At 75.2% G+C, this 56405-nt stretch carries 52 protein-coding genes (1 of these 52 running past the window's edge); 26 read left to right on the plus strand and 26 right to left on the minus strand.

The window, feature by feature from the left end; all coding sequences use genetic code 11:
• Window positions 1–505 precede the first annotated feature (505 nt).
• The gene (locus ACFQH9_RS02985; protein ID WP_379563911.1) at window positions 506–3949 is read right to left on the minus strand and encodes an indolepyruvate ferredoxin oxidoreductase family protein; all 3444 of its coding nucleotides are present in this window, start codon (window positions 3947–3949) and stop codon (window positions 506–508) included.
• A 228-nt stretch (window positions 3950–4177) separates the two neighbouring features.
• Here ACFQH9_RS02985 and ACFQH9_RS02990 point away from each other — a divergent pair, with 228 nt between their 5' ends.
• Window positions 4178–4963: a 2-keto-4-pentenoate hydratase gene (locus ACFQH9_RS02990; protein WP_379563913.1), complete on the plus strand. Its 786-nt coding sequence runs from the start codon at window positions 4178–4180 to the stop codon at window positions 4961–4963.
• Window positions 4960–5724 (plus strand): 2-keto-4-pentenoate hydratase, encoded by a 765-nt coding sequence (locus tag ACFQH9_RS02995; RefSeq protein WP_379563915.1) that lies wholly within the window; start codon window positions 4960–4962, stop codon window positions 5722–5724. The genes ACFQH9_RS02990 and ACFQH9_RS02995 overlap by 4 nt, the downstream gene beginning before the upstream one ends.
• A 44-nt stretch (window positions 5725–5768) precedes the next feature.
• Here the strand turns inward: ACFQH9_RS02995 and ACFQH9_RS03000 are convergent, their stop codons facing one another.
• Together ACFQH9_RS03000 and ACFQH9_RS03005 are read right to left on the minus strand one after the other, a co-directional pair.
• Entirely contained in the window at window positions 5769–6284 is a 516-nt protein-coding gene (locus tag ACFQH9_RS03000; protein ID WP_379564534.1) for a UGSC family (seleno)protein, read from the minus strand.
• Window positions 6285–6307: 23 nt separating this feature from the next.
• The gene (locus ACFQH9_RS03005) at window positions 6308–7768 is read right to left on the minus strand and encodes a thioredoxin family protein (protein WP_379563917.1); all 1461 of its coding nucleotides are present in this window, start codon (window positions 7766–7768) and stop codon (window positions 6308–6310) included.
• A gap of 133 nt (window positions 7769–7901) precedes the next feature.
• Between ACFQH9_RS03005 and ACFQH9_RS03010 the strand changes: the two genes are divergently transcribed.
• Window positions 7902–8702: an SGNH/GDSL hydrolase family protein gene (locus ACFQH9_RS03010; protein ID WP_379563919.1), complete on the plus strand. Its 801-nt coding sequence runs from the start codon at window positions 7902–7904 to the stop codon at window positions 8700–8702.
• 30 nt (window positions 8703–8732) lie between these two features.
• Here ACFQH9_RS03010 and ACFQH9_RS03015 read toward each other — a convergent pair whose 3' ends face one another.
• On the minus strand, window positions 8733–10058 hold the full coding sequence (locus ACFQH9_RS03015) for a CynX/NimT family MFS transporter (protein WP_379563921.1): 1326 nt from the start codon (window positions 10056–10058) through the stop codon (window positions 8733–8735).
• Between the two features lie 48 nt (window positions 10059–10106).
• On the opposite strand from ACFQH9_RS03015, the gene ACFQH9_RS03020 reads away from it, so the two are divergent.
• Window positions 10107–10802 (plus strand): FadR/GntR family transcriptional regulator, encoded by a 696-nt coding sequence (locus ACFQH9_RS03020; RefSeq protein ID WP_379563923.1) that lies wholly within the window; start codon window positions 10107–10109, stop codon window positions 10800–10802.
• On the opposite strand, the gene ACFQH9_RS03025 is transcribed toward ACFQH9_RS03020, so the two are convergent.
• From ACFQH9_RS03025 to ACFQH9_RS03035, 3 genes are read right to left on the minus strand one after another with little or no spacing between them, the layout of a single operon-like run.
• A complete protein-coding gene (locus ACFQH9_RS03025; RefSeq protein ID WP_379563925.1) occupies window positions 10792–11742 on the minus strand; it encodes an NADP-dependent oxidoreductase in 951 nt (316 codons plus the stop codon). The genes ACFQH9_RS03020 and ACFQH9_RS03025 overlap by 11 nt on opposite strands.
• Window positions 11743–11764: 22 nt before the next feature.
• Entirely contained in the window at window positions 11765–12151 is a 387-nt protein-coding gene (locus tag ACFQH9_RS03030; RefSeq protein WP_379563927.1) for a YkvA family protein, read from the minus strand.
• 60 nt (window positions 12152–12211) lie between these two features.
• Window positions 12212–12379 (minus strand): hypothetical protein, encoded by a 168-nt coding sequence (locus ACFQH9_RS03035; RefSeq protein WP_379563929.1) that lies wholly within the window; start codon window positions 12377–12379, stop codon window positions 12212–12214.
• Window positions 12380–12616: 237 nt separating this feature from the next.
• Here ACFQH9_RS03035 and ACFQH9_RS03040 point away from each other — a divergent pair, with 237 nt between their 5' ends.
• A complete protein-coding gene (locus ACFQH9_RS03040) occupies window positions 12617–13387 on the plus strand; it encodes a PadR family transcriptional regulator (protein ID WP_379563931.1) in 771 nt (256 codons plus the stop codon).
• A 122-nt stretch (window positions 13388–13509) separates the two neighbouring features.
• Here the strand turns inward: ACFQH9_RS03040 and ACFQH9_RS03045 are convergent, their stop codons facing one another.
• The 3 genes from ACFQH9_RS03045 to ACFQH9_RS03055 form a co-directional block, all read right to left on the minus strand.
• Window positions 13510–13899, minus strand: a complete 390-nt coding sequence (locus ACFQH9_RS03045) for an SCO5389 family protein (RefSeq protein WP_379563933.1) — start codon at window positions 13897–13899, stop codon at window positions 13510–13512.
• Window positions 13900–13936: 37 nt separating this feature from the next.
• Window positions 13937–14890: an ATP-binding protein gene (locus ACFQH9_RS03050; protein ID WP_379563935.1), complete on the minus strand. Its 954-nt coding sequence runs from the start codon at window positions 14888–14890 to the stop codon at window positions 13937–13939.
• 78 nt (window positions 14891–14968) lie between these two features.
• Window positions 14969–16255, minus strand: coding sequence for an MFS transporter (locus ACFQH9_RS03055; protein ID WP_379563937.1), 1287 nt, complete (start codon window positions 16253–16255; stop codon window positions 14969–14971).
• Window positions 16256–16480: 225 nt separating this feature from the next.
• On the opposite strand from ACFQH9_RS03055, the gene ACFQH9_RS03060 reads away from it, so the two are divergent.
• Entirely contained in the window at window positions 16481–17419 is a 939-nt protein-coding gene (locus tag ACFQH9_RS03060) for a proteasome assembly chaperone family protein (RefSeq protein ID WP_379563939.1), read from the plus strand.
• A gap of 193 nt (window positions 17420–17612) precedes the next feature.
• Window positions 17613–18428: a PP2C family protein-serine/threonine phosphatase gene (locus ACFQH9_RS03065; RefSeq protein ID WP_379563941.1), complete on the plus strand. Its 816-nt coding sequence runs from the start codon at window positions 17613–17615 to the stop codon at window positions 18426–18428.
• A 38-nt stretch (window positions 18429–18466) separates the two neighbouring features.
• On the opposite strand, the gene ACFQH9_RS03070 is transcribed toward ACFQH9_RS03065, so the two are convergent.
• On the minus strand, window positions 18467–20947 hold the full coding sequence (locus ACFQH9_RS03070) for a transketolase-like TK C-terminal-containing protein (RefSeq protein WP_379563943.1): 2481 nt from the start codon (window positions 20945–20947) through the stop codon (window positions 18467–18469).
• Between the two features lie 127 nt (window positions 20948–21074).
• On the opposite strand from ACFQH9_RS03070, the gene ACFQH9_RS03075 reads away from it, so the two are divergent.
• From ACFQH9_RS03075 to ACFQH9_RS03090, 4 genes are all read left to right on the plus strand, one after another.
• Window positions 21075–21578 carry an Lrp/AsnC family transcriptional regulator gene (locus ACFQH9_RS03075; RefSeq protein ID WP_379563945.1) on the plus strand — a complete coding sequence of 168 codons (504 nt, stop codon included), beginning with the start codon at window positions 21075–21077 and terminating at the stop codon, window positions 21576–21578.
• Between the two features lie 75 nt (window positions 21579–21653).
• Window positions 21654–22979: a serine hydrolase domain-containing protein gene (locus ACFQH9_RS03080; protein ID WP_379563947.1), complete on the plus strand. Its 1326-nt coding sequence runs from the start codon at window positions 21654–21656 to the stop codon at window positions 22977–22979.
• A 213-nt stretch (window positions 22980–23192) separates the two neighbouring features.
• Window positions 23193–24995: a BCCT family transporter gene (locus ACFQH9_RS03085; protein ID WP_379563949.1), complete on the plus strand. Its 1803-nt coding sequence runs from the start codon at window positions 23193–23195 to the stop codon at window positions 24993–24995.
• A gap of 138 nt (window positions 24996–25133) precedes the next feature.
• Window positions 25134–26798: a hypothetical protein gene (locus tag ACFQH9_RS03090; protein WP_379563951.1), complete on the plus strand. Its 1665-nt coding sequence runs from the start codon at window positions 25134–25136 to the stop codon at window positions 26796–26798.
• Window positions 26799–26839: 41 nt separating this feature from the next.
• Here ACFQH9_RS03090 and ACFQH9_RS03095 read toward each other — a convergent pair whose 3' ends face one another.
• The 4 genes from ACFQH9_RS03095 to ACFQH9_RS03110 form a co-directional block, all read right to left on the minus strand.
• Complete coding sequence (locus ACFQH9_RS03095; RefSeq protein WP_379563953.1) at window positions 26840–28024, minus strand: MFS transporter; 1185 nt, start codon at window positions 28022–28024, stop codon at window positions 26840–26842.
• Window positions 28021–28743, minus strand: coding sequence for a GntR family transcriptional regulator (locus ACFQH9_RS03100; RefSeq protein ID WP_465269511.1), 723 nt, complete (start codon window positions 28741–28743; stop codon window positions 28021–28023). Before ACFQH9_RS03100 ends, ACFQH9_RS03095 begins: the two co-directional genes overlap by 4 nt.
• A 58-nt stretch (window positions 28744–28801) precedes the next feature.
• The gene (locus ACFQH9_RS03105; protein ID WP_379563955.1) at window positions 28802–29113 is read right to left on the minus strand and encodes a hypothetical protein; all 312 of its coding nucleotides are present in this window, start codon (window positions 29111–29113) and stop codon (window positions 28802–28804) included.
• A gap of 150 nt (window positions 29114–29263) precedes the next feature.
• Window positions 29264–29842: a hypothetical protein gene (locus ACFQH9_RS03110; protein WP_379563957.1), complete on the minus strand. Its 579-nt coding sequence runs from the start codon at window positions 29840–29842 to the stop codon at window positions 29264–29266.
• A gap of 235 nt (window positions 29843–30077) precedes the next feature.
• On the opposite strand from ACFQH9_RS03110, the gene ACFQH9_RS03115 reads away from it, so the two are divergent.
• The 6 genes from ACFQH9_RS03115 to ACFQH9_RS03140 all read left to right on the plus strand — a co-directional run bounded on the left by ACFQH9_RS03115 (window position 30078) and on the right by ACFQH9_RS03140 (window position 37044).
• Window positions 30078–30656: a hypothetical protein gene (locus tag ACFQH9_RS03115; RefSeq protein WP_379563959.1), complete on the plus strand. Its 579-nt coding sequence runs from the start codon at window positions 30078–30080 to the stop codon at window positions 30654–30656.
• Window positions 30653–31675 (plus strand): DNA polymerase IV, encoded by a 1023-nt coding sequence (locus ACFQH9_RS03120; protein ID WP_379563961.1) that lies wholly within the window; start codon window positions 30653–30655, stop codon window positions 31673–31675. The genes ACFQH9_RS03115 and ACFQH9_RS03120 overlap by 4 nt, the downstream gene beginning before the upstream one ends.
• Before the next feature lie 139 nt (window positions 31676–31814).
• Window positions 31815–32600 carry a VOC family protein gene (locus tag ACFQH9_RS03125; RefSeq protein WP_379563963.1) on the plus strand — a complete coding sequence of 262 codons (786 nt, stop codon included), beginning with the start codon at window positions 31815–31817 and terminating at the stop codon, window positions 32598–32600.
• A 1317-nt stretch (window positions 32601–33917) separates the two neighbouring features.
• The gene (locus ACFQH9_RS03130) at window positions 33918–35336 is read left to right on the plus strand and encodes an MFS transporter (protein WP_379563965.1); all 1419 of its coding nucleotides are present in this window, start codon (window positions 33918–33920) and stop codon (window positions 35334–35336) included.
• Window positions 35337–35374: 38 nt separating this feature from the next.
• Complete coding sequence (locus ACFQH9_RS03135; RefSeq protein WP_379563967.1) at window positions 35375–35734, plus strand: hypothetical protein; 360 nt, start codon at window positions 35375–35377, stop codon at window positions 35732–35734.
• Complete coding sequence (locus tag ACFQH9_RS03140) at window positions 35731–37044, plus strand: MFS transporter (RefSeq protein WP_379563969.1); 1314 nt, start codon at window positions 35731–35733, stop codon at window positions 37042–37044. The genes ACFQH9_RS03135 and ACFQH9_RS03140 overlap by 4 nt, the downstream gene beginning before the upstream one ends.
• Window positions 37045–37066: 22 nt before the next feature.
• On the opposite strand, the gene ACFQH9_RS03145 is transcribed toward ACFQH9_RS03140, so the two are convergent.
• From ACFQH9_RS03145 to ACFQH9_RS03170, 6 genes are all read right to left on the minus strand, one after another.
• Window positions 37067–39577 carry an ATP-dependent Clp protease ATP-binding subunit gene (locus tag ACFQH9_RS03145; RefSeq protein WP_379563971.1) on the minus strand — a complete coding sequence of 837 codons (2511 nt, stop codon included), beginning with the start codon at window positions 39575–39577 and terminating at the stop codon, window positions 37067–37069.
• 165 nt (window positions 39578–39742) lie between these two features.
• Entirely contained in the window at window positions 39743–40507 is a 765-nt protein-coding gene (locus tag ACFQH9_RS03150; RefSeq protein WP_379563973.1) for a crotonase/enoyl-CoA hydratase family protein, read from the minus strand.
• Between the two features lie 51 nt (window positions 40508–40558).
• Entirely contained in the window at window positions 40559–41626 is a 1068-nt protein-coding gene (locus ACFQH9_RS03155) for a LacI family DNA-binding transcriptional regulator (RefSeq protein ID WP_379563975.1), read from the minus strand.
• A gap of 46 nt (window positions 41627–41672) precedes the next feature.
• Window positions 41673–42869, minus strand: a complete 1197-nt coding sequence (locus ACFQH9_RS03160; RefSeq protein ID WP_379564538.1) for an NAD(P)/FAD-dependent oxidoreductase — start codon at window positions 42867–42869, stop codon at window positions 41673–41675.
• A 5-nt stretch (window positions 42870–42874) separates the two neighbouring features.
• Entirely contained in the window at window positions 42875–43189 is a 315-nt protein-coding gene (locus tag ACFQH9_RS03165) for a MocE family 2Fe-2S type ferredoxin (RefSeq protein WP_379563977.1), read from the minus strand.
• A 34-nt stretch (window positions 43190–43223) separates the two neighbouring features.
• Complete coding sequence (locus ACFQH9_RS03170) at window positions 43224–44357, minus strand: fatty acid desaturase family protein (protein WP_379563979.1); 1134 nt, start codon at window positions 44355–44357, stop codon at window positions 43224–43226.
• A 280-nt stretch (window positions 44358–44637) separates the two neighbouring features.
• Between ACFQH9_RS03170 and ACFQH9_RS03175 the strand changes: the two genes are divergently transcribed.
• The 8 genes from ACFQH9_RS03175 (at window position 44638) to ACFQH9_RS03210 (ending at window position 50769) form a co-directional block, all read left to right on the plus strand.
• Window positions 44638–44817, plus strand: a complete 180-nt coding sequence (locus ACFQH9_RS03175; protein ID WP_379563981.1) for a hypothetical protein — start codon at window positions 44638–44640, stop codon at window positions 44815–44817.
• Window positions 44818–45304: 487 nt separating this feature from the next.
• Complete coding sequence (locus ACFQH9_RS03180; protein WP_372476589.1) at window positions 45305–45382, plus strand: putative leader peptide; 78 nt, start codon at window positions 45305–45307, stop codon at window positions 45380–45382.
• Between the two features lie 168 nt (window positions 45383–45550).
• Window positions 45551–46357, plus strand: coding sequence for an ABC transporter permease (locus tag ACFQH9_RS03185; protein ID WP_379563983.1), 807 nt, complete (start codon window positions 45551–45553; stop codon window positions 46355–46357).
• On the plus strand, window positions 46330–47055 hold the full coding sequence (locus ACFQH9_RS03190) for an ABC transporter ATP-binding protein (RefSeq protein WP_379563985.1): 726 nt from the start codon (window positions 46330–46332) through the stop codon (window positions 47053–47055). Before ACFQH9_RS03185 ends, ACFQH9_RS03190 begins: the two co-directional genes overlap by 28 nt.
• 28 nt (window positions 47056–47083) lie before the next feature.
• Window positions 47084–48232: an LLM class flavin-dependent oxidoreductase gene (locus tag ACFQH9_RS03195; RefSeq protein WP_379563987.1), complete on the plus strand. Its 1149-nt coding sequence runs from the start codon at window positions 47084–47086 to the stop codon at window positions 48230–48232.
• Window positions 48229–49323 (plus strand): Rrf2 family transcriptional regulator, encoded by a 1095-nt coding sequence (locus ACFQH9_RS03200; RefSeq protein WP_379563989.1) that lies wholly within the window; start codon window positions 48229–48231, stop codon window positions 49321–49323. Before ACFQH9_RS03195 ends, ACFQH9_RS03200 begins: the two co-directional genes overlap by 4 nt.
• Window positions 49316–49795: a cupin domain-containing protein gene (locus ACFQH9_RS03205; protein WP_379563990.1), complete on the plus strand. Its 480-nt coding sequence runs from the start codon at window positions 49316–49318 to the stop codon at window positions 49793–49795. The genes ACFQH9_RS03200 and ACFQH9_RS03205 overlap by 8 nt, the downstream gene beginning before the upstream one ends.
• Window positions 49792–50769: an ABC transporter substrate-binding protein gene (locus ACFQH9_RS03210; RefSeq protein ID WP_379563992.1), complete on the plus strand. Its 978-nt coding sequence runs from the start codon at window positions 49792–49794 to the stop codon at window positions 50767–50769. The genes ACFQH9_RS03205 and ACFQH9_RS03210 overlap by 4 nt, the downstream gene beginning before the upstream one ends.
• 135 nt (window positions 50770–50904) lie before the next feature.
• Here ACFQH9_RS03210 and ACFQH9_RS03215 read toward each other — a convergent pair whose 3' ends face one another.
• The 5 genes from ACFQH9_RS03215 to ACFQH9_RS03235 all read right to left on the minus strand — a co-directional run bounded on the left by ACFQH9_RS03215 (window position 50905) and on the right by ACFQH9_RS03235 (window position 56083).
• Window positions 50905–51786: an alpha/beta fold hydrolase gene (locus ACFQH9_RS03215; RefSeq protein WP_379563994.1), complete on the minus strand. Its 882-nt coding sequence runs from the start codon at window positions 51784–51786 to the stop codon at window positions 50905–50907.
• A gap of 78 nt (window positions 51787–51864) precedes the next feature.
• Window positions 51865–52533, minus strand: coding sequence for a 2OG-Fe(II) oxygenase (locus tag ACFQH9_RS03220; RefSeq protein WP_379563996.1), 669 nt, complete (start codon window positions 52531–52533; stop codon window positions 51865–51867).
• 42 nt (window positions 52534–52575) lie between these two features.
• On the minus strand, window positions 52576–53271 hold the full coding sequence (locus tag ACFQH9_RS03225) for a response regulator (RefSeq protein WP_379563998.1): 696 nt from the start codon (window positions 53269–53271) through the stop codon (window positions 52576–52578).
• Window positions 53272–55164 carry a sugar phosphate isomerase/epimerase and 4-hydroxyphenylpyruvate domain-containing protein gene (locus ACFQH9_RS03230; RefSeq protein WP_379564000.1) on the minus strand — a complete coding sequence of 631 codons (1893 nt, stop codon included), beginning with the start codon at window positions 55162–55164 and terminating at the stop codon, window positions 53272–53274. It lies immediately after the preceding gene.
• Window positions 55154–56083, minus strand: coding sequence for a shikimate dehydrogenase (locus ACFQH9_RS03235; protein WP_379564540.1), 930 nt, complete (start codon window positions 56081–56083; stop codon window positions 55154–55156). Before ACFQH9_RS03235 ends, ACFQH9_RS03230 begins: the two co-directional genes overlap by 11 nt.
• Window positions 56084–56290: 207 nt before the next feature.
• Between ACFQH9_RS03235 and ACFQH9_RS03240 the strand changes: the two genes are divergently transcribed.
• Window positions 56291–56405, plus strand: the start of a protein-coding gene (locus ACFQH9_RS03240) for a TetR/AcrR family transcriptional regulator (RefSeq protein WP_379564002.1). Its footprint extends 554 nt past the window's final position; only the first 115 of its 669 coding nucleotides appear in the window; it begins with the start codon at window positions 56291–56293; its stop codon lies off the right edge, out of view.

Below are 56405 nucleotides of genomic sequence, written 5' to 3' on the forward strand. Positions count from 1 at the left end.
CCGGGCACCGCTGCCGCCGCGGGGGCGGCGGGCAGCGGTGGCCCGGCGATCGCGCGACGGCCCTGGGGGGAGCGATGCCGTGCCACGATCTTCCTTCCGGATCGTGACGGGGCCGGACTTCCGGTGGGGAGCCGGAGCGGGACGGCTCGGGGGGTGCCGGCCCGGTGTCCACTTCGTGACCTCGTCGTGATCCGCGGACGACGCTAGCGGGGCCGGGTACCCACTGTCTCGGCCCGGATGCGCCCGGCGAGACCACCGGATCGGGTGGCGCGCCGAGTGGCCGGAACGGCACTCGTCCGGCGTGTCGGCGCGACACGCGGGTCGTTCGCCCGCCGTTCACCGCACGGACGGGCCCTACGGTCCACCCGCTGTCACTCTCGGTGAAATGCACTCGACGCAGTGCTAGCGGACTGTGCGGGCGGTCACCGCGGCGTCGCTCGGAGACCGCGCCGAACGGCGTTACGGGACCTGGGTCACCTGATCGGGAACGCCGGGACGGCGATCGTCAAGAGGCCGGGCCCACCGGAGGGGGCGCTTCGGCGGGCCCGCCGGGGGTCGAGTCCGTGACGCCGAGCTCGGCCAGCCGGGCCCGGTAGCGCGCCACCCCGGCCAGCTTGACCTCCTCGTAGCCGCGGACCAGTTCTGCCGCCTCCGCCGCCGCCACCGCGGTCCCGTAGGTCTCCGGGGTCAGCCCCGCGGCGAGCCGCAGCACCATCGCCCGGTACTCGTCGCGCAGCGCGCGCTCCAGCCGGCGGACCTCCGTCCGGCCGAACACGTCGAGCGGGGTGCCGCGCACGACCTTGCCCTTGGCCAGCGTCCGCAGCACCGGCCGCATCCACGGCCCGAGCGCGATCTTCCGCCGGCGGCCGAGCGCCTTGAGCACCGGCGGGTGCAGCCGGTAGCGCATCCGCGTCCCGCCCGGCACCTCCGCGGCCAGCCGCGCCTCGAAGGCCGGGTCGGTGAGCAGCCGGGCCACCTCGTACTCGTCCTTGTACGCGGTGAGGCGGTGCAGCCCGCGCGCCACGGCCTCGGAGAACCGTGTGTCCTCCCCCAGCGCCCGCTCGGCCGCCCAGACCGTCTGCACGTCGGCGACGTACCCGCGGGCCGTCCGCGCGGACTGGTAGGCGACCAGCTCGGCGGCCCGGAGGCCGACCAGCCGCCGGGTCTCCCCCGCCAGCCCGCCGAGGTCGGGAGCCGGTGTCGATCCGGGGGGCTCGGTCTCCCGCACCGCCGCCGACGGCACCGCGGCGGCGAACGCCGCCGGGTCGGCCACGGCCACCCGGCCCCAGCGGAACGCGGCGGTGTTGGCCCCGACCGCCACGCCGTTGAGCTCGATGGCCCACTCGACGGCGGCGGCGGAGACCGGCAGCAGCCCGGCCTGGTGGGCCGCCCCGACCAGCAGCAGGTTGGCCGGCGTGGCGTCGCCGAAGAGCGCCCGGGCCGCGGCCTGGGCGTCGAGCGTGACGACGGCCCGGGTGCGGCCGGCGATCCGGTCCAGCAGCTCGTCCGCGGCCGGGGGCGTCACGCCCGCGTCCCGGACCTGCGCCCCGGTCGGCACCGTGCTGGTGGAGACCACGGCCGTGGTCCGGTCCGGCGCGGCGTGGGCGAGGTGGCGGGAGTCCGCCCCGACGAGCGCGTCGAAGGCCAGGTAGCAGTCCGCGACACCGACCCGGTTGGCCGGGCCGTGGTCGCCGACCCGCAGGTGCGAGACGACCGGGCCGGCCTTCTGCGAGAGCCCGGTCTGGTCCACGCCGTGCACCGCCCGGCCGTCGCGCACGGCGGCGGAGGCGAGCACCTGGCTGACCGTGACGATCCCGGTCCCGCCGATGCCCGCCAGGAAGACGTCGCCGGTCGCCGGCACCTCGACGTCGGGCACGGCCGGCGGCTCCGGGCGCTCGCGCCGGGCCGTCCTGCCGACGGGCGCCTCGACGGTGACGAACGACGGGCAGTCCCCGTCGAGGCACGAGTAGTCGGTGTTGCAGGAGGTCTGGTCGATGCGGGTCTTGCGGCCGAACTCGGTGTCGACGGGCTGCACGGACAGGCAGTTCGACCTGGCCCCGCAGTCGCCGCAGCCCTCGCACACCGCCTCGTTGATCACGACGCGGGTGGGCCGGACCGGGATCGCGCCGCGCTTGCGCAGCCGCCGGGACTCCGCGGCGCACCGCTGGTCGTAGATCAGCACGGTGACGCCGGTAATCTCCCCCAGGACCCGCTGGGCCTCGTCGAACCGGTCCCGGTGCCACAGGTCCACGCCCTTCGGCAGCGGCGGCAGGTCCCGGTACCGCTGCGGCTCGTCGGCGCAGACGAGGACCCTCGCGACGCCCTCGGCGAGCAGTTTCGCGGCGAGCGCGGGCACCTCGAGCCCGCCCTCGGCGTCCTGCCCGCCGGTCATGGCGACCGCGCGGTTGTACAGCAGCTTGTAGGTGATGGTGACGCCCGCGGCCACGCACGCCTGCACGGCGAGCTGCCCGGAGTGCGCGAACGTGCCGTCGCCCATGTTCTGGAACATGTGCCGGGCCGTGGTGAACGGCGCCTGGCCGATCCACTGCGCACCCTCGCCGCCCATCTGCGTGAGCGAGCCGACCTCGCTGACCTCCCGGTGCGTGAGCGCGACCATCGCGTGGCAGCCGATGCCGCCGCCCGCCACCGCGCCCTCCGGGACGACGGTCGAGCGGTTGTGCGGGCAGCCGGAGCAGAAGTACGGGGTGCGGGCGACGGGCAGCAGCTCCAGCGGCGGCGGGGCCGCCTTCGGCGCGGCGAGCGGCAGGCGGTCCCGGAGCACCCGGCGCAGCGGGCCGGCCAGCACCGCCGCGGTGAGCTCGCCCGCCTGCGGCACGAGCGGCGCGCCGGTGGCGTCGGTCGCGCCCAGCACCGCGGGCGCGGAGGGCGTGCCGTACAGGGCGTCGCGCACCGCCGTCTCGACGAACGGCGACTTCTCCTCCACCACCAGCACCGTGTCGAGCCCGTCCGCGAAGGCACGCAGCCGCTCGCGCTCCACCGGGTGGATCGCGCCGAGCTTGAGCAGGCGCACCCCGGACTCCACGCCCAGGTCCCGCAGCGCCTGGCGGACGTCGCCGAACGCCTTGCCGCCGGCCACGATCCCGATCGTCGCGCCCGGCGCGGGATCCACCAGGACGTCGACCGGGTTGGCGGCGAGGAACGCCCGGACCATGCCCCGGCGCGGCCCGTACAGCTGGGCCTCCGCCTCCAGGGACGACGGCGGGACGAGCATCGGGTACTGCCGGTACCGCCAGGGCCGGCCCTCCCACTCCAGCTCCGGGACCGTGATCCCGAGGCCGGAGACCTCCGCCGGGTCGAGCGCGTACACGCCGTCGGCCACGTCGGCGGTGATCTTCAGCCCCACCCACATGCCCGACGCGCGGCTGAGCGCGATCCCGTACCGGCCCAGCCGCACGACGTCGGCGGCGTCGGCCGGGTACAGCACCGGCAGCCCGTAGCCGGCGAGCGCCCGCTCCGAGACGCACGGGATCGTCGAGGACTTGCAGCCGGGGTCGTCGCCGGCCAGCACCAGCACCCCGCCCTGCGGGTGGGCGCCGCAGATGTTGCCGTGCCGGAAGGGGTCGCCGGCCCGGTCCACGCCCGGCGCCTTGCCGTACCAGACCCCGACCGCGCCGTCGACGGTCCGCTCGTGCCCGGGCACCTCGACCTGGCTGCCCCAGACCGCGGTCGCGGCCAGCTCCTCGTTGACGGCGGGCACGAACCGCAGGCCCGCGCTCCCGGCGAGCTCGGGCAACCCCGCGAGGGTCCGGTCCAGTCCGCCGAGCGGGCTGCCCTGGTACCCGGACACGAACGAGGCGGTGCGCAGCCCGGCCGCGGCGTCGGCCGCGTGCTGCTCCACCAGCAACCGCGCGATCGCCTGCACCCCGGTGAGCAGGGCCGGCCCCGCCGCCGGTCGGTAGCGGGTCCCCAGATCGAACTCGACCGCCACGGGTGCCTCCCCTTCGAGACCCTTCGCGCGCTCACGCGCCTTCCCTCAGGGCCGGCTGCGTCGCGATGGCCCTGCCGACACTCTGTACCACGCGCGGCCGGGCCGGAGCGGAAACGATCGCCGGGCCCGGTCCCGACGAGCCGAGGCCCACCCTGTCCCGGGCGCTGCCCGTGCCCGCGGGGACCGGGCCGGGGAGGATGGGCGGGATCATCGACGCAGGAGGTGCGCATGCCCGTGACGGACGCGGCGGCCAAGGCCCGGGCGCTCTACGACGCCCGGCGCACCCGCACGCCGATCCCGCCCTTCACCGACGACGACCCGACGCTGGGGATGGCCGACGGGTACGCGGTGCAGCGCGAGCTGATCGACCTGCTGCTCGCCGACGGCGACCGGATCGTCGGCCACAAGGTCGGCCTGACCTCCGAGCCGATGCAGAAGATGATCGGTGTGGACTCCCCCGACCACGGGCCGGTGCTCGCTTCGACCGTCTACCGCGACGGCGACGAGGTCCCGCTCAGCCGGTTCATCGCCCCCAAGGTCGAGGCCGAGATCGTGTTCGTGCTCGGCGAGCGGCTGGCCGGCCCCGGCGTGACCGTCACCCGGGCCCGCGCCGCGCTGGCCGGCGCCGTGGCCGGGATGGAGATCGTCGACTCCCGCATCGCCGACTGGCGGATCAAGCTCGCCGACACCGTCGCCGACCTCGCCTCCAACGGCGCGGTCGCGACGTCGAGCCGGATCGTGCCCGTCACCGACCTCGACACCCGCATGATCGGGATGACCCTGACCCGCAACGGCGAACTGGTCGACACCGGGGCCGGCGCGGCGGCCCTGGGCGACCCGGTCGCCGTCGTCGCCTGGCTGGCCAACATCCTGGGCGAGAACGGGGTGGCCCTCGAACCCGGACACCTGGTCATGACGGGTGCGTTGCACGCAGCCGTCCCGATGACCCCCGGCGACGTGTTCCGGGCCGAGTTCGACCGGCTCGGGCCGGTCACCGTGAGGGTGGGCGCATGACCGTCGACGTTGCCGCGTTGGCGGCCCGGCTGAGCGAGGCCGTGGCCGACCGCACCCCGATCGGCAAGCTCTCCGACGAGTACCCCGACCTGGACCTGCCCACCGCCTACCGGGTGCAACGCGCGCTGCGCGACTCCGCGGGCCCGCTGGCCGGGTGGAAGCTCGGCGTGACCTCGCGGGCGAAGCAGAAGCAGGTGAACGTCGGCGAGCCGATCTACGGGTTCCTGCCCGCCGCCGGCGCACTGGACCTCGGGGAGCCGCTGGACACCGGAGCGCAGATCCAGCCGCGCTGCGAACCCGAGATCGTGTTCACCCTCGGCCGCGACCTCGCCGGCCCGCACGTCACCGCGGCGGACGTGGTGGCCGCGTCCTCCGGTGTGGCCGTGGGAGTCGAGGTGCTCGACTCCCGCTACACCGACTACGGCTTCACGATGGCCGACGTCGTCGCGGACAACACCTCGGCCGCCCGGTACGTCGTCGGCGCACCGGTCCCGCCCGAGGGCATCGACCTGCGGCTCGTCGGAGTGGTGCTGGAGAAGAACGGGACGGTCGTGGCCACCGCGTCGGGCGCCGCGTCGCTCGGCCACCCGGCCGCCGCCGTGGCCTGGCTGGTCCGCGCGCTCGCCGCCGAGGGCGAGGGCCTGCGGGCGGGCGAGATCGTCCTGTCCGGCGGGCTGACCGCGGCGGTGCCGGTCGGGCCGGGCGACGTCGTCGTCGCCTCGATCGACCGGCTCGGAACCCTGGAGCTGCCCTGCCGGTGACCCGGGTCGCGCCCGTGCGGGGCCCGCGGGCCCGCACGGGTCGCTCACCCCGCGGTGACGGCCGCGATCACCTGCTCCAGCGCCGCCTCCGCCAGCGCGCGCATCTCGGCGTCCGTGCGGTCCTGGATCGGGTGCGGCACGAACACCGACGGCACCTCGCGGTAGCCGAGCGCCCGCGCCTGGGCCTCCGCGGCCACCACGAACTCCGTCGACGCGAGGAAGGCCGCGATCACGCCCCGGCCCTCGAGGGCGGCGAAGTCGTGCACACTGCACGACGTGCACGAGCCTCAATCGGCGAGGGCCTCGATCACCACGTCGCACTCGGTGATGACCTCCCGCCGCAGGTCCGGCGGCATGGGCTTGGTGAAGGTCGGCTTGGCGTAACGCCGCACCGTGATCCCCCGCTCGGCGAGGAGCTCGGCCAGCCGGTCCAGGAAGACGTCGCCGCGGGGCTTGGAGATGTCCAGCAGCCCGACCCGCAGCCCGTCGAGCGTGGCCGGGCGCGTCAACGCGGTGCGGCCCTCGGGCGTGCTCTCGTCCGTCGGGTCCAGGATCACCAGCGACCCCGTCGATCCCCTGCCGCTCACCGCCACGGGTCCACCTCCCTCGTCACCGGCGCGCTCCCGCCCGGTCCGCCCGCCCAGCCGCCGATCACGGCCGAGAACATCCCGGCACCGCCGCCGGCGTGCACGATCATCAGCCCGCCCGGCCGGAACTTCGCCAGCGGCCGGTCGGAGTCGCTCGGGGGCACACCCTCGTCGATGCCGCCCGCCCCGCGGGTGATCTCCGCGCGATCCAGCAGCAGCGCCTCGTCGAGCGCCGCCTCCAGCCGCGCCCGGTCCCAGCCGGCCTGCGCGAAGACCCGGGCGTGCTCCGGGCAGACGACCAGCGTGGCGTCGAACCCGCGGACCAGCTTCGGGTGGCACACCCCGCGCAGCCCGAGGGCGAGCGAGCGGGCCAGCGACTCCGGGGTGCGCGAGATCTGGTCGACGACCCCGCGGGGCCCCTCCGCCGCGAACACCGTGACCGCCGAACGGCCCGGCGGCACGCCGCGGCTCTGCGCGAGCGGCTCGAAGGGCGAGCCCTCCTCGTCCTCGGCGAAGCAGAACCCGACCTTGCCGGGATGCCCGAGCGCGGCGCGGTCCACCTCCTGCGGGCGGCCGCCGCCGACGTTGCGGATCACCAGCTGCAGCGCCCGCCCGATGGTCGAGTTGGCGCGGTTGCCCTGGCCGAGGGCGTTGCCGGCCCAGTTCATGCCGATCTCGGCGCGGACCGGCCCGTTGACGACGATCGCCGGCCCGGCGCCCCAGGTGGTCGCGAGCAGGCCGTGGGCGTTGAACTCGTCCGTGCACGCCGCCTCCACGGCGGCGAGCACGACCGGCAGGTACTCGGGCCGGCAGCCGGCGAGCACGGCGTTGACCGCGACCTTCTCGACGGTCGCCTCGACCAGGTTCGGCGGGACGACCGCCACCACCTCGTCCGGCTCGCGCGAGGTCCCCTCCAGCATCCGCAGCACCCGGGCCGGGGTCGGCGGGACGACCGGCAGCCCGTCGGTGAACCCGCGGTCGAACAGCGCCTCGGCCTCGTCCTCCAGCGCGGCGATCTCCAGCCGGCGCGAGCGCAGCGAGCCACCGCGGGTGCGGACCAGCAGCTCCTCGGCCACGTCCGGGTCCTGGGTGCGGGAACCGCAGCCGGGCCGGTACTCGGGCAGGCCCTCGCCGAGGTCCGCCACGCCGGTCAGCTCGGCCCACTGCGCCCGGCTCCAGCCGACGATCCGGCCGGCCTCGACGCCCCCGGCGAACCGGACGAGCGTGGGCACGGTCTCGATGTCGAGCGCGAGGCTGGCGGTCAGCTCCGTGTCGTCCCGCCGGTCGGCGACCCCCTGCGGGAACCCCGGATCGTCCTGGGTGAAGACCGTCAGCCCCGGGAGCGCGGCGAGCACGGGCTCCACCAGTCGGCAGGTGGGACAGTCCTGCTTGACGACGGCGACGAGCCCGTCGGCGGGCCACGTCACCGTCTCCCGCTCCTCCGTCGGCACCGACACGCCCTGCACGCTAGCTGGTTGAACGGTCGTCCGGTAGGGCGGTCACGGTCGGTACGGTGCGTGGCGGTGCGGACGTTCCCCGGACCCGGACGGCGGTTGTCCACCGCGCCGGGCGGATGGCTGAATCGACAGGGTGCGCCGCTTCCCCTCCGGGCTCCGCCGGGTGCTCCTCCCGCTCGTCCTGGTCCTGGCCACGACGCTCGTGGGTGCGCAGGTCGCCGTCGCGGCCGAGCCCGTGGACTACGTGGCGCTGGGCGACTCCTACGCCGCGGGCGTCGGCGCCACGCCGGACGGCACCAGCGGCGCCTGCGCCCGCAGCGACGCCTCCTACCCCGCCCGCTACGCCGCCGCGACCGGCGCCGCCTCGTTCACCACGGCCGCGTGCAGCGGCGCGACGACCGCCGGGGTGCTGCGCGACCAGCTCGCCGCGGTCACGAAGGACACCGACCTCGTCACCGTCACCGTGGGCGGCAACGACACCGGCTTCGCGCCCGTCCTCGCCCGCTGCACCACGGCGGCCGACGACGCGGGCTGCGACCAGGCCGTCCGGGCCGGCGAGCGCGTCGCCCGGTACGTCCTGCCCTCGGCGCTGGCGGTGGTCCTCGGCGCGATCCACGTGCGCGCGCCCCATGCCCGGGTCGTGGTCCTCGGCTACCCGCGGCTGTTCGGCGAGGGGGCGGGGTGCCCGCTGAACCGGGTGCGCAGCGCTCGGATCGACGCCGGGGCGGACGTGCTGGACGACCGGATCGCCGACTCCGCACGGCGCTTCGGCGCGACGTTCGTCGACGTCCGGCCCGCCTTCGTCGGGCACGGGCTGTGCGGCGCCGACCCGTGGATCGTCGCGCCCGGCGGCCCGGGCGCCTTCCACCCCACGGCCGCGGGGTACGCCCGCGGCTACGTGCCGGCCCTGCGCGCCGCCGTCGGAGCCGCGTGAACCGGCTCGTCACTGCGGCGCCGCGGACGGTCAGGCGAGCCGGGGCCGCCCGGCCAGGACCCCGGCCACCAGCTGGGCCACCAGCGCGACCAGCAGCGCGAGGAGCGAGACCGTCCAGCCGCCGGTCGCCTCGTGCAGCAGCCCGACGAGCATCGGCCCGGTCGAGGCGATGAGGTAGCCGAGGCCCTGTGCCATCGCGGACAGCCCCGCCGCCGTCTCGGCGTCGCCGGCCCGCAGGGTGATCACGGTCATCGCCATGGCGAAGACGGTCATGCCGGTGCCGAGCAGCAGCGCCCACAGCCACGGCGCCGCGGCCGGGGCCAGCAGGAGCCCGATCGTCCCGGCGAGGGAGAGGAGGGTGAGCCCGGCGTTCCAGCCGGACTGGCTCCGCCGCCGCGCGGCCATCGCGGGCACCACCAGGCTGAACGGCACCGCGACGAGCGTCGCGATGCTGAGCATCACCCCGGCCGCGCCCTTGGACAGGCCCGCGCCCAGGTAGACCTGCGGCAGCCAGCCCATGATCACGTAGGCCATGAAGGACTGCAGCCCCATGAACGCGGTCACCGACCAGGCCACCGGGCTGCGCAGCAGCCGCCCCCACGAGGCGCGCCGGGCGCCGCGGACCGCCTCGGCCGCCGGCCGGTGCCGCGCGGCCACGATCCACACCACCAGCGCCACCAGTGCGAGCCCCGCCCAGAACACCAGCGCGCCGCGCCAGCCGCCGGCGGGACCCTCCAGCGGCGGGGTCAGCGCCGAGCCCAGCGCGCCGCTGCCCTGCAGCGCCGCGGTGTAGAGGCCGGTCATCAGCCCCACGCGGTGGGCGAAGGACTCCTTGACGACGACCGGGACCAGCACGTTGGCCAGCGCGATCCCGGCGCAGGCCACGAAGGTGCCGCCGAGCATCACGCCCGCGCCGCCCAGCACGCGCACGAGGAGCCCGGCGCCGAGCACCGCCACGGCGAGCCCGATCGCCCGGGCCAGACCGACGCGGCGGGCCAGCGCCGGGGCCGCCAGGCCCGCGACGGCGAAGCACAGCGTGGGCGCGGTGGTGAGCAGGCTGGTCCAGGTGGCCGAGGCCCCGAGCCCGGTCCGGACGTCACCGAGCAGCGACGACGCGCTGGTCACCGCCGCCCGCAGGTTCAGCGCGGCCAGCACGACCGCGACCGCGAGCAGGACGGAGCCCCGCAGCGGGCCGAACCGCGCGGGCGCCAGCCGCTCCTCGGCGGCGGCCTCGCCGGCGATCTCGAGCGCCTGTCCCTCCGCGATCGCGTGGTGCTCGGCGCCCGCCGGCGCGTGCGGATGGGAGGACGTCCGCCCGGATCCGGACAGGGCGCGCCCCGGGTCCCCCAGTGCCATGGCGACTACTCTGACAGACATCCCATGTTCGGATGAGAGGAGGCTCCTGTGCCCTTGGCCACCACCCGGCGCGCCGGGCTCGTCGACCAGGTCATCGAGCAGGTCCGCGCGGCCGTCGCGGCCGGCGAGTGGCCGGTCGGCACCCGGATCCCGCCCGAGGGCGAGCTCGCCGTGACCCTGGGGGTCGGGCGCAACACCGTGCGCGAGGCGGTCCGCGCGCTCGCGCACGCCGGCCTGCTCGAGGTCCGGCAGGGCGACGGTACGTTCGTCCGGGCGACCAGCGAGATCTCCGGGGCGATCCGCCGGCTCGCCGGGCCCGAACTGCGGGAGGTGCTGCAGGTGCGCCGGCTGCTCGAGGCCGAGGGCGCCCGGCTCGCCGCCACCCACCGCACCGCCGAGGACCTGGCCGAGCTCGACGAGGCGATGGCGGCCTGCGAGCAGGCCGAGCAGGCGGCCGACCTCGCGGCCTTCGTCCGCGCCGACCTGGCCTTCCATCAGCTCGTCCTGCGCTGCGCGCACAACGGGGTGCTGGCCGAGCTCTACCGCGGGCTGACCGAGGTGGTGCACGCCAGCGTCGCGACCACGGTGGCCGGCGGGCGCTGCGAGAGCCACACCGGGCTGCTCGCGGCCATCCGGGCGGGCGAGGCGGCGGCGGCCGCCGCCGAGGCCGAGGACTTCCTCGACTCGCTCCTGCGCGAGCACGCGACGGCAGGGCCCCGCGGCGCGGGCGCGACTACACCGTGAGGACGATCTTCCCGGTCGTGTGGCCCTGCTCGCCCAGCCGGTGGGCGTCGGCTGCGCGCTCGAGCGGGAAGGTCTCGGCGACGCGGATCCGGAGCTTCCCGTCGGCGTGCAGCCGGAGCAGCTCGCTCAGCCCGGGACCACCGGCGCGCACGTAGGCGCCGGAGGCCCGCACCCCGCGCTCCTCCGCCGCCGCCACCGCGGCCCCGACCGCGACCGTGGGCAGGCAGATGAGCATGCCGGAGGGCTTCACCAGGTCGAACGAGCGCACGGCCGTCTCGCCGCCGACCAGGTCGTAGACCAGGTCGACGGGCTCGACGACCTCCTCGAACCGCTCGGTCCGGTAGTCGACGACCTGGTCGCAGCCCAACTCACGGAGCAGGTCGTGCTTCGCGCCGGAGGCGGTGCCGATCACGTGCGCCCCGAGGGCCTTCGCGATCTGCACGGCGAGGTGCCCGACGCCGCCGGCCGCGGCGTGGATCAGCACCCGCTGCCCGGCCTCGAGGTGCCCGACGTCGACGAGGCTCTGCCACGCCGTCATGCCGGCCAGGGGCAGCGCGGCCGCCTCGACCACGGACAGGTCCGCGGGCCGTGCCCGGAAGTGTCCGGCGGGCGCCGTGACGTACTCGGCGTAGGCGCCGTCCGGGCTGGGGAAGCGGGCCATGCCCAGGACGGGGTCGCCGACGGCGAACCCGCGCTCGTCGAGGTCCGTGTCCGGGCCGAGGGCGTCGACCACCCCCGCCACGTCCCAGCCCACGACGAACGGCTTCCCGCCGAAGGACTTCGCGGCACCGAGCCCGGACCGCGTCTTCCAGTCGATCGGGTTGACCCCCGCGGCCTCGACCCGGACCCGGACCTCCCCCGGCCCGGGCTCGGGCGTCGGGATGTCCCGCAGGCTCAGGGCCTCCGGCCCGCCGGGTGTCTGGCAGACGATCGCGCGCATGATCGCAGCCTAGGGTCGGGACCTACCCGACGAGCTCGCCGTCGACGATCCGCGGGCGGCCGTCGCGCTCCCACTCGAGGAAGCGCTGGGTCTCGACGAGCAGCGCGCCGCCGAGCCAGAGGGCCACGACACCGTCGTCGACCAGGCCGAACAGCGAGGTCACGGCCTCGGGCACCAGGTCGACCGGCGACACGAGGTAGGCCACGGCCAGGATCAGCAGCCCGAGCCGCCCGCGGGTCAGCACACCGGAGCGTCCGCTCAGCGCGCCGCCCACCATGCGCGGCAGGACGCGGGCGCGGTCGCCGAGGGTCGGTGAACCAGGCTTGCGGCCCTGCACGATCACGCGGGCCAGGGTCAGCAGGGCCGCCCGCCGCCCCGCGAAGGAGCGCGAGCCGGAAGAGGTCGTCATGTCCGGTTCAACGCCGGCCCGATCCCGCGCGTTCCGCCGGGAGCGGCCGAGCGACCCGGGTCACCGCCGCACGCCCGCCCCGCCGTCGCGGCTCCACAACGACCACACCACGACGCCCGCGAACACCAGCGCTCCGACGGCGACGGCCCACGCCAGCACCTGGTACAGCGCCCCGGCCAGCGTGAACGCCAGCACCACGAGGAGCGCGGCCCCGAGCACCCGCAGCATGGACACCTCCGACTCGCGTCGTCCGTGCGCCCAGGATCTCACGAACCGGACGAACGGGACCAGCGGAGCTGAAGGGGTGATCCGGGCCACGTCCGGCGGACCGGTCCACGCCATCACCCCACCACGCGCTGCAACCAGAGGAAACTTGCATCGCTGACGCATTGCGATATATCGTGATGGCACACGAGCTACTGAGAGAGGCTCAGAGGAGGCTCGAGAACCACGAAGGAGACCGACATGTCTGCCATGAACCCGCCCTGGGACGCCCCGTTCGGCGGCCCCCGCTCCGGTGGGCGCCGCGGGCGCCCGCACCCCCGTCCGCCCTTCGGCCCCGGCTTCGGCTTCGGGGCCACCGCGCGGCCGGACATCACCGTGAACATCGACTCCGAGCCGGCCGACGAGGCCGGCGAGCGCCGCCGCGGTCGCCGCGGCGGTCCGCGCTTCGGCCCCGGGGGCCCGTTCGGGCCCGGCTTCGGACCCGGCTTCGGGCCCGGCGCGCCGTTCGGCCCGGGCTTCGGCCCCCGCGGTCGCTTCGGCCCCGGCCCGCGCGGCCGGCGCGGGCGCCGGACCAATCGCGGCGACGTCCGCCTGGCCGTGCTCGCGCTGGTCGCCGAGCAGCCGCGGCACGGCTACGAGATCATCCAGGAGATCGGCGAGCGTTCCGGGGGCCGCTGGCGTCCGAGCCCCGGCTCCGTCTACCCCACGCTGAACCAGCTCGAGGACGAGGGTCTCGTCCGTGTCGAGCAGGCCGAGGGGCGCCGGGTCGTCCACCTCACCGAGGAGGGCACCCGGTACGTCGAGGAGCACCGCGAGGAGCTCGACAAGGTGTGGGCCTCGTTCGCCGGCGACGGCGAGGAGGGCCCGGAGGCCGCGCTGTGGGAGCAGCTCGGCCAGCTGCACGCCGCCGCGCAGCAGGTCATGGCGGCCGGCACGCCCGAGCAGGTCGAGCAGGCCACCGCCGCACTGACCGAGGCGCGCAAGACCATCTACCGCCTGCTGGCGGAGTGACCCGACCCGGAGCGCATCGTGGAACCGCGATGCGCTCCGGGCGGCGGGTCTGGCCGCTTCATGGAACCACTACGCGTGAACAGGCGACAGCTGCGCGCATTGTGGTTCCATACTGCGTTTCGTCAGCAGTCCCGCAGCTCCGGGGACTGGTTGAGGATCTGCCCGCGCGGGCTGATGAACTCCCGGTAGATCTCGGAGTCGACGGCGGCCGGGGCGAAGGCGGCGACCCGGTGACAGTTCTGGAAGGCCAGCACCACGCCGAAGTGCCGCTCGAGGGCGCCGCGGATCGAGGTACTCGCGAGGGCGCGCAACAGCTGGCCGCGCTCGGACTCCGACGGCGGCGGCACCTCGTGCTCGCCGAAGGGCTTGTCACCGGTGCGGTCGGCAGCCGCGGCCGACACGACCTCCCAGGCGTAGGGCAGGGAGTCGCGGACGACGGCGAGGAACTGCGCGTCGTCCATCTCCCGGCGCTCGGCGGCCTCGAGGACGGCGGTGGGGACGTCGAGGGACATGGCTTCCTTTCCGTTGGTGAACAGGAGGTCAAGCGGTTCAGGCGCGCGGCACGGCCCCGGGCAGGAAGCCGGGGACCACCTGGGCGGCGAGGTCGACGCCGGTGGCACCGTCGCCCCAGGCACGGGCGTTGCGCAGGTGGAACTCGACGGTGTCGCGGTGGTAGGCGGCCCAGTCGCGGGTGCGGCCGTCGAGCTCGGCGAGGATCCGGGCCAGGACGGTGAGGTTCTCGGCCTCCAGCTCGTCGACGGGCCGGACCCGCCCGCGCTCGGCGGCGCGGACCCAGGCGGACCGGGAGAAGCAGCCGATCAGCGCGTCGCCGACCTCCTCGCGCAGGTAGGCGACGTCCTCGGCGTCGGTGACCTTGTTGCCCACCACGCGCAACGCCACGCCGTGGTCGGCCGCGTGGGCGGCGTACTGCGTGTACACACCGACGCCACGCCGGGTCGGCTCGCACACCAGCACGGTGAGGTCGAAGCGGGTGAACAGGCCGGAGGCGAAGGCGTCCGCGCCGGCGGTCATGTCGACGGCGACGTACTCCCCCGGCCCGTCGACCAGGTGGTTGAGGTACAGCTCGACCGCGCCGGTCTTGGAGTGGTAGCAGGCCACGCCGATGTCGGACTCGTCGAACTCGCCGGTCACCAGGTAGCGCACGCCGTCGACCTCGGCCGAGTAGCGCTGCAGCAGCTCACCGGCCGGGTCGAGGTCGAGCAGCCGCGAGCCGGGGCCGGGCGGCGTCGTCTTGATCATGGCGTCGGCCGAGGGGAGCAGCGGGTTCTCGCCGCGCAGGTGGTCCTTCAACCAGGTCAGGTCGCCGCCCAGCGCGCGCGGCGGGGCGGCCTCGGGATCCGCGCCCAGCGCGACGCCGAGGTGCTGGTTGATGTCGGCGTCCACGGCCAGGACCGGCAGGCCCCGGCCGGCCACGTAGCGCGCGAAGAGCGCCGCCGTCGTCGTCTTGCCGCTCCCGCCCTTGCCGACGAACGCGATCCGCACCGTTCCCGCTCCCCTCCGTCATCTGAGGATGGTAACGGTAACGATGTTCACCAACGGGTGATCGACCGGGGGTGCCCGTCAGGTCCGGGCGCGGCGCTCCCGGACGTAGCGGCGCAGGGTGGGGACGTCGGTGCCGGCCTCGCGCAGGTTGCGGCGGGCCCGCGCGCGCATCACCACGATCCCCACCAGGGCGATCGCCCAGAGGGCGTACTGCACCGCCCAGGCCGCGCGGAACGCAGCGGGCGTGTAGCCGCCGAGGGCGCCGAGCACCAGCCCGATCACCAGGGCCAGCACCAGCGACGCCGAGAACCCGCCGACGTTGACGATCCCCACCGCCGTGCCCTGCCGCCGGCTCGGGTTGAAGGTGCGCGCGTAGTCGAACCCGACCATCGAGCCGGGCGGCCCCAGCGCCAGCACCACGACGAGCACCACGAGCAGCCACAGCGGGGCCGGCGGCGGGATCAGCAGCACGATCGTCCACATCGCGGCGGTCAGCACGATCACCCCGATGACCAGGTACGACCGGCGGAAGGGGTGCCGGGCGGTGAACGTGCCGAACACCGGGCCCGCCACGATCCCGACGCCCACCAGCAGGGTCAGCAGCGCGCTCGCCGTCCCCTGCCCGACGCCCTGCCCCGCGACCAGGTACGGCACACCCCAGAGCAGGCCGAACACCGTCCCGGAGAACTGCGTGCCCATGTGCGTGAAGAAGCCGAGCCGGGTGCCCGGCTCGCGCCAGGAGTGCCGCAGCCCGTCGAGCACCTCGCGCGGGGTCGGCGCGTCCGGCCGGACCGGGCTGCCCGGCGGGCTCTCCCGGAACACCGCGAGCACGGCCAGCGCGGACAGCACGCCGAGGCCCGCGGCCGAGAGGAAGGCCGGGGTCCAGCCCGGCCCGTGCAGGATCGCGGCGAGCGGGACCGCGGAGAGCACCTGGCCGATCTGCCCGAGCAGGCCGGTGAGCTGGGTGAGCACCGGCACCTGACGGGCCGGGAACCAGGCGCCCAGCACGGAGAGCACGCTGATGAAGGTGAAGGCGTCGCCCGCGCCGACCAGTACGCGCGCGGCGATCGCCAGCGGCAGCGAGGTCGCGAGCGCCAGCGCGGCCTGGCCGGCGGCCATCAGCAGCGCGCCGGCCACCACCAGCGCCTTCGCGCCGAAGCGGTCGAGGAGGACCCCGGTGGGAACCTGCAGGGAGGCGTAGACCAGCAGCTGCAGCACCACGAACCCGGAGAGCACCGCCGGGGTCGCGCCGAAGCGCTCGGCCGCGTCGAGCCCCGCGACACCGAACGACGTCCGGTGCATGACCCCCACGAGATAGGCCAGAAGCCCTGCCGACCAGACCAGATACGCGCGCCAGCTCCTCATGACGTGTCCAATCGTCCGTCATCGGACGACGACACGCCCGCTCCCGCCGACGACGTCACGCCCGGTCCGGGCCGGATCACACCCGGGACGCCGCTCCGGGACCGGCCGCACGGGAACCGGCCACCACGCCCACACCGGACGCGAATGGGGGGATGCTGTGCGGACGGCCTGGCGTTGCACGCGAGGATGGAGCCCGCAAGGGCCGCCGACGAGGAGGTACGACAGGTGCTGGATCCCGCGGAGCTGTACCGGGTCGAGGAGGGCGCGACCGCCAACCCCGACGGGTCGGTGCTGCTGGTGGTGCTCGACGGGTTCGTCGACGCCGGCGGCGCGGGGCGGCTCGCGGTCGAGGCGCTGCGCGAGGGCAAGGAGCCGCGCACGCTCGCCTCCTTCGACGTCGACCAGCTCGTCGACTACCGCTCGCGCCGCCCGCCGCTGACCTTCGACACCGACCGGTGGGTGGCCTACGAGCCCCCGGTGCTCGACGTCGTCGCCCTCACCGACGCCGCCGACGCCGAGTTCCTGCTGCTGGCCGGCCCGGAGCCGGACACCCAGTGGGAGCGGTTCGTCGCCGCGCTGGAGCAGCTCGTGCGCCGGCTCGGCATCCGGCTGGTGGTGACCCTGCAGGGCATCCCGATGGCCGTGCCGCACACCCGCCCGATCGGGGTGACCGCGCACGCCTCGCGCAAGGAGCTCGTCGAGGGCCACGAGCCCTGGTTCGCCGAGGCGCAGGTCCCGGGCAGCGCCGCGGCGCTGCTCGAGTACCGGCTCGGCGAGGCGGGCATCGACGCGATGGGCTTCGCGGTGCACGTGCCGCACTACCTGGCCCGGGCGGAGTACCCGCAGGCCGCGCGCACGCTACTGGACCACACCGCCGTCGCCACCGGGCTGTACCTGTCGACCGAGGAGCTGACGAAGGCCGCGGAGCGGACCGACGCGGAGATCGCCGAGCAGGTGGCGGGGTCGGCCGAGGTCGCCGAGGTCGTCGAGGCGCTGGAGAAGCAGTACGACGCCGTCGCGGCCGGGCGCGAGCGTGGCTCCGGCGGGCTCGGCGGGGACCTGCCCAGCGCCGACGAGCTGGCCGCCGAGGTCGAGCGCTTCCTCGCCGACCAGGGCGACGACAAGGAGGGCGGCTTCGGCGAGGGCGGCGACCCCGGCCGCTGAGAGCCGCTGAGCACGGCCGAGCGCGGCCGAGTGCGGCTGAGGGCGCACGGCCCCCGGGTCACGCGCTCACCTCAGGCCACGCACAGGCGGACCACAGGTTCGGGGCGGACTCTCGGTGGTGCGGCGCGGTGGCGCCGGCCGGAAATCCCCCCTCACGGCCCGCCCCGCGCCCCCTACCTCGGGAGGTGCCCGCATGACCCAGGCGACGATCCCCGGGCGGCCGACGGACCGCCTGGCCCGCCCCGCGGCCGGCGAGCCTCCCGCGCCCCGTACCCCGTCGGACACCCAGCCGCTGCGGCCGGCACCGGTCCGGCAGGACCGCGGACCCGCCGGGTCGGCCTCGGTGCGCGGCCTGCGCCACGTCGCCGCCGACGCCACCGCGGTGCAGGGCGCGGGCGCCGACCTCGCGATCGCGGTCGCGGACGGGGTCGGCGACTCGCCGTCCGCCGCGCTGGCCGCGCGGACCGCCGCCGACGTGGCCACCGCCGTCGCCCCGGGAGCGGGGTCGCGGGAGGCGCTGCTCGCCGCGCGCGACGCGGTCCGCCTCGAGCCCGCGGCGGACGACGCGGTGATGGTCGTCGCGGCCGGGCTGCCCGGAGGCGGCTGGACGGTGTCCTGGGTCGGCGACTGCCGCGCCCTGCTCGTCACCGACCGCGGCGTCGAGCGGCTGACCCACGACCACACGGTCGCGCAGTGGCTCCGCGACCGCGGCAGGACCGGCGAGGACGTGCTCCCGGCCTGGGAGAACGTCGTGATGACGACGGTCGGCAGCGCCGACCCCGCGGTCCTCGGCCACGTCCGCGGGCCGGCCGGGCCGGGCACGCTGGTGCTGGTCAGCGACGGCGTGCACCGCGCCGTCGACGAGGAGACCATCGCCTTCCTCGTCCGCCGGGCCGGGGCACCCGCCCGGGCCGCGCGCGAGCTCGTCGACGCCGCCCTCGCCGCAGGCTCGCCGGACAACGCGACCGCGGCCGTCGTCCCGCTCCCCGCGGAGTGGATCGCGTCCTGACCCCACCCGCCCCCCGTCCCGGGCGGGGCCGGCCGCACCTACAGCAGGTCCAGCGCCGCGGCGACGACGCTGTCGGCGTCGATGCCGTGGTAGCGGTACACGCTCTCCAGGTCCCCGGACTGCCCGAACCGCGTCACGCCGAGGTGGGTGGCGCGCACCTGGTTGATCCCGGCGAGGAAGGCCAGCGTGTGCGGGTGCCCGTCGAGCAGGGTCACCAGCGGCGTGGCGCGCCGCGCCGGGAAGGCGGCGTCGAGGATCCAGGTGTCCGCGCTCCCCCGCCCGGCCCGGGCCTGCACGGCGTCGAACAGCAGCCCCGGGCTGGTGACCACGACGACGTCGACCGGCGTGCCCAGTGACTCCAGCCGCTCGGCCGCGGCCAGCGCCTCGGGCACCATCGCCCCCATCGCGGCGATCGTGACGGCCGGCTCCGCGCTGGTCCGCAGCGGATACGCTCCCGCGACGACCTGTCGGCGCCGCCGCTCCCGGGCGGCCGGGTCGGTGGGCACCGCGGCCAGCGACTGGTCGACCGGCCGGGTGGAGAGCCGCAGGTAGGCGCTGGTCCCGTCCGGGCGGCCGAGCCGCGCGAGCGAGGCCAGCAGGGTCCATTCGACGTCGATCGCGAAGGCCGGCTCGTAGGTGACGCAGCCGGGCTGCTCCAGCCCCACCGACGGCGTGGTGATCGACTGGTGCGCGCCGCCCTCCGGCGCGAGCGAGACCCCGGAGGGGGTGCCGACCAGGATCGACTGCCCGCCCGCGTAGATCCCGAACGACCACGGCTCCAGCGCCCGCTCGACGAACGGGTCGTAGAGCACCCCGATCGGCAGCAGCGGCTGGCCCCACCGGCTCCAGGTGGCGCCGAGCTCGCCCAGCGCCCCGACCAGGTTGCCCTCGGCGATGCCCAGCTCGATGTGCTGGCCCGTCGGCTTCTCCCGCCAGTGCAGGATCGTCTCCGGGTCGTCGTCGAACCAGTCCTTGCGTTCCGCCGGTGACCAGACCCCGACCTTGTTCACCCAGCCGCCGAGGTTGGTCGACGAGGACACGTCCGGACACAGGGTGACCACCCGCCGGGCCGCCTCGGGCGCCTCCCGGGTGAGGTCGAGCAACGCTCGGCCCAGCGCGGCCTGCGTGGTCGCCCGGCCCGAGGGCGTACGGCCGATGTCGGTGGGCAGCGCCGGAGCCTCCACCCCCTGCACCGGGTCGCGCTGCAGCCGCGCCGCGGTCTCCGCGCACACCCGGCCCGCCGGGGTGTCCGGCGCGAAGCGCTGCCAGGGGGCGTCGAGCGACATCCCCGAGCGCTCCGCCAGCTCGGCGATCTGCGCGGCCGACAGCAGCGACGAGTGGTTCTGCGGGTGCCCCTCGCTGGCCAGCCCGAAGCCCTTGACCGTGTAGGCGAACACGACGGTCGGGCGGCTGTCGTCGATCTGCGCGAACGCGTCCCCCACGGCCTGCAGGTCGTGCCCGCCGAGGTTGCGGATCGCGGCGTGCAGCGTGGCGTCGTCCAGGGTGGCGACGAGCCGCGCCAGCTCCGGCGAGTCCGGCAGCCGCTCGCGCAGCTGGGCCGGCGTGCAGCGGAGCAGCCGCTGGTACTCCGGGTTGGTCATCGCGTCGATCCGGCGCCGCAGCGCCTCTCCCCCGGGCCGTTCGAACAGCTCGTGCAGCAGCCGCCCGTACTTGACCGTGAGGACCTGCCAGCCTGCCGCGGCGAACATGCCCTGCAGGCGCGGCGCCCCGATGTTCGGCACCACCCGGTCCAGGCTCTGCCGGTTCAGGTCGACGATCCACACGACCTCGCCCAGCTCGGCGACCATCGGGTCCAGGATCGCCTCCCAGACCGCGCCCTCGTCCAGCTCCGCGTCGCCGACCAGCGAGTACTGCCGCCCGGCGCCGGCCTGCTCGCCGAGCGTGGTGATGTACCGGCGGGCCAGGGCGCCCCAGATCGGGGCGGTGGCGCCGATCCCGACCGAGCCCGTCGAGTAGTCGACCGGGTCGGGGTCCTTCGACCGCGACGGGTAGCTCTGCAGCCCGCCGAAGGCCCGCAGCGTGGCCAGGTACTCCTCGTCGAGCTCGCCGAGCAGGTAGTTGATCGCGTGCAGCACCGGGGAGGCGTGCGGCTTCACCGAGACCCGGTCGCCGGGGCGCAGGTGCTCGAACCACAGCGCGGTCATCAGCGTGGTCATCGACGCCGACGACGCCTGGTGCCCGCCCACCTTCAGCCCCGTCGGGTTGGGTCGGACGCGGTTGGCGTGGTCGATGATCGCGTGCAGCACCGGGGAGGCGTGCGGCTTCACCGAGACCCGGTCGCCGGGGCGCAGGTGCTCGAACCACAGCGCGGTCATCAGCGTGGTCATCGACGCCGACGACGCCTGGTGCCCGCCCACCTTCAGCCCCGTCGGGTTGGGTCGGACGCGGTTGGCGTGGTCGATGATCGCGGAGGAGAGCCAGCGCACCCGCTGCTCGATCTCCCCCAGTACCGCGAGCCGGTCGGTGCCGGCGGGTCGGGAGTCGGAGACGGCGGTCATCGGTGGGCTCCTCTCGTGCATGCTGCCCGACGAGCGCACCACCGATACGCTCGCTGCACAAGTCGGGGGCTGCAGTGCGTGCAACCTGCACACCACCGCAGCCCGGCAGGCGGAGGAGGCGGGCAGGATGCACAGGGCCGAGGGCGGCGACAGGCCGGCCCCGATCGACGCCATCGACGCCCGGCTGCTGCTCGCCCTCGCCGAGAACCCGCGCGGCACCGCCCTGGCGCTCGCCGAGCGCGCCGGGCTGTCCCGCAACACCGTGCAGGCCCGGCTCACCCGGCTCGAGGAGAGCGGGGTGCTGGGCAGCGTCGAGCGGCGGATCGACCCGGCCGCCCTCGGCTACCCCCTCACCGCGTACGTGACCGTCACGGTGGTGCAGCGCAAGCTCGACCCGGTGGCCGACGCGCTCGCCGCGGTCCCGGAGGTCATCGAGGTCCTCGGCATGACGGGCGAGGGCGACCTGCTGGTGCAGGCCGTCGCGCGGGACGCCGACGACCTCTACCGCATCGCCGGGCTGCTGCTCGCGATCGACGGCGTGGAGCGGACCACGACCGCGCTCGTCATGCGGCGGCTGGTGGACCACCGGGTCACGGCGCTGGTCGAACGCCTCGCCACCGGGACCCGATGAGCGAGCGGCGCGTCCGCTCGGTCGACGTGAGCCGCTCGTGCGTGGCGGTCCGCCGCCTTTCGCTAGCGTCCGACCATGAGCTCCCTGCTGCCGTCGACCGAACGCACCCTGCTCGCCCGCGTCGCCCGGGCGCAGCGCGACGGACGCTGCCCGTCCCTCGTCGCCGGCGTGGTCCGCGACGGCGCGCTGGCCTGGTCCGTCGGCCGGGGCGCCGTCGAGGAGCCGCACGCGGACGTCCAGTACCGGCTCGGCTCGATCTCCAAGACGGTCTGCGCGATCACCGTGCTGCGGCTGCGCGACGAGGGCCTGCTCGACCTCGACGACCCGCTCGAGAAGCACGTGCCCGGCACCCCGCTCGGCGACCGGACCCTCACCCAGCTGCTCTCGCACACCGCCGGCGCGACCTCGGAGAGCCCCGGGTCCTGGTGGGAGCGCACGCCCGGCGGCGGTCTGGACGACCTCGGGCTGGCCGGGGAGCACCGGGTCCTGCCCGGCGGGCGCCGGTTCCACTACTCCAACCTCGGCTTCGGGCTGCTCGGCGAGCTGGTCGCGCGCGTGCGCGGGCGCGCCTGGGAGGACGTGGCCCGGGACGAGGTGCTGCTTCCGCTCGGCATGCGCCGGACCACCCCGCGCCCCGAGGGCCGGGCCGCGCAGGGCTACGCCGTGCACCCGTGGTCGGACGAGGTGCTGGCCGAACCCGAGCACCACGCGGGCGTGATGGCCGCGGCCGGGCAGCTGTGGTCCACGGCCGAGGACCTCGCGCGGCTCGGCGCGTTCCTGCTCGGCGACCCCGGCGACGTCCTCTCCCCCGCCACCGTGGAGGAGATGACGATCCCGGCCGGCGTGGACTTCTCGGGCCCGACCTGGTCGTCGTACGGGCTGGGGGTCCAGGTGCAGCGGCACGAGGACCGCACGCTCGTCGGGCACGGCGGCTCGATGCCCGGCTTCCTCGCGGGGTTGTGGGCCGACCGCGAGGAGGGCACCGCCGCGCTCGCGCTCGCCAACGTCACCTCCGGGCTCGACGGCGCCCTCCCCGCCCGGCTGCTGACCGACCTGCGCGCGGCCGAGCCGACGGTCGTCGAGGCCTGGTCCCCCGCGCCGTCGCCGGTGCCCGCGGAGCTGCTCGGGCCCTGGTACTGGGGTCCCTCGCCGTACGTGCTGCGGGCGGTGCCGGGCGGGCTGCTGCACCTCGGCGGTCTCGGCCGGCCGGGCAGGTCCTCCCGGTTCCGGCCGCGGGAGGACGGCACCTGGGTCGGGCTCGACGGGTACTTCGCGGGCGAGACGCTGCGACTCGACCCGGTCTCCCTGAGCCTGGCGACCTTCGTCTTCACCCGGACCCCCTACGACCCGGCGGCGCCCGTCCCGGGCGGTGTGGACGCCCGCGGGTGGTTTATGCCATGACGTTCGGGTAACGATCCGCGTCACAGCCGTGTCCGTCCGCCCGGTTCGGCGCGGCGTTCACGCAGGTACGCGCGTTGCGCAACGGGCAGCGCCAGACGGAACGAGAAGCGACGGGACGGTTGACTCCGCCCGTCCGGGGATCGATGGTGACGGACGCACATGGACCGGACCGACTCAGGTGAGGGGGACCCCGCTCCGGCGGGAACACCACGCATGACAGTGAAGGAACCCACCACCGGCGGCTCCGCCACCGGCCCGGACCCGGAGGACGGTGCGTCGGGCACGTCGCCCTCGGGCACCTCCCCGGTGCCGGAGGGCGGCGGTGCGGCGGAACGGCGCAAGCCGACCGACAAGGTCGTCTTCGGCGTCTCCGCGGCCCTCGTCGTCGCATTCATCGTCTGGGGCATCGCGGCGACGGACAACCTGTCGAGCGTCGCGAGCGCGGTGCTCGGCGGGATCATGAGCGGCGGCGGGTGGTTCTTCATCCTGGCCGCCAGCGGGTTCGTGGTGTTCGCGATCTGGCTGGCCGCGAGCCGCTACGGCAAGATCCCGCTCGGCCGGGACGACGAGGGCCCGGAGTTCCGGACCTCCTCGTGGGTCGCGATGATGTTCTCCGCGGGCATGGGCATCGGCCTCATGTTCTGGGGTGCGGCCGAGCCGCTGTCCTTCTTCACCTCGCCCCCGCCCGGGAGCGGCGCCGCGCCCGGCAGCCCCCAGGCGCTCGACGCCGCCATGTCGACCGCACTGTTCCACTGGACCCTGCACCCGTGGTCGATCTACGCCGTCGTCGGGCTCGCGATCGCCTACGGCACCTTCCGCAAGGGCCGCAGCCAGCTGATCTCCGCCGCGTTCGCCCCGCTGCTGGGCACCCGGCGCACCGAGGGCGGGCTCGGCAAGGCCATCGACATCTTCGCGATCTTCGCGACGCTGTTCGGCTCGGCCGCCTCGCTCGGCCTCGGCGCCCTGCAGATCGGCGGCGGCCTCCGGGCGACCGGCTGGATGAGCAACCCGGGCACCGGCCTGCTCGTCGGGATCATCGTGGTGCTGACCGTGGCGTTCATCGCCTCCGCGGTCAGCGGCGTGGCCAAGGGCATCCAGTGGCTGAGCAACATCAACATGGTGCTCGCCGCGATCCTGGCGTTCTTCGTGTTCGTCGTCGGCCCGACCGTGCTGATCCTCAACCTGCTGCCCGGCGCCGTCGGCCACTACCTCGCCGACCTCGCCTCGATGGCCGCCCGCACCGGCGCCGACGGCCCCGAGACCGCCGAATGGCTGCAGAGCTGGACGGTCTTCTACTGGGCCTGGTGGATCTCCTGGACCCCGTTCGTCGGCATGTTCATCGCCCGCATCAGCCGCGGCCGCACGATCCGGCAGTTCATCGCGGGTGTCATCCTCATCCCGAGCGTGGTGTCGCTGGTCTGGTTCGCGATCTTCGGCGGGGCCGCGATCTCCGAGCAGCAGGCGGGCAACGACCTCGCCTCGGCGAGCACCGAGGGCCAGCTGTTCGGCCTGCTGCAGTCCTACCCGGCGGGCGTGGTCCTGTCCGTGGTGGCGATGCTGCTGGTGGCGATCTTCTTCGTCTCCGGCGCGGACGCGGCGTCGGTCGTCATGGGCACGATCTCGCAGCGGGGCTCGATCGAGCCCGGCCGCGGGATCGTGATCTTCTGGGGTGCCGTCATGGGGGCGATCGCCGCGATCATGCTGCTGGTCGGCGGCTCGGACGCGCTGTCCGGCATCCAGAACATCACGATCATCATGGCGCTGCCGTTCGTGATCGTCATGGTGCTGCTGTGCGTGTCGCTGTACAAGGACCTGCGCCACGACCCGCTGATCCGACGGGAGAACAAGGCCGCCGAGGCCGTCGAACAGGCCGTCGACTACGGCATGGCGGCGCACGACGGCGACTTCATCCTCAACGTGAAGCCGATGAGCATGGCCGACGGCGCCGAGGAGGCGCGTCAGCACGGCGGGCGCACCGTCCTGCCGGGCGAGCCGCAGCCGCCGCGCAAGGGCTGACCGCTCCCCTCCCCCAGGGCCCCCGGCCGCCGTGTCGGGGGCCCTGTCGCGTGTGCCGGCCCCTACCGCACCTCCCCGTGGTGGATCCCCCGACCCCCCGTCCCGTCCGCCGCCGCCGGGCTGAGAAGGTGGATCTCGATGCGTCTCGTGTTCGCCCCCGGTGACGACCAGGGATACGCCGGAGCCCGGGACCGGTTGCTGGAGGCCTTCCTGACGTGGGCCCGCCGGCGCCGGGTCTCGGCGGACGTCTTCCTGGTCGCCGCCGCGTTCGACTACAAGTACGCGCTCGACCGCAGGCTCGGCCGCTGGACGCGCACCCACGTCGCCGACGCGCTCGGCATGTGGTTCCCGCGGCACGTCACCGTGCTCGACGCCGAGGAGGTCCCCGAGGCCTTCCACGCGATGATCGACTTCCTGGCCGACGCGGACCTGCTCGACCACCGCTCCGCCTCGCGCGCGGAGCTGCACGCCCAGGTGCGCGACTCCACGCCCGCGCTGCTCGACGGCATCGCGGACGAGCGCAACTACGACCTGGGCAAGTTCTGGGGCGTCCAGCTGCGCCGGCACGGGGTGGATCCCGCCGACCCGCGCGCGGTGCAGCGCTTCCTCGACCGCGCCCGCTCCGGCGAGGTCGACATCGACCGGGCCGCGCTCGCCGAGATCACCCGGCGCGCGGAGGAGGCCCCGCGGGACCCCGCACCCGCACCCGAGCTGCCCCCGGTGCTGCTGCCCAGCGCCGCCGAGATGGTCACCGCCGCGCAGGAGAGCACCGCGCTCGACCTGCTGCGCAAGCTCACCGTGTGGGTGCGCGCCGGCCGCCGGCTCACCCGGGACGGCAAGCTCGGCCTCACCGACGCGCTCTCCCTCGCCGACCTGCTGGGCCTCGACCAGCTCTACCGGGACAGCGCGCGCAGCAGCACCGACCTGCCCGAGACCTCGATGCTGCTGCACTGGGCCAAGGCCGCCCGGTTGGTGCGCTCCCTGCACGGCCGGCTCGTCCCGGTGAAGAGCGCCGCGAAGGACCTGCACCGGCCGATCGAGCTGTGGCGGCGGGTGTTCTCGGCCGTCGGACGGATCGGCGACCACCTCGGCGGGACGGACGTGTTCGGGGCGCCCTCGCTGTTCGGCATGTCGCTGTCCGACGCCTTCCCGATCCTCTGGCTGGAGCTCTACGCCGCCGGCGGCGGGCCGATCCCGGTGGAGCTGTTCCACCGGCTGGTGCGCGAGGCCGTCAACGAGGAGTGCGGCTGCGTGGTCGACGACCTCGCCGGCGACGCCGAGCAGCGGCTCTGGCGGCGCGACGTCACGGCCCTGCTCGACGCGCTGGAGCTGCTCGGGGCGGTCGAGCTCGGCGAGCTGCTCGACGCCGAGGAGCTCGACGGGCTGGTCGAGCTGGCGGGCCGGGACGACCCCGACCCCACGATCGTCTCGCTCACCCCGATGGGCCTGTGGGCGGTGCACGAGACGCTGATCGACCAGGGCCTGCACGCGCCGCTGCCCGGCGAGCTGGCCGACGAGGACCTCGAGTACGTCTGCGTGCGGATGTCCGAGGTGCGCAGCGCGGTCGCGGAGGCCGAGCTCGACGCCTGGGTCGCCGCCCGCACCCCGGCCGAGGCCACCCGGGAGATCGAGCGGTTCCTCGCCCGCACGGACGACCCGGTGCACCGCGACCTGGCCCTGCACGCCCTGGCCCGCACCGGCCCGGCCGGGCTCGCCGAGGCCAAGCGGCTGCGGGGCGAGCGGGACCGGGACCGCTACGACGACCGCCCCGACACCCTCTCGGACGAGCTGCTCCCCTCCTGACCGCACCGCGAGTCGCGAGCTCCGGCACCGCGAGTCGCGAGCTACGCCGCCAGCGGGAGGTGGCGGCGGGAGTGCCGCACGATCACCGCGGTCCCCCCGAGCGCGACCAGCACGAGGCAGCCGAGCAGCACCGGGTAGCTCGCCACCCCGCTGAGCACGGCGAGGACCGACGGCAGCAGGAACCCGACATAGGCCAGCGCGTAGTAGACCCCGGTCGACGCGGCCAGCTCCTCCGGCCGGGCCAGGCGCTGCAGCTCCAGCAACCCGGACACCACCGCGATCCCGTAGGCGGCACCGAGCACCACGGCCGCGACCAGCGCCACCACCGGCGACCGCACGACGGCCGCGACCGCGCTCACCGCCAGGCCCGCCGACATCACGACCATGGACACCACGACGCCGCGCGCGCTCGTCGTCCGGTCCAGGCGCTTGGCCAGCGGCTGCACCAGGGCGCCCGCGCCGAGCGTGCACACGGTGAGCAGGGTCGAGTAGGCCAGCCCCCACGTCCCCAGCCGGTCCCCCACCAGCTGCGGCATGATCGCGTAGGCCACGCCGGCGGAGCCGAAGATCCACGGCGCCATCGGCGTGATCACCCGGCGGAACCGCGGGTGCCGGGCGCCGGCGAACCGCCCGGTCGCGTGCGGGGCCGGGTTCGCACGCGTCTCCGGCAGCCGGACGATCGCGAGGAGAGCGGCCGCGACGAGCACCACGTGCACGAGGTACGGCAGGTGCATCGGCAGGGGCGCCCACTGCGCGAGCACGCCCGCGGTCCCGGCCCCGAGCCCGAACCCGAGGGTGAGCCAGAGCGCGCCGCGCCGGGTCCCGGTCGCCCGCTCGGCCCCGCCGCGCACGGACAGCTCGGTGACCCACGTCGACCCGACGGCCATCGCCACGGCCACCCCGACGCCCGTCACGAACCGGCCCACCGCGATCCAACCGACGCCGCCGAACGCCAGGAGGACGCTCGCGACCAGCGACGCGACCGTGCCCGCGACCATCACCGGCTTGCGCCCGTGGCGCTCGGACAGGGCTCCGACCGTCAGGGCTCCGACCGTCAGCAGCCCGGGCACGAGCCCGACGACGTACGCGCCCAGCAGCGCGTCGACGGTGAGGACCGACAGGCCGGACTCGCGGTACATGACCAGCAGCGGGGTGAACTGGTTGCCGCCCCAGCCGCAGGCGAACACCGCCGCTGCGGCCGCACGCCAGGAGTTCTGCGGCCTCATCGCCGGTGCGTCCCGTCCAGGTGTGCGCGCAGCGCGACGGCGAACGCGGCCTCGTCGCAGGACTCGACGATGCCGATGAGCTCCTCGTGCTGGCGCAGCACCACGGGCAGCTGCTCCGGCACCGGGCCGAGCGCGTGCACGCTCATCCGGCGCTGACGGTCGGCGAGTGTCGCGTAGAACCGCATGGTCAGCGCGTTGCGACCGGCTGCGACGAGGGTGCGGTGGAACGCCTCGTCGGCCTCGGCGAAGCCGGCCAGGTCGCCCCGCTCGGCGTGCCCGCGCTGGACCTCCAGCGCGGCCCGCAGCTCGGCGACCGCCGCCGGGACCTGCTCGGGCCGGCGCAGCAGGCGACGGACCGCGGCGGTCTCGACGGCCTCCCGGGCGTCGAGCACGTCCTCGGCCTCCCCGGGCGGTACGGGCACGACGACCGCGCCGCGCTTCGGGATCAGCGTGAGCAGGTCCTCGGCCTGCAGCCGCAGGAACGCCTCGCGCACCGGCGTGCGGCTCACGCCGAGCCGCGCCGCGATCTCGCCCTCGCTGAACAGGTGCCCGCCGGGCAGCTCCCCGGTGAGCACGAGCTCCTTGGTCAGGGCGTAGGCGCGGTCGGCCGCGGGCAGGGTGTGGTGCAGGGCGTCGGGAGCGGCGTCGGAGGCGGGACCCGGCGCGGCGTCCGAGGCCGTGCCGGTACCGGACGACGGCGCAGGGGGAACCGGGGACACGCCCCGGACCCTATCAACTGGGATGCAAGCTTGTATCTATGCCTGCGTCACGACTGGTTCATGCCAACGGCGCGTCGTCCCCGTAGCGCACCGCGGGCGCCTGGCCCGTCAGCTCGTCGCACAGGTCGGACAGGCGCGAGTCCAGGCGCTGCTGCACGCGCTCGAGGGAGTCGAGCTCGGTCATGATCTCCAGCGTCGGACGGGGCCCGTCGATGCCGGACAACGCGCGGCGCAGCTCCCCGCGGAGCTCGCCGATCCGTTCGCGGCACTCCTCGACGGCGCTGCGGTGGGCGGCGAGGCGGGCCCGCTGGCCGGCGTCGAGCGAGTCGGGCACGGAGTCGAGACGCTCCTGCAGGCGGTACGGGTTCACGGGCGGTCCTCCCCGGTGGTGGACGGGTGGCGACGATCACGCTGTGATCGCCGACACACGCGACGGTAGCCGAGGTCCGGGTCGCCCGGAAGGCGAAACGCAAACCCGCCCCGACTCGGGGGACCGAGCTTCGGCGCCGGGTGGGCGGTTTCAGGCGGAGCGGCGGTCCCGCTGCCGCGGGATGGCGGCGAGCGCCGCCGCGGTCCGTGGGTCGAGCGGGCTCTCCCTGGCCTGCGCGGGGACCTCGACCGTCCCGGCGGTGCGCTGCCGCTCCCGCACGAGATCGGTCGTGAGGTGGTAGTGCCCGTGCCGCGAACGCTTGCAGACGTACGCCCGCTGGGCGCGGGCGCCGAGCTCCTCCAGCTCCCGCGCGGCCGCCTCGGCGGACTCCCGGTCCGGGTAGATCACCTTGCCGTCCGCCCCGACGCCCTGCCGGCGCGGCGCGGTGCCGGCGAGCTCCGCGCGGCTCGGCTTGCAGAAGACGGGACGGCCGGTGCTCATCAGCCGCGCGTAGCGCAGCAGGATCCGGGCGCGGTCCGGGTCGCGGACCGGGCCCCGCGGCTCGAGCGGCTCGCGCTCCCCCGCCTCCGGCGAGACCCGGGGACGCGGGGTGAGCCGGCGGACCTTGGCCAGGTCGGACGGCGACGGGACCGGGCCCGGGAGGAACGGCCGCACGCCCTCGGCCCCGCCGGTCTCCCCCGGGGTGCCGTGCTCCTGCTCGCCGCTCATCTCGTCCTCCAACTGTCCGTCGCCAGCGGAACGCTCGTCGTTTCCCGGATCGTGGGGGCCATCCTGCCCCGTTACCGGCGGCCGGCGGTGTCCCACGATCGTGTCGTTCCCCGACTTCGATCACAGTGCGTAGTATCTCGCTCGCCTGCATGACGACGGTGCGTGCCCGGATCGGTGCACAGCGCTGCAGGGAGCCTCGCGCCGCCCCTATGCTCTGCCACTCGGGGGAGGTGCCATGACGGCGAGAGCAGGCACGTGGACTGCGCTGTTCGGTCGATCCTCGCTCGCCCCGACCGTCTTCGAGGTGTCCGCGGCCGGCCGCGCCCGCGTCCGTGAGTGGCTGGCCGCGCAGACCGTGGCGACGGCCTGGACGCGGGAGCCGCACGCCCCCGCGATCGACGCCTGGGCCGTCGCCGACGGTGGGGTCCTGGCCGTCGCGCGGTGGGGCCGGTCCGCGGACCCCGGCGAGGACCCGCTGCCGAGCGGGCTCCACGTCGTCGGGTTCGGGACGTTCCGGCTGCTCACCGTGGCGCTCGGGGTGCCCCGCCCGGTGCGCCCGCTGCCCGGCGAGCCGCTCGTCGACCTCGACGCGGTGACCCGGGCCCACGCGGCCGCGTCCCCCACCTGTCCCGACGCGGTCGAGCAGGCCGAGCTGCTCGCGACCTGCGTCGACCGGCCGACCCTGCGGCTGGTCGCGGCCGCCCTGCACGCCGCGGCGACGCCCGGGCGCGGGGCGGTGGTCGCCGGGCCCGACCGGCGCACCTCCCCGGCCCCCCGCGCGCGTCCGTCCGGGACGGGCACACTCGCGGGGTGAGCCGCTGGGTGCTGCACGTCGACCTGGACCAGTTCCTGGCCGCCGTCGAGCAGCGGCGGCACCCCGAGCTGGCCGGGCGCCCGGTGATCGTCGGCGGGAACGGCGACCCGGCGGCGCGCACGGTGGTGGCGACCGCCTCCTACGAGGCGCGGGAGTTCGGTGTGCACTCCGGGATGCCGATGCGGCTGGCCGCGCGGAAGTGTCCCGACGCCGTCTTCCTCCCCGCCGACAACCCCGCCTACGAGGCGGCGTCGGAGGAGGTCATGGCGGTCCTGCGGGGGTTCCCCGTGGTCGTCGAGGTGATCGGCTGGGACGAGGCCTTCCTGCAGTGGGACGGCGAGGGGCCGGAGGCGCTGGCCCGGGAGATCCAGGCCGAGGTGCGCGCCCGCACCGGCCTTTCCTGCGCGGTCGGGATCGGCGACAACACGCTGCGCGCCAAGATGGCCACCGGCTTCGCCAAGCCCGGCGGCGTCCACCGGATCACCGTGCACAACTGGTTCGCGACGCTCGGCGGGGAGCCCACCGAGGCCCTGCACGGCATCGGCACGAAGACCGCCCGCAAGCTCGCCGACCTGGGCATCCACACCGTCGTCCAGCTCGCCGAGGCCTCCCCCACCGCCGTCGGCGAGCGGCTCGGCCCGCGGATGGGGCCCTACTACGTCTCGCTCGGCCGCGGCATGGGCCGCACCGAGATGGAGGCCTCGCCCTACGTCCCGCGCTCGCGCAGCCGCGAGACGACCTTCCCCGCCAACCTCGAGGACTGGACCGCCGTGCTCGCGGAGGTGTCCGCCCTGTCCGCCCGGGTCGCCGAGGACGTGACCGCCGAGGGCCGCGACGTCGCCCGGGTGGGGGTCAAGGTGCGCTACGCCCCCTTCCTCACCCGGACCCGCAGCACCACCCTCCCCGCCCCGACCCGCGACCCCGCGGTGCTCGAGGCCGCCGCACTCGAGGTCGCGGGCTGGTTCCCGCAGGACCGGGCGGTGCGGCTGCTGGGGGTGCGGGCCGAGTTCGTGGAGTGAGTGGGCCGGTCACGCCGGCAGGGGCAGCGCCGATGCCCGCCCCCTGGACGACCGCTCGGCGCACGGGTCCGCGGAACCGTCGGTGCCCGGTGGGAGGCTCCGCTGCGCACCGGCACCGCTGCACCCGGAGGAGAACGCCATGCCCTTCACCGACACCCCGTGGCCGAACGGCGCGCCCTGCTGGGCGGACATCGCCGTGCCGGACCTGCCGGGGGCGCTCGACTTCTACGGCGCCGTGATCGGCTGGTCCTTCGCCGACACCGGCGAGGAGTACGGCCACTTCACCCTCTGCCAGACCGAGGGCCGGGCCGCGGCGGGCATCGGGCCGGTGATGCAGGAGGGCCAGCCCAGCTTCTGGACCCTCTACCTCGCCACGGACGACGTCGACGCCACCGCCAAGCTCGTCACGGACGGCGGCGGATCGGTGCTCGCCGGGCCGATGGACATCCCGGACACCGGCCGGATGGCCGTGTGCACGGACGCGACCGGCGGCGTGTTCGGGCTCTGGCAGGCGGCCGGGCAGGTCGGGATCGAGGTGTTCAACCAGCCCGGCTCGCTGGTGTGGGAGGACGCGCGGCTGACCGACGTCGAGCGCGGCCGCGAGTTCTACCGGGGGCTGTTCGGCTACACGTACGCCGAGGTACCGGGCCTGCCGCTCGAGGATTACGGCACCTTCGGGCTCGGCGAGGAGCCGCTCGGCGGGATGGGCGGCACGATGGGGGCGCCCGAGGGCACCCCGAGCCACTGGCTCGTCTACTTCGGCGTCGAGTCGGTCGACGCGTCCGTCGCCGCGGCGGGCGAACGCGGTGGGACCGTGATGATGGCCGCGCAGGACACGCCGTTCGGGCGGATGGCGGTACTCACGGACCCCTTCGGCGCCCCCTTCGCGCTGCACCAGGAGACGACGGAGAGCAACCAGGGCTGAACGCGCTCGCACACCCGCTCGTGCGGAACGGATGCCCGGCCGAGGCGCTCGCACGCCGGCTTCCAAGTGCGGCAGCCGTCCTGCGGGCGTGCCCATCCGCTCGTGCCGGGCGGCTCCTGCCGGGCGGCACACCCGGCAGGTCCCTCGGACACGGTTCCAGGCGACGGCACACCCGTTCTTCCCCGGCGACACATCGGGCAGGTCGGTCCCACACCTCGTCGACGGCCTGTGCCGCGCCTCATCGGGTGTGTCGGCGCGCGAGTGAGCGGGTTCCGGGGTCGCCGTGGCGATCGGCGGCACCGGCCCGGGTCCGGTCCGCACACCCGACGACGCGTCGCACACCCCGTCGACGAGGTGTGCGAGCGGCCGCGGTGGTGTGCCGACGGGCCCGGGCGGGTGTGCCGCGCCTGATCGGGTGCGTCGGCGCAGGAGTGAGCGGGTTCCGGGTCGCCGTGGCGATCGGCGGCACCCGCCCGGCCCGGCCGCACACCCGACCATGCCTCGCACACCCCGTCGACGAGGTGTGCGAGCGGCCGCGGTGGTGTGCCGACGGGCCCGGGCGGGTGTGCCGCGCCTGATCGGGTGCGTCGGCGCAGGAGTGAGCGGGTTCCGGGTCGCCGTGGCGATCGGCGGCACCCGCCCGGCCCGGCCGCACACCCGACCATGCCTCGCACACCCCGTCGACGAGGTGTGCGAGCGGCCTTGGGGGTGTGCCAGCCAGCCCGAGCGGGTGTGTCGCGCATGATCGGGTGGGTCGGGGCGGCGGGTCGAGGGATGCCGGGTCGGCCCGGCGATTGGCGGCACCCGCCCGGCCCGGCCGCACACCCGACCATGCCTCGCACACCCCGTCCACGAGATGTGCGAGCAACCTCGGGGGTGTGCCAGCGAGCCCGAGCGGGTGTGTCGCGCATGATCGGGTGGGTCGGGGCGGCGGGTCGAGGGATGCCGGGTCGGCGCGGCGATCGGCGGCACCGGCCCTGGTCCGGTCCGGTCCTCACACCCGACGACGCGTCCCACACCCCGTCGACGAGATGTGCGAGCAACCTCGGGGGTGTGCCAGCGGTCCGAGCGGGTGTGCCCCGCTCCGAACAGGTGTGCCCCGCTCCGAACAGGTGTGCCTCGCTCCGCGCAGGTGTGCCGCGCCGAGCAGGTGTGCCGCGCCGAGCAGGTGTGCCGTGCCCCCCAGCGTGCAGGTCGCACCGGACGGGTTCCGGTTGGCGGGGAGTGCGGGACGCGCGCCCGCCCCTCCCGCTTGCTTTGCTTGCGTCAAGCAAACTACTGTGCCCGGTAACTCCCGGGAAGGCAGGTGGCGCCCTCGTGTCCGAAACCGTCCGCGGCAGGCCCCGACATCTCCCGGTCGCGGACGGGCCCGATCTCAGCCCGCTCCCCCGCCGTCGCGCGGTGTTCGCGGTGGTCGGGGTGGCCCTGCTGATGTTCTCGCTGGACCAGACGTCGGTCGCGACGGCGCTGACGACCCTCGAGCGCGACCTGGGCGCCAGCCTCGCGTGGACGAGCTGGACGGTCACGATCTACGCCGTCGGCCAGATCCTCGCCCTGCCACTGGGCGGGCGGCTCGGCGAGCAGTTCGGGCGGCGGCGGGTGTTCCTGTGGGCCGTCGCCACCTTCACGGCGGTGTCCTGCGCCTGCGCCGCGACCACCGACATCGGCCAGCTGATCACCTGCCGGTTCGTGCAGGGCCTGGCGGGCGGGCTGATGCTGCCCGCGGCCAACGGCATCGTCGCGCACGCGTTCGGCCGGGACCGCGATCGGGCGTTGGCCCTGTTCACCAGCGTGTTCCCGATCGGCGCGATCGTGGGCCCGCTCGTCGGCGGCCTGATCCTCACCGTCTGGTCCTGGCGCGGGATCTTCCTGGTCAACCTGCCGATCGGCACGGTGCTCGTGGTCGCCGGGGCGCTCCTGATCCAGGACCCGCCGCGGGCCCGGTCCGAGCGCGTCGACGTCGCCGGCATCGCGCTCCTGACCGTCGCGCTGCTGGCGGCGATGGTCGCGATCACCCGGGTCGGTTCGATCGGCGACGGCGTCGCGGGTCCCGTCGGCGTCACCGTGGCCGGGGCGCTGGCCCTCGTGGCGGGCTGGTTCTTCCTGCGGCACGCGCGCCGGCACGCCGACGCGGTCGTGCCGGCCCGGCTGCTCTGCGGCGCCGGCCTGGGGATCATGAACACGACCAACGTGCTGTTCGGCGCGGCGATCATCGGGTTCTCGGCGCTCCTGCCGCTGTACGCCCAGGTCCGCTACGCCCTCCTCCCGCTGGCCGCCGGCGTCCTGCTGACCGCCCGGGCGATCGGCACGATCGCCTCTTCGGGGGTGTCCGTGGCCCTGCTGCGCCGCGTGGGGCACCGGCCGCTGCTGCTGGTCGGACTGGGCGGGATCGTCGCCGGCCTGGTCCTGGGCGCCCTGCCGCCCGCCGGGGTCTCCCCGGCCGTGTGGCTGACCGCCGCCGCGGCCGTCACCGGGCTCGGGATGGGCCTCGCGGGCCCGGCGGCGAACAACGCCGGGATGCACCTGGTGCGCGACGACGTCACGGCCGTGTCGGGGCTGCGGATCATGTTCCGGCAGATCGGCGGGATCGCGGCGGTCTCGGTGACGACCGCGGCCGTCACCGCCTCCGACGACCCCGGTGCGGCGGCCGCGATCTGCTTCGTCGTGCTGGCGGGGCTGCTGACGGCGGCGGCGGTCGCCGCGGCCCGGCTGCCCAACCACCGCGGGCGCTGGTGAGGTCGGCGCCCGGTCGGGCGGTACCTAGGATCGTCGAGGTGGAGAGCTGGACGGCCGCGCAGTGCGCGGAGGCGTGGGGCGTGCGGCCCGGGACCTGGGCGAGCTACGTCTCCCGCGGCCAGGCGCCCGCCCCGCTGCCGGGCGAGGGCCCCCGCCGCTGGTCCGCCGACGAGGTCCGCGCCTTTCCCCGCCCCGGCGCCGGCCGCTCCCGTGCGGGTGCCGGCGACGAGGCCCGGGCGCTGCTGGCCGAGATGGAGGAGGTCGCGGCCCGCATGGAGGAGCTGCGCGCCGAGCAGCGCCGGCTGCTGGTCGCCGGCCGCGAGCGGGGCCTGGAGATCAGCCCCATGGCGAAGGCCCTCGGGATCTCGCGGCAAACCGCGTACTCGTGGCTGGCATGACGAGGAGCACGAGCGGGGGCGGGGCCCGGCGCGGCGCGGTGGACGTCGCGGCCGAGCCGCCGGGCGGCCGCGGCGCGCTGCGCCTGCTGCAGGCCGCGGTCGCCACCAGCAGCCTCGACCGGTTCGCCATCTCGCCGCTGCTGCTCGCGATCGGCGCGGAGCTGGGGGCGTCGCTGGCCCAGTCCGCGGCCGTCGCATCGGCCTACTTCCTCGCCTACGGCCTCCTGCAGCCGCTGTGGGGCATGCTCGGCGACCGGATCGGGCTCGTCCGCGTGATGCGGATCGCCCTCGTGATCGCCGGGATCGCGGGCGTCGCGTCGGCGTTCGCGCCGTCCGTGTTGGTCCTGGCCCTGCTGCGGACGGTCACCGGGGGCTGCTTCGGCGCGGTCAACCCGGCGGGCCTGGTCTACGTCGGCGACACCTGGCCGACCTCGGTCCGGCAGCGGGCGCTGGTGGACCTCGCCGCGGCGACGTCGTTCGGCGTGGCCGTCGCGACCGCGGGCGCGGGGGCGCTCGGGGACTGGGCGGGCTGGCGGGTCGTCCTCGCGGTCACCGCGGTCGTCGCGCTCGCGCTGGGTGTGGTGCTGCGGCGGCTGCCCGAACCGCCGCGCAAGGTCGCGTCCGGTCCGCTGCAGGCGCTGGGCACGGTGCTGCGCGAGCGGTGGGCGCTCGCCGTGCTGGTCCTGGTCTTCGCCGAGGGCGCCGTGGTGATCGGCATCCTGACCTACGTCGCGCCGGCCATCGAGTCCCTCGGCTTCAGCCCGACGGTCTCCGGCATCGCGGCGGCCGGCTACGGCGTGGGCGTCGTCCTCTTCTCGCGCTCGGTGCGCCCGCTCGTCGGCCGGCTCTCGACGACGACGCTCGCCACGGTCGGCGGCGTCCTGCTGGTCGCGGGCTGGGGGATCCCGGCGGCGGCCGTCACGCTGCCGACGACGGTGGTGGGCGGCCTGCTGCTCGGGGGCGCCTGGGCCTTCCTCCACTCGACGCTGCAGAACTGGGCGACCTCGGTGGTGCCGCAGGAGCGCGCGACGACGATCGCGCTGTTCGCCGCGACCCTGTTCCTCGGCAGCGCGGCCGGTACCGCCGTGGCCGGCCCGGCGGCCGACGCCGGCGCCTTCCCCGCGGTCTTCCGGGTCACGCTCGTCGCCGCCACGGTGCTGGCCGTGGCCGCCCCGCTGCTGATCGCCCGCTATGCCCGCCGCCCCGGAGCGGTCGGACACGGAGACGGACACGGAACAGACGGACACGGAACAGACGGACACGGAACAGACGGACACGGAGCGAACGGCACTCTCGCTCACGAGGCGTGAGCGGGAGTGCCGTTCGCCGGGGTCACCCCGTCGGCTGCGGCTCCTTCTCGATGGCGAGGTCGAGCTCGTCGTCCTTGACCCCCACGTGCACCCGGGCGCCCTCGTCGATCTCCGAGGCGAGGAGCAGCCCGGCGAGCCGGTTCTCCAGCTCGCGGCGGATGGTGCGGCGCAGCGGCCGCGCACCGAACTCCGGCTGGTAGCCGTGCTCGGAGAGCCAGCGCACGGCCTCGGCGTCGACGTCGAGGGCGATGTGCCGCTCGGACAGCCGTTCCTCCACCTCGTGCAGCAGGTGCCCGGTGATCTCCTCGAGCTGCGCGGGCTCGAGGCGGCGGAAGACGATGGTCTCGTCGATCCGGTTGAGGAACTCCGGCCGGAAGACCTCCCGCAGCCGCGGCATCAACCGTTCCCGCAGCACCGCGTCCTCCGGGTTGTCCGAGCTCCGCTCGGCGGTGGAGCCGAAGCCCAGGGTCGCGCCGCGGCTGGTGATCAGCTCCGACCCGACGTTCGAGGTCATGATGATCACGGTGTTGCGGAAGTCGACGGTGCGGCCCTGGCCGTCCGTGAGCCGGCCGTCGTCGAGGACCTGCAGCAGCGTGTTGAAGACGTCCGGGTGCGCCTTCTCCAGCTCGTCGAGCAGCAGCACCGAGTAGGGGCGGCGGCGGACGGCCTCGGTGAGCTCGCCCGACTCGCCGTAGCCGACGTAGCCGGGGGGCGCACCGACCATCCGGGCGACGGTGTGCCGCTCGCCGTACTCGCTCATGTCGAGCCGGATCATGCGGTCCTCCTCGCCGAACAGCGCCACCGCGAGCGCCTTGGCGAGCTCGGTCTTGCCGACGCCGGTCGGTCCGAGGAACAGGAAGCTGCCGACGGGCCGGTCGGGGTCGCCCAGCCCGGTGCGCGAGCGGCGGATCGCCTCGGCGACCGCGTGCACGGCCTCCTCCTGCCCGACGACGCGCTGGTGCAGCTCGTCCTCCAGGCGCAGCAGCCGCTCGCGCTCGGACTCGGTGAGCTGCGCGACCGGGATGCCCGTCGACCGGGAGATGACCTCGGCGATGTCCGCGATGCCGACCTCGGGCACGCCGCCCGGGCCGCTCCCCCGGCTGGCGGCGAGCTGGGTACGGAGCTCGGCGATCTCGTCGCGCAGCTCGACGGCCCGCTCGAACTGCTCGTCGGCGACGGCCTGGTCCTTGTCCCGGGTCAGCTGCTCGAGGCGCTGCTCCAGGTCCCGGCGGTCGACGCTCGGGGTGCGGGTGCGCAGCCGGACCCGGGCGCCGGCCTGGTCGACCAGGTCGATCGCCTTGTCCGGCAGGAACCGGTCCGTGATGTAGCGGTCGGAGAGCTCCGCGGCGCCCCGCAGCGCCTCCTCGGTGTAGCGGACCTGGTGGTGTGCCTCGTACCGGTCGCGCAGCCCGCAGAGGATGCCGTAGGTGTCCTCGACCGAGGGCTCCGGCACGTACACGGCCTGGAACCGGCGGGCCAGCGCGGCGTCGGACTCGATGTGACGGCGGTACTCGTCCAGCGTGGTGGCGCCGATGACGTGCAGCTCGCCGCGGGCCAGCGCCGGCTTGAGGAGGTTGCCGGCGTCCATCGAGCCGCCGCCCTCGCCCCCGCCGCCGGACCCGGCGCCGACCATCGTGTGGAGCTCGTCGATGAAGACGATCAGCTCCTTGGAGTTCGCCCGGATCTCCTCGATGACCGAGCGCATCCGCTCCTCGAAGTCGCCGCGGTAGCGGGTGCCGGCGACGATCCCGGCCAGCTCGAGCTGGACGACGCGGCGCCCCTGCAGCGTGTCGGGGACCTCGCCGTCGGCGATCCGCTGGGCGATGCCCTCGACGACCGCGGTCTTGCCGACGCCGGCCTCGCCGATCAGCACGGGGTTGTTCTTGGTCCGCCGCGAGAGGACCTCGATGGTCTGCTCGATCTCGTCGGCCCGGCCGATCACCGGGTCGAGCCGGCCGCTGCGGGCGGCCTCGGTGAGGTCCTGGCCGTACTGGTCGAGCGTCGGCGTCGCCGAGCTGGTGGGCGCCTCCGGGGCGGGCGTGCCCGGGCGCGCCTGCCCCGGGGCGTTCGGCGCGAACCGGGCCTCGGCGAGCAGCCGCCCGGCCGCGGACTCCTCGTTCGCGGCGAGCGCAAGCAGCAGGTGCTCGGGCCCGATGTAGGTGGACCCGAGGGACCGCGAGATCTGGTGGCCGTCGAGCAGCGCGCGCTTCGCGGCGGGGGTGAGCGCGGGTGGCCGGCCGGTCTCCTCGCCGCGCGGCAGCCCCTCCTCCAGCGCCCGGGCGACGGTGTCGGGGTCCGCCCCGGCCCGCGCGAGCCACTTGCGGGTGGGCTCGAACCGGGTGCTGGCCAGCAGCATGTGCGTGGCGTCGAGATCGGGGTCGCCGCGGTCCATCGCCTCCTGCGCCGCAGCGGCCATGATCTCCTTCGCGCCCTGGCTCATGAGGCGGGTCAGGTCGATCCGGTGCACGGGGCCGCGCGGATCGCCGGGGCCCATGCCCGGGAAGCCTGATCCGGGCCCGAAGAAGCCGGTCACGGGGAGTCTCCTCTCGACGGGTGTCCGACGGGTGGGTGTTCCCGTCGGGCCTCCCGCGAAACCGACCCCGTGGCCCCGCCACCCCCGGCCGGCGGCACGGACGGCGCCCCCGCCCACGAGGAGCGAGCGGGGGCGCGGTCGGTCAGGTCCCTGGTCAGGGCTTGATCAGCGGCCCTTCCACACCGGCGCGCGCTTCTCGGCGAAGGCCGTGGCGCCCTCCTTGGCGTCCTCCGAGGAGAACACCGGGCGGATGATCGGCTCCTGCTTCGCCCACATGTCCGCGAGCGTCCAGTCGACGGTCTGCCGGGCGACCTCCTTGGTGGCGGCCACGGCCAGCGGGCCGTTCGCGGCGATCGTCTCGCCCAGCGCGACCGCCCCGTCGAGGGCCCCGCCCTCCTCCGTCACCCGGTTCACCAGGCCCACCTCGGCGGCCCGCTCGGCGGAGATCGGGTCGCCGGTGAGCAGCAGCTCCAGCGCGATCGCCGGCGGCAGCCGCCGCGGCAGGTGCAGCGCCGCGCCGCCCGCGGCGACCAGCGAGCGCTTCACCTCGGGCACCCCGAACCGCGCGGTCCGCGCGGCGACGACCAGGTCGCAGGCCAGCAGCAGCTCGAAGCCACCGGCCAGCGCCCACCCCTCCACGGCACCGATCAGCGGCTTGCGCGGCGGGGCCTGGGTGATCCCGCACAGCCCCCGGCCCTCGATCGACGGGCTCTCCCCGCGCAGGAACGCCTTCAGGTCCATGCCCGCGGAGAACACGCCGCCGGCACCGGTGAGCACGCCGACCCGCAGCTCGTCCGACGCGTCGAGCTCGTCGACGGCCGCCGCGATCCCCTGCGCCACGCCGAGGTTCAGCGCGTTCTTCGCCTCCGGCCGGTTGATCGTGATGACCTGCACCGCACCGCGGCGCTCGACGAGGACCTCGTCCGACACGTTTCCTCCCACTGCGCTCTCGCCCTGCGTCGCCCGAACTGAACGAACGCTCTACAAGAACACCCTAGTTGGCGCCGGGGGCCCCGGACACCCCGTGGGCGGGCCCGTCGACCCGCGGACCTCGAGGGTCGGCGCGACGAGCCGGACGTCCCGGGCCCGCGCGGGCTCGGTCATCCGCGTCAGCAGCATCCGCGCGGCCTGCGCGCCGATCCGCTCGCCCGCGCCGTCGACGCTGGTGAGCCACACCGCGCGGAGCCGGGCCAGGCCGGAGTTGTCGAACCCGACGAGCGAGAGGTCGGCGGGGACGCGCAGCCCCAGCTCGACGGCCGCCGAGGAGACGCCCATCGCGACCATGTCGTTGTAGGCGAACACGGCGGTGGGCCGCTCCGGGCCCCGCAGCAGCTCCAGCGCGGCGTGCCGGGCGCTCTCCTCGCTCACGTCGCCGGCGGCGATCCGGATCTCGGCGCCCAGCCCCACGGCCCGCATCGCCTCCTCGTACCCCTGCGTCCGGTCGCGTCCCGCGCTGCCGGGGGGACCGGCGAGGTGTGCGATGCGGCGGTGCCCGAGGTCGGCGAGGTGCCCGACGGCGAGGGCCGCGCCGGCGCGGTCGTCGTACGCCACGACGTCGACGGTCGGCAGGTCCGCGTCCCGCTCCAGGTCCCGCCCGCCCACGGCGACGGTCGGGATCCGGCGGGCCACGTCGACCAGCGCGGCCGACGGCGGCCCGGACCCGGCGACGATCAGCCCGTCCACCCCGAGCTCGAGGAACGACCAGGTCAGCGTGTCGTCCATCATCCGGTCGAGCCGGCCGTCGCCGAGCAACATGTGCTTGCCCTCGGCGTGCAGCACCGGCCCGACACCGTCGAGCACGTCGGCGAACCACGGCTGGTGCAGGTCGTTGAGCAGCACGCCGACGCTGTGCGAGCGGCGCTCGGCCAGCCGCCGGGCCGCGGCGTTGGGCCGGTAGCCCAGCTCGGCGATCGCGGCGAGCACCGCCTCCCGCCGGGCCGGGCTGACCTTCGGGGAGTCCCGCAGCACGAGCGAGACCAGCGACTTCGACACGCCGGCCCGCGCGGCGACCGTCTCGAGGGTCGGCCGGCCGGTCTCGCGGGTCCCCACACGCCCCTCCCGGGATGGCAGCGCCGTCACGCTACCGCGGGTGATCTCACCCGACGGGCGAGGGCGCGCGCAGCAGCGGCTTGAGCGCGGCCGCCGGGTCGGTCAGGGCCGCCGGGTCCGGCGTGGCCCGGCGCGCGATCAGCATCTCGCCGATCCGGACGTCCCTGGCGACGGCGGTGCCCGCCCCGATCCCGGCGACGGCCACCAGGCGGCCGGCGTCGAGGCCGAACCACAGCTCGGCGCCGTCCGGGCGGAGCCGCACGACCTCCTCGGTCGCGGCCCCGGACAGCCCCGCGACCTGCAGGGATAGGTCGTGCTGGTCGCTCCAGAACCACGGCACCGCCGCGTACGGCCCGGGCGTGCCGAGCATCGCCCGCGCGGCATGGACGCCCTGCTCCTGCGCGGCCCGCCAGGACTCCAGCCGGAGCCGGCGGTCGCCGTAGAGCGGGTGCGGGAAGGAGCAGCAGTCCCCCGCCGCGAACACGTCCGGCGCCGAGGTGGCCATCGCCCCGTCGACCAGGATCCCGTTCCCGACCGCGATCCCCGCCGCCTCGGCGAGGGCGGTCTCCGGCGCGGACCCGATCCCGGCCACCACGACGTCGACCTCGACGACCCGTCCGTCGGTGAGCACGATCCGACCCGGCTCCAGGCGCGCCACCGCCGTGCCGCACCGCACGTCGATCCCGGCCTCGACGTGCCGGGCGGCCGCGCGGGCCGCGAGGCGCTCGGGCACCGCCCGCGCCATCAGCCGTGGCGCGGCCTCGACGACCGTGACCGCGCACCCGAGCCCGGCCGCCGTCGCCGCCACCTCGAGCCCGATGAACCCGCCGCCGACGACGCCGACCCGCGCGCCGGGCACCAGCCGTTCCCGCAGCGCGACGGCGTCGGCGTGGTTGCGCAGCACCAGCGCGCCGGGCAACGGGCGCGCGCGGGCCCCGGTCGCGAGGAGCAGCCGGTCGTAGCCGAGCACCCGGCCGTCGGCGAGGGCGAGCGTGTGCGCGGTGACGTCGAGCGCGGTGGCCGCGACCCCGGCGAGGTGGGTGACCCCCGCCTCGGCCAGCCGCTCCGCGGGGCAGAGCGGGGTGAGGTCCGCGGCCCCGGAGAGCACCGCCTTCGACAGCGGCGGGCGCTCGTAGGGCGTGCCCGGCTCGCCGCCGACCAGCGTGACCGGCCCTGCGTACCCCTCCTCGCGCAGGGCCAGCGCCGCGCGGGTGCCGCACTCGCCGGCCCCGACGACGAGCATCCCGCTCACGGGACCTCGATGTAGACGGTGCCGTCCTCGACCTTGGTCGGGTAGGTGCGCACGTCGACCAGCACGGGCGCGCCCAGCGCCTTGCCGCTGGTGTAGTCGAAGCGGCCGTTGTGCTTGGGGCACTCGATGGTGCCGCCCATGACCAGCCCGTCGCACAGCAGCTCCCGCTCGTGGGTGCAGTAGCCGTCCGTGGCGAAGAAGGCGTCGTCGGGCGAGCGGTAGACGGCGTAGGCGTTGCCGGCGTGCTCGAAGGGGACGACGTCCTCGGGGTCGACGTCGTCGGTCTCGCAGGCGGCGATCCACTGGGGCATTACGGGTTCTCCTGGGGTGGGTCGGGCGGGGTCGTCAGGCTGCGGTCGGGTCGGAGCTCGAGGTGGCCGCGGCCGCGGTCGCGAGCGGGCGCGCCCGGCCGTCGGTCAGCTCGTTCGGGATGTGGAAGGGCGTGGCGCCGGGCAGCAGCTCGCGCTCGACGTGGTGGTCCTGGTCCTTCATCTGCCGCAGGACCGCGGGGACGATCTCCTTGTACGCGGCCCACAACGACGGGTACACGGGCGCGCAGTCGTGCTTGATCTCCTCGTGCAGCTCCGGCAGCCGGTGGTACGGGACCATCGGGAACATGTGGTGCTCGACGTGGAAGTTCATGTTCCAGTAGAGGAACCGGTTGACCCGGCACATCCGCACGGTGCGGGTGTTGAGCCGGTGGTCCAGCACGTTCTCGCCCATCCCGGCGTGCTGGGTGAGTCCGTAGACGACGTGCATGAAGGTGCCGTAGACCCGCGGGCCGCCGATCAGCACCACGGGCAGCCAGGTGCCGAAGCCGATCGCGGTCGCGATCGCCACGGCGTAGACCGCCAGCGAGATCCGCGCGGTGCGGTAGACCTTGGGCCGCTCGGACTCGGGGACGTAGTCGGCCTCCTCGGCCGTGAGCCGTCCGGCGGCGTGGATCGCCATGGTGCGGAAGGCCAGCGGGACGTCGACGAGGCCGACGAAGTTGGCCAGCAGCTTCGCCAGCCGCGCCGGGCGCATCGCCTGGATCTCCGGGTCGCGGCCCACGATCAGCGTGTCCGTGTGGTGGCGGGTGTGGCTCCACCGCCAGGTCGTCGCGTCGCGCATCATCATGAACGACGCGACCTGGTAGACCGCCTCGTCGAGCCACCGGGTCCTGAACGCGGTCCCGTGTCCCGCCTCGTGCCAGCGCGAGTCCGACGCCGAGCCGTAGAGCACGCCGTAGACCAGGAAGAACGGCACCGCCCACCAGGTGCCCCACAGCGCGGTCCCGGCCCCGGCGCACACGAGCATCAGCCCGATCCAGAGCGCGGTGTCGCGGATCGCCGGGCCGTCCGTGCGGCGCATCAGCTCCTTCATCCGCTTGCGCGGGACGTCGCTGCGGAACCAGGTCGCCCCGGCGAGCCCCGCCTCCACCGCGGCCCGGTTCTCCGGGCCGGCCAGGTCGTAGCGCTCGAGCCGCTCCCTGCCCATTCGTCGACCACCTCGTCGTCAGCCGGCGGAGCGCAGGAATTGGAGCGCTCCAACTGCGGTCAATGGTCGGGACCGTGCGCCCGGCTGTCAAGGGTTTGTCCTCACAAAGCAGCTGATCCCGGACACGCCGCCGCCCGTCCCCCGACAGTGGAGAGTCGACTCCGGTCGGTGGACTTTCCTTGCCGCGCGTTGACCGACCGGGCGATGATTCTCGTGCACCCAACGGGCACGCCCCGTGACGGAGCGTCAGCACGATCCCGGCGGCAGCAAGGAGACGACGATGTCGGGCGATCAGGATCCGCACAGCGACTACGGCTACGACCTCGCGCACGAACTCACGATCGCCCTGCGCACGCCGATGCGGCGCCCGCGCACCAGTGTCTCCGTCCCCGCGCAGATCCTGCGCCGGGAGCTCGACCTGGACGCCGACGCCGCCCTCGACGCCGCACCGGAGGTCTGACCCGACCAGGTGATCACGAGGGGTGACCGCGCGGGACCGTCGCGCGGTCATCCTCCTCCGCCGGTCCGCTCGGGCCGGCGGGAGGCGGCGAGCCGGACCGCGGCGCCCGCCCGGTCACCCAGCGTCGGCAGGCGGCCGCACCGGACGCGACGCCTCGCGCCTCGATCCGCGCTTCGCACCCACCGATGCGCCCCACACCCGCCCCCTCGCGCAACGATCGGCGCTCCGCACCGCCGACGCACCACCCACCCGCTCGATGCCGTTCGAGCCGCACACCTGCCGAAGCGCTCCACACGCCGTCGACGGCGTAGGTGGCGGGCTGCGCGGGTGTGAGGGGTACGGGAGCGGGTCTGCGGCGCCCGGCCGGCCGGGGGAATGTCCGGACCGCCGGGGTGCCGTCCCAGCAGGCAGAACGCCCCCTGTGACCGGTTTCGCAATCCCAACGCCCGCCGTTGGGATTGCGCCCCGACCGGGTTACCGTCGCCCCATGACCGGCTCGACGCTCCTCACCACGCGGGGTCACATCGACCTCCAGCGGGTGGCGTCCGCCCTCTGTCCGCGCTGACGCCCTCGTCGGACCGCGCCGCCCCACCGACCCCGCCGGGCGGCGATCCATCCAGGGCGCCCGGCGTGTTCTGGCTCCCGGGTGCCCGCTCGCCCCCTAGGGACACCCATGACCACGACCCCGGAACGGACGCGCGTGCAACCGCCCCCGTCCACCGAGCGGAGCCCGGTGGACACCGTCACCCTCGTCTCCGAGGCCGACCGCAGGCCCGGCCGCGTCCCGCGCTGGGTCCTCAAGACCGTCTCGCCGATCGTCCTCGTGGCGCTCTGGCAGGTGCTGTCGAGCGTCGGGATCCTCGAGGACGACACGCTCGCCTCGCCGCTGACCGTGGTGCAGACCGCCGCGGGCATGTGGGAGGACGGCTCCCTGCAGAGTGCCGTGACCACCTCGGTGGTCCGGGTGCTCGCCGGCCTCGGGGTCGGACTGGTCGCCGCGGTCGTGCTGGCCACGCTCGCGGGGCTCTTCCGCCGCGGCGAGGACGTCATCGACGCGCCGATGCAGATGCTCCGCACGGTGCCCGTCATCGGCCTGATCCCGCTGCTGATCATCTGGTTCGGGATCGACGAGGAGCCCAAGATCATCCTGGTCGGGCTCGCCGTGACCTTCCCGCTGTACATGAACCTCTACGGCGGCATCCGCAACGTCGACTCCTCGCTCGTCGAGGCCGCGCGGACGCTCGGGCTCGGCTGGTTCGGCCAGGTCCGGCACGTGATCCTGCCCTCGGCGATGCCGCAGTTCCTGATCGGTCTGCGCTACGCGCTGGGCACCGCTTGGCTGGCCCTGGTCTTCGGCGAGACGATCAACGCGACCTCCGGCATCGGCTACGAGATGAACAAGGCCCGCGAGTTCTTCGCGACGGACGTCATCGTCGTCTGCCTCGCGCTCTACGCGATCCTCGGCCTGGTCGCGGACATGATCGTGCGGGGTCTCGAGAGGGGGCTGCTGTCGTGGCGACCGGCGTTCAGCGGGAGGTGAAGGCGGTCGAGGTCCGCGGCCTCACCCGGAGGTTCGGCGTCGGTGCCGATTCCAGGGCGGTGATCGAGGACCTGGACCTCGACATCGCGCCCGGCCAATTCGTCGCGCTGCTCGGCGCGTCGGGCTGCGGCAAGTCCACCCTGCTGCGGATCCTCGCGGACCTGGACCGCGACGTCTCCGGGGAGGTCACCGTGCCCCGCAAGCGGGCCGTCGGCTTCCAGGCCCCTCGGCTGATGCCGTGGAAGAAGGTGTGGCGCAACGTCGTCCTCGGCCTACCCGGCAAGCCCGACAAGGAGCGCGCCGTCGCCGCGCTGACCGAGGTGGGCCTGGCCCATCGGGTCGACGTGTGGCCGAAGGTCCTCTCCGGCGGCGAGGCGCAGCGCGCCGCGCTCGCCCGCGCCCTGGTCCGCGAGCCGGACCTGCTGCTGCTCGACGAGCCGTTCTCCGCGCTCGACGCGCTGACCCGCATCACCGCCCGTGGGCTGGTGGACGAGGTGTGGCAGCGGCACGGCTGCGCGGTCCTGCTCGTCACGCACGACGTCGAGGAGGCCCTCGCGCTGGCCGACCGCGTGCTGGTCATGCAGGACGGGAAGATCGGCTACGACGCCCCCGTCGAGCTCGACCGGCCCCGTGACGTCACCGATCCCGAGTTCCAGCGCCTGCGCGGCGAGCTGCTCGCGCGCCTCGGCGTGCACTGACTCGATCCGCACCTGGAGGAGGACGACCATGACGGTCGAGTTCGTCGGCATGATCGGGACCCAGGAGGTCTCCGAGATCCACCCCGCCGCGGGGCCGGTCGTGGACCGGGACACGGTGCGCCGCTTCGTGTCCGCCCACGAGGAGGGCGGCTTCGACAAGGTGCTGGTCGGCCACTCGTCGTCCACGCCGGACGGGCTGCAGGTCGCCGCGTACGGCGCCGCGCACTCCGAGCGGCTGGGCTTCCTGGTCGCGCACCGCCCGGGCTTCACCGCCCCCACCCTCGCCGCGCGGCAGTACGCCACGCTGGACCACTTCTCCGGCGGCGGCCGGGTCGCGATGCACGTCATCTCCGGCGGCAGCGACGTCGACCAGCGCCGCGACGGCGACTGGCTCGACAAGGAGCAGCGCTACGCCCGCACGGACGAGTACCTCGACGTGGTCCGCCGCGCCTGGTACGAGCCCGAGGCGTTCGACCACACCGGCGAGCACTACCGGGTGGCCGGCGTGCGGCAGGAGATCCGCCCGCTGAGCAGCCGGATCCCGATCTTCTTCGGCGGCTCCTCGGAGGCGGCGTACCGGGTCGGCGGCAAGCACGCGGACGTCTTCGCGCTCTGGGGCGAGCCCCTCGCCGAGACCGCCGAGCAGATCGAGAAGGTCCACGCCGCGGCCCGTGCGGCGGGCCGCACCGAGCTCCCCCGGATCAGCGTGTCCTTCCGGCCGATCCTCGGCGCCACCGAGGAGCAGGCCTGGGAGCGCGCGCACGCGATCCGCGACCGGATCGTGGCCGCGAAGGGCGGCCACGGCTCGTTCACCGGGACTCGCATGCGGGAGAGCTGGGGGACGGCAGCCGGCGGTGCCGGCGGGGTGGATGAGCACCGCGGGCCGTCGAACGTCGGCTCGCCGCGCCTGCTCGCCGCCGCCGAGAAGGGCGAGCTCCACGACCGGTGCCTCTGGACCGCCACCGCGGTGGCGTCCGGCGCGGCGGGCAACTCCACCGCGCTCGTCGGCACCCCGGAGACGGTGGCCCGGGCGCTGCTGGACTACGTCGACATCGGCGTGACCACCCTGCTGATCCGCGGCTACGACCCCGTCGCCGACGCGACCGCCTACGGCCGCGACCTGCTCCCCCTCGTCCGGACCGAGGTGGCCCGGCGTTCGCAGAAGGTGCCCGCGTGACGACCCTGCCGACCGACGACACAGCCCCCGCCCCCACCGTCTTCACCCCGGCCGCCGCGGTCCGTGGGACCGTCGTGGTCCTCGTCGGCCGCGGCGAGAACCCGGGCGTCTACACGCGTCTCGGGAGGCGCCTGGCCTTCGACGGGTACGCCGTCGTCGTCCCGCACGCGGACGCGACGGACCCCGAGGTCACCGCCGCCCTCGCGGAGGGTGCGGGTGCCCGGGTCCTGCTCGGCTCCGACGCCGGTGCCCTGCGCGCCTGGGCGATCGCGAGCACGACCCCGCCGGACGCCCTGGTGCTGGCCGCCCTCCCGCTGGGGACCGGCGACACACCGGCCGACCACGACGCCGAGATCGCCGCCCGGACCGCCTGCCCGATCCACCGGCAGGTCCTCGACACCGACCCGGACTTCCGGTGGGGCGAGCTCAGCGGCGACCTCCCCGAGCACCCCGAGGCGCTGCCGGACGTGCCGACGCTGGTGCTGCACGGCGAGGCCGACCCGATCGCCCCCGTCGAGGCCGTCCGCGCCCTGGCCGGCCGCGGCGAAGCCGAGCATCGGCCCAGTGTCGCGGTCGTGCGGGACGGGGTGCACGACGTGCTCAACGACCAGTTCCACCGGATCGTCGCCGCCCGGATCGTGACCTTCCTCGAGGGTGTCGCGAAGGGTGCCGGGTTCGTCGAGGCCGGCCCGCGCGAGGCGGTCAGGTCCCGTAAGGCCGCGCCGCTGCACGTCTCGGCCCGCCTGGACTACGCCCTGCGCGCGATCGCCGAGCTGATCGTGGACGAGGCCGGCCCGGTCCGCTGCGAGCAGATCGCCCGCACCCGCGACATCCCGCTGAACTCGCTGGTCAACATCATGATCCAGCTCCGGAAGGCGGGCCTGGTGAGCAGCCGCCGCGGCTGCGAGGGTGGCTACACGCTCGCCCGGGACGCCGCGGGGATCACCCTGGCGGACGTCGTCCGGGCCACCGAGGGCGCCGTCGCGACCGTCCCGGCCGGCGCACCGTGGGGCGATCTGGAGCGCACCGTCCGCGAGTATCTCGAGGAGCGTTCCGTCCTCGAACTGACCACCGGGAGCAACCATGGCTGACGTCGACAACACCGCGTTCCACCCCGACCTCACCGCCGCGCAGGCCCAGCTGCCGGACCGGGCCCGGGTGCACCTGATCAAGAACGCCGACCTGACCGGCGACACCCGGCAGACCACCGGCATGACCCGCCGGGAGGCGGTCAGCGGCAAGACCGTCGGTTCGGAGAAGCTGTGGACCGGCGAGACACACGTCGCGCCGGCCACCAACTCCGGCGACCACCACCACGGCGAGGCCGAGACCTCGATCTACATCGTCAGCGGGCACCCGCGGTTCGTCTTCCACGACGGCACCGGCGAGGTCGCGCTGCAGACCGAGCCCGGCGACTACGTCTTCGTGCCGCCGTTCGTCCCCCACCGCGAGGAGAACCCGGACCCGGAGAACCCGGCCGTGGTCGTCATCTCCCGCAGCACCCAGGAGGGGATCGTCGTGAACCTCCCCGCCCTCTACCCGCTGAAGGAGAAGCCTTCGTGAAGCGTCTGCTCACCGCCGTCCTCGCCACCGCCGCCCTGGCACTGGCCGGGTGCTCCTCGAGCGCCTCGGAGTCCGACGGCCCGGTGGACCTGTCCACCGTCACGATCAAGGTCGGTGACCAGGCCGGCATCCAGCAGGCGCTCCTCGAGGCCTCGGGGGTGCTGCAGGACGCGCCGTACAAGGTCGAGTGGGCCCAGTTCCCCGCGGCCGCGCCGGTGCTGGAGGCCCTGCGCGGCAGGGCCGTCGACATCGGCGTGGCCGGCGACGCGCCGACCCTGACCGCGCTGTCCTCCACGGACGACATCAAGATCGTGGCGGCGACCAGGGTCCCGCAGCAGTACGGCCTGTCGATCGTCGTGCCGAAGGACTCCCCGATCCGGTCGGTGGCGGACCTCAAGGGCAAGACCGTCTCCCCGACCACGCAGGGCTCGGTCGGCCACTACCTGCTGCTGCAGGCCCTCAAGGAGGCCGGGCTCACCGACAAGGACGTCACGGTGTCCTTCCTGCAACCGGTCGACGCCGCCGCGGCGATGTCGTCGGGCGCGATCGACGCCTGGTCCACCTGGGACCCGTACACCGCGGTCGCCGAGCAGGAGCAGGGCGCGCGCGTGCTGCGCGGACCGGAGGGGCTCGCCCCCGGCCTGACCTTCCTCGACGCCAACGCCGACGCGCTCTCCGACGCCGGCAGGAAGCAGGCCCTGCAGGACTTCGTCGCCCGCTACGGTCAGGCCGTGCAGTGGGCCGCCGACCACCCGGCCGAGAACGCCGCGATCTACACGAAGCTGACCCAGCGGCCCGCCGCGGTCGCGGACCTGATGTCGCAGCGCGCGAACCGCTCCCTGGTCCCGCTCGACCGGGCGCTGGTCGGCGAGATCCAGACGGTCGCGGACAACTACGAGGCCTACGGCGTGCTGCGCAAGAAGGTCGAGGTGTCCGAGGCGGTCCAGGACCTGTCGCCCGCCACCGCGCAGTGAGTCCGGCGCGGTGAGGCACCTGGCCCTCTACCTCACGGGGTCGGGGGTGCACGCCGGCGGCCGGCGGCACCCCCGCTCGGGGATGGACACCGCCGCCGACGTCGAGCTGTTCCGGCGGCTGGCGCGGACCGAGGCTCAGTCCGGGAGCGAGTCCACCGCCCACTGCCGCAGCAGGGCGCGGAGGGCGGTGACCAGTACCAGCGGCTGGTCGAGCATCGGGTGGTGGCCCGTGGCGGGGAGGTCGACGATCGGGACGCGGTGGCCGAGCAGGGCGTCGATCTGGGCGGCCATCGTGTCCGGGACCAGCCCGAACTCCGAGCGCAGGAAGCCGGCACGGCACTTCAGCTCCGGCAGCAGGTCGCGCAGCAGCACGCGCTCGGCGAACAGGCTCGGGTCGAACTTCCAGCTCCAGCCGCCCTCGACCGCCTTCACCGACTCCTCGGCGATGTGCCGGCGCACGTACGGCAGCAGGACCTCCTGCGCCGGCATCGTGGTGAAGCGGCCGAGGATCGTCCCGCGGTCGTCGTAGACCTTCGCCGTCCGGGTCTTGCGCCGCAGCCGCTCCTCCTCGGGGGGCTGCTCGTTGAGCGGCGAGTCGATGATCACGATGCCGTCGACCTCGGCACCGAACCGCGCCCCGACGGTCGCGGTCACCCAGCCGCCCATGCTGTGCCCGATCACCGTCGGCGGCCCGGCGACGCCGCCGGCGTGAGCCACCGCCATCACCTCGCGGGCCCACAGGTCCAGGTCGTAGGCGCGGCGGTGCTCGCTGTCGCCGTGCCCGGTCAGGTCGAGCGCGACGACCCGGTGCCCGGCGGAGAAGAACGGCGCGATGTGGTCCCACCAGCCGGAGTGCGCCGCGCCGCCGTGCACGAGAACCAGCCCGGGCCGGCCCTCCTCCCCCCAGGCGCGGTAGTGCACGCGCGCGCCCTCCACCTCGGCGTCGCCGTGCACCGGCGGCTCGGCCAGCGCGGTGCGGAACCAGCGGGGGGCGTCGTCGGTCGCGGTCGGGTCCACGGGTCGGATCGTCGCACGGGACGCCGCTCCGGGCCGGTCCCCCGGGGGGTGACGACCGTCGTCACTCCCCGGCGGTCCCTACGGCGCGTCGTGGAAGATGATCCCCAGCACGAACCGCTCCCCCGTGTGCACCGGCGAGACCCCGTGCCGCAGCTGCCGGCGGTGGTCGCCACGGGTGCCGCGGACGGGCCGGTGGTGCACCGGGAACACCACGGCGTCGCCCTGCCCCGGCCGCACGACGACCGCCCGCGACTGCTGCCGCGGCACCTGCTCCACGAACACGCTCTCCCCGCCCGTGAAGTCGACGTCCGGCCGGCTGAGCATCACCAGCAGCTGCAGCGGGAAGGTCAGGTCGCCGTAGACGTCCTGGTGCAGCCGGTTGTGCCCGCCCGGCCCGTAGCGCAGCAGCAGCGGGGTGGGACGGCGCTGGCCGCGCTCCGCGCACTCGGCCCGCAGCTCTGCGAGCGTGCCCGGGAAGGTGCGCTCGCCGAGCCGCTCCGCCCACCGGTTCGCGATCGTCGCCAGGGGCGGGTACCACTCCTCGCGCAGCCGCTGCACCACCTCCGGCAGTGGGTCGGCGAAGTAGCGATAGGTCCCCTCGCCGAACGCGTGCCGGGCCATGACGACGGTGCTGCGGAAGCGCGCGTCCTCGTCGAACAGGCCCGCCACCTCGGCACACTCCTCGGGGGACAGCACGCCCGGGACGTGCGCGACCCCGGTGCCGTCGAGCTCCTCCGCGAGATCCATGCGTCCACCCCACCAGCGGCGCCCGCGCGGTTCCGGCGGGAATCAGACGTCGAGCCGGTAGCCCATTCCCGCCTCGGTGATCAGGTACCGCGGGTGCGCGGGATCGGGCTCGAGCTTGCGCCGCAGCTGTGCCAGGTACACCCGCAGGTAGTTGGTGCGTTCCTCGTACTGCGGCCCCCACACCTGCCGCAGCAGCTCCCGCTGGCCGACGAGCGTGCCGCGGTGCCCGGCGAGCATCTCGAGGATGCCCCACTCGGTCGGGGTCAGGTGCACCTCGGCCCCGCCCCGGTGGACGCGCTTGGCCTGCAGGTCCACGGTCATCTCGCCCAGCTGCAGCACCGGCTCGCCAATCGGCGCCGCCGCCCCCGCCCGCCGGACCGCCGCGCGCAGCCGGGCCAGCAGCTCGTCCATCCCGAAGGGCTTGGTGACGTAGTCGTCCGCGCCGGCGTCGAGCGCGGCCACCTTCTCCCCGGAGTCGGTCCGCGCGGAGAGCACGATGATCGGCACCGGGCTCCAGCCGCGGATGCCGGCGATGACCTCGGCGCCGTCGAGGTCGGGCAGGCCCAGGTCGAGCACGACGACGTCCGGGTGCCGGTCCGCGGCCGCCCGCAGCGCCGACCTGCCGTCCCCGGCCAGCGTGACGTGGTAGCCCTGCGCGGTCAGGTTGATCCGCAGGGCGCGGGCGATGGCGGGGTCGTCGTCGACGACGAGGACCCGGGTCTGCACGCCCTCATTCACTCACAGCCGGGTACGCACGTGCTCCCGGGCCAGCCTGCGCCGCCGGTGCGCGGCCATCCGGACGGGGGCGTCGGTCCAGCCGTAGCCGTCGTGGTCGCCGATGCGCTGGACGAGCGCGAGGAACACCCGTCCGCCGAGCACTTCGGTGCAGACCTGCAGGTAGGCGCCCTCGGGCGTCTCCTCGTGCAGGACGCCGAGGTCACGGTAGGCGGCCAGCCGCTCCGGCGAGAGGGCGAGGCGGGCGTCGAGGTCGGCGTAGTAGTTGTCCGGGATCGCCAGCAGCGGGGCCCCGGCCGCGCGGGCGGCGCGGGCGGCGGCCAGGACGTCGTCGACGGCCAGGGCGACGTACTGCGGCTCGGACACCCCGGGCGCCCACTCGCCGCGACGCAGCAGCGACACGGTCAGCGCGAGCCGCACCCGCCGCAGCGGGTCGGCGACGGCACGGCTGCGGACCAGACCGAACGGGGCGGCGAACTCCCCGGTCGCGGCCGGTTCCAGGCCCAGCACCGTGCGGTAGAACAGCGCGGCCTCGTCGAAGTGGTCGAAGGGCTGGGCCAGGCCGACGTGGTCGATCCCGGTCACCCCGACCCCGGCCCCGTCCCTGCCCGCGGTCTCGCCGGTGGGCACGAAGTCGCCGGTCCAGTCCGTGCCCTCGACGGCGCGGGCGCCGGTGCGGCAGAAGAACAGTGCGGTCCCGTCCGGCGCGGTGACCGCCGCCAGATCCGCCTCGGCGGGGCCGCGCTCCCGGGGCAGCCGGGGCGCGCTCAGCCGCATCGCCCGCCGGGCCGCCGCGGGCGGGTCGGCCGACTCCACGGCCAGCGCGGCGACCGCGACCGGTCCGCCGGAGCGGTTGACCAGGATCCGGGCCTGGCCCTGTTCCCAGCGCTCGACGGGCTTGGTGCGGTGCAGCCCTGTGCGGGTGAAGCCGAGCGCGCCCAGCACCGGGGCCAGCGACTCGTCCGCCGAGAGCTCGACGAAGGCGTGTCCGCGCAGCTCGGGCGCGGGCTCGGCGACCGGATCGGTGACCAGGCCGCTGCCCTGGTCGCTGCCCTGGCCGCTGCCCTCGCCGCGCGCCGCGGTGGCCTCGGCCAGCGCGAGCAGGGAGCGGTGGGCGTCGACGGCCGCGCGGGCGGGGTCGGCCTGGCGGAACACGTCGTTGAACACCTCCAGCGACCACGGCCCGGTGTAGCCCGCGCGCAGCACGGGTTCCAGGAAGGCGGGCAGGTCGAAGGCGCCCTGGCCGGGGAACAGCCGATGGTGGCGGCTCCACTGCAGCACGTCCATCGCCAGGTGCGGGGCGTCGGCGAGTTGCAGGAAGAACAGCTTCTCGCCCGGGATCTCGGCGATCGGGGCCGGGTCCGAGCCGCGGGAGAGGATGTGGAAGCTGTCCAGGCACAGCCCCAGCGCCGGGTGGTCGGCCCGGCGCACGGCCTCCCAGGAGCGGTCGTAGGTGTTCACCTGCCGGCCCCAGGCCAGCGCCTCGTAGGCGATCCGCAGCCCGCGCGCGGCGGCCCGCTCGGCCAGCGCGTGCAGCTGCTCGGCGAGCAGGTCGATCTCGGCGACGGCGTCGGGTGCGACCGAGGAGCAGACCAGCACGGTGTCGGTGCCGAGCGCCTCCATCACCCCGAACTTGTGCTCGGCGCGGCGCAGGTTGGCCGCGAACCGCTGCGGATCGGTCGAGTCCAGGTCGCGGAAGGGCTGGTAGAGGTCGATCGCCAGGCCCAGGTCGGCGCAGCGCAGCCGCACCTCCCCGGGCGGCATGGGCGAGGCGACCAGATCCGGCTCGAAGATCTCCACGCCGTCGAACCCGGCCGCCGCCGCGGCCGGCAGCTTGTCCTCCAGCGCGCCGGACAGGCACACCGTCGCGATCGCGGTGCGGGGCTCACGCGACACGGCCGGCACCCCCGTCCGCTCCCGAGGTCTCCGCGCCGACCAGCTCCGCGAGATGACGCAGCATCCGCGCCGGATCCGGCTCGAGGCCGCTGAACAGCCGCAACGCCTCCGCGGCCTGGTGCACGGCCATGCGCCCGCCGTCGAGCGCGCGGCAGCCGCGGGCCCGCGCCGCGCGCAGCAGCGGCGTCTCCAGCGGCCGGTAGACGATCTCGGCGACCCAGAGCTCCGGGCGCAGCATCGCGGCCGGCAGCGGGAGGCCGGGGTGCTCGGCCATCCCGACGGGCGTCGCGTGCACCAGCCCGTCGGCCGCGGCCGACCGACGCCCCAGGTCGGCGACGGCGCCGCCCCGGGCGCGGCCGGAGCCGAACCGCGCAGCGAGGGCGTCGGCGAGGCGGGTCGCGCGGGCGGCGTCGACGTCGAGCACGGACAGCGTCCCGACGCCGAGGCTCAGCAGGGCGTGCGCCGCGGCCGCTCCGGCCCCGCCCGCGCCCAGCAGCACGACCTCGTCGAGCCGAACGCCGGGCAGGCCGGCGACGAAGCCGTCGCGGAAGCCGGACCAGTCGGTGTTGTGCCCGACGGCCCGCTCCCCGTCGAGGACGACGGTGTTGACCGCTCCGATCGCGGCCGCGTCGGGCGAGAGCTCGTCGAGGTGCGGGATCACCAGCTGTTTGCAGGGGTGCGTGACGTTCACGCCCGCCCGGCCCTCGGCCCGCGCCCGGGCGAGCAGGTCGCCGACGGCCTCCGCCGGCAGGTCCAGCTCGTCGAGGTCGAAGCGGGTGTAGGTGCAGTCCAGGCCGAGCTCGCGGGCCTCGCGCTCGTGCAGCGCGGGCGAGAGCGACGGGCCGATCCCCGCCCCGATCAGGCCGGTGAGCAGCCGGCGGGACGTCGGGCCGTCGGGGGCGGTGCGGTCCTGGGACATGCTCACGGGCTCCCTCGCCGTCGATGAATGTACCGGTTAGTTACTTGTACCCGGTCGAGCGCCGGAAGGGAAGCGGGAGCCGGATATCGTCGCCCCTGTGAGCCGACCCGTGAGCCGACCCGTGAGCCGACTGGTGAGCCGCCGCGTGAGCCGCCGCGTGAGCCGCCGCGTGAGCCGTCGGGTGAGCCGAGCGGCCGGATCGACCTCGTGAGCGCGCAGCCGAGCGGCCCGGTCGGCACGCCCGAGCGCCAGCGGGACGCCGAGCGCACCCGCGCCGAGATCCTCGACGTCGCCACCGCCGAGTTCGCCGACCGCGGCTACG

Source organism: Pseudonocardia lutea (assembly GCF_042658055.1).
GTDB classification, from domain to species: domain Bacteria; phylum Actinomycetota; class Actinomycetes; order Mycobacteriales; family Pseudonocardiaceae; genus Pseudonocardia; species Pseudonocardia lutea.

Bases quoted from the DNA above. Each gene is read 5' to 3' on its own strand.
- ACFQH9_RS02990 (WP_379563913.1), top strand. From the start codon at position 4,178: ATGCCCGTGACGGACGCGGCGGCCAAGGCCCGGGCGCTCTACGACGCC.
- ACFQH9_RS02995 (WP_379563915.1), top strand. From the start codon at position 4,960: ATGACCGTCGACGTTGCCGCGTTGGCGGCCCGGCTGAGCGAGGCCGTG.
- ACFQH9_RS03015 (WP_379563921.1), bottom strand. From the start codon at position 10,058: ATGGCACTGGGGGACCCGGGGCGCGCCCTGTCCGGATCCGGGCGGACG.
- ACFQH9_RS03025 (WP_379563925.1), bottom strand. From the start codon at position 11,742: ATGCGCGCGATCGTCTGCCAGACACCCGGCGGGCCGGAGGCCCTGAGC.
- ACFQH9_RS03030 (WP_379563927.1), bottom strand. From the start codon at position 12,151: ATGACGACCTCTTCCGGCTCGCGCTCCTTCGCGGGGCGGCGGGCGGCC.
- ACFQH9_RS03035 (WP_379563929.1), bottom strand. From the start codon at position 12,379: ATGCTGCGGGTGCTCGGGGCCGCGCTCCTCGTGGTGCTGGCGTTCACG.
- ACFQH9_RS03040 (WP_379563931.1), top strand. From the start codon at position 12,617: ATGTCTGCCATGAACCCGCCCTGGGACGCCCCGTTCGGCGGCCCCCGC.
- ACFQH9_RS03045 (WP_379563933.1), bottom strand. From the start codon at position 13,899: ATGTCCCTCGACGTCCCCACCGCCGTCCTCGAGGCCGCCGAGCGCCGG.
- ACFQH9_RS03055 (WP_379563937.1), bottom strand. From the start codon at position 16,255: ATGAGGAGCTGGCGCGCGTATCTGGTCTGGTCGGCAGGGCTTCTGGCC.
- ACFQH9_RS03065 (WP_379563941.1), top strand. From the start codon at position 17,613: ATGACCCAGGCGACGATCCCCGGGCGGCCGACGGACCGCCTGGCCCGC.
- ACFQH9_RS03070 (WP_379563943.1), bottom strand. From the start codon at position 20,947: ATGACCGCCGTCTCCGACTCCCGACCCGCCGGCACCGACCGGCTCGCG.
- ACFQH9_RS03075 (WP_379563945.1), top strand. From the start codon at position 21,075: ATGCACAGGGCCGAGGGCGGCGACAGGCCGGCCCCGATCGACGCCATC.
- ACFQH9_RS03080 (WP_379563947.1), top strand. From the start codon at position 21,654: ATGAGCTCCCTGCTGCCGTCGACCGAACGCACCCTGCTCGCCCGCGTC.
- ACFQH9_RS03085 (WP_379563949.1), top strand. From the start codon at position 23,193: ATGACAGTGAAGGAACCCACCACCGGCGGCTCCGCCACCGGCCCGGAC.
- ACFQH9_RS03090 (WP_379563951.1), top strand. From the start codon at position 25,134: ATGCGTCTCGTGTTCGCCCCCGGTGACGACCAGGGATACGCCGGAGCC.
- ACFQH9_RS03095 (WP_379563953.1), bottom strand. From the start codon at position 28,024: ATGAGGCCGCAGAACTCCTGGCGTGCGGCCGCAGCGGCGGTGTTCGCC.
- ACFQH9_RS03110 (WP_379563957.1), bottom strand. From the start codon at position 29,842: ATGAGCGGCGAGCAGGAGCACGGCACCCCGGGGGAGACCGGCGGGGCC.
- ACFQH9_RS03115 (WP_379563959.1), top strand. From the start codon at position 30,078: ATGACGGCGAGAGCAGGCACGTGGACTGCGCTGTTCGGTCGATCCTCG.
- ACFQH9_RS03125 (WP_379563963.1), top strand. From the start codon at position 31,815: ATGCCCTTCACCGACACCCCGTGGCCGAACGGCGCGCCCTGCTGGGCG.
- ACFQH9_RS03140 (WP_379563969.1), top strand. From the start codon at position 35,731: ATGACGAGGAGCACGAGCGGGGGCGGGGCCCGGCGCGGCGCGGTGGAC.
- ACFQH9_RS03160 (WP_379564538.1), bottom strand. From the start codon at position 42,869: ATGCTCGTCGTCGGGGCCGGCGAGTGCGGCACCCGCGCGGCGCTGGCC.
- ACFQH9_RS03165 (WP_379563977.1), bottom strand. From the start codon at position 43,189: ATGCCCCAGTGGATCGCCGCCTGCGAGACCGACGACGTCGACCCCGAG.
- ACFQH9_RS03170 (WP_379563979.1), bottom strand. From the start codon at position 44,357: ATGGGCAGGGAGCGGCTCGAGCGCTACGACCTGGCCGGCCCGGAGAAC.
- ACFQH9_RS03175 (WP_379563981.1), top strand. From the start codon at position 44,638: ATGTCGGGCGATCAGGATCCGCACAGCGACTACGGCTACGACCTCGCG.
- ACFQH9_RS03180 (WP_372476589.1), top strand. From the start codon at position 45,305: ATGACCGGCTCGACGCTCCTCACCACGCGGGGTCACATCGACCTCCAG.
- ACFQH9_RS03195 (WP_379563987.1), top strand. From the start codon at position 47,084: ATGACGGTCGAGTTCGTCGGCATGATCGGGACCCAGGAGGTCTCCGAG.
- ACFQH9_RS03205 (WP_379563990.1), top strand. From the start codon at position 49,316: ATGGCTGACGTCGACAACACCGCGTTCCACCCCGACCTCACCGCCGCG.
- ACFQH9_RS03220 (WP_379563996.1), bottom strand. From the start codon at position 52,533: ATGGATCTCGCGGAGGAGCTCGACGGCACCGGGGTCGCGCACGTCCCG.
- ACFQH9_RS03235 (WP_379564540.1), bottom strand. From the start codon at position 56,083: ATGTCCCAGGACCGCACCGCCCCCGACGGCCCGACGTCCCGCCGGCTG.